General features: G+C 61.0%; 50 protein-coding genes, 2 tRNA genes and 1 riboswitch (2 of these 53 only partly in view). Of the genes, 15 read left to right on the top strand and 37 right to left on the bottom strand.

Annotation, left to right across the window (positions count from 1 at the left end):
* The 9 genes from JMV15_RS13525 to rnr all read right to left on the bottom strand — a co-directional run.
* Window positions 1–437, bottom strand: the start of a protein-coding gene (locus JMV15_RS13525; protein WP_019818300.1) for a hypothetical protein. Its footprint begins 496 nt before the window's first position; only the first 437 of its 933 coding nucleotides appear in the window; it begins with the start codon at window positions 435–437; the stop codon falls past the left edge of the window.
* A gap of 202 nt (window positions 438–639) precedes the next feature.
* Entirely contained in the window at window positions 640–2,943 is a 2,304-nt protein-coding gene (locus tag JMV15_RS13520; protein WP_003188080.1) for a YgiQ family radical SAM protein, read from the bottom strand.
* Window positions 2,944–3,127: 184 nt separating this feature from the next.
* Window positions 3,128–4,525 (bottom strand): replicative DNA helicase, encoded by a 1,398-nt coding sequence (gene dnaB, locus JMV15_RS13515; protein ID WP_003188079.1) that lies wholly within the window; start codon window positions 4,523–4,525, stop codon window positions 3,128–3,130.
* A 110-nt stretch (window positions 4,526–4,635) separates the two neighbouring features.
* Complete coding sequence (rplI, locus tag JMV15_RS13510; RefSeq protein WP_003171376.1) at window positions 4,636–5,082, bottom strand: 50S ribosomal protein L9; 447 nt, start codon at window positions 5,080–5,082, stop codon at window positions 4,636–4,638.
* Between the two features lie 18 nt (window positions 5,083–5,100).
* Window positions 5,101–5,994: a YybS family protein gene (locus tag JMV15_RS13505; RefSeq protein WP_019818302.1), complete on the bottom strand. Its 894-nt coding sequence runs from the start codon at window positions 5,992–5,994 to the stop codon at window positions 5,101–5,103.
* Between the two features lie 36 nt (window positions 5,995–6,030).
* A complete protein-coding gene (gene rpsR, locus JMV15_RS13500; protein WP_002551829.1) occupies window positions 6,031–6,261 on the bottom strand; it encodes a 30S ribosomal protein S18 in 231 nt (76 codons plus the stop codon).
* Window positions 6,262–6,290: 29 nt separating this feature from the next.
* Window positions 6,291–6,710 carry a 30S ribosomal protein S6 gene (rpsF, locus tag JMV15_RS13495; RefSeq protein WP_003188075.1) on the bottom strand — a complete coding sequence of 140 codons (420 nt, stop codon included), beginning with the start codon at window positions 6,708–6,710 and terminating at the stop codon, window positions 6,291–6,293.
* Window positions 6,711–7,004: 294 nt separating this feature from the next.
* Entirely contained in the window at window positions 7,005–7,766 is a 762-nt protein-coding gene (gene rlmB / locus JMV15_RS13490; protein WP_003188074.1) for a 23S rRNA (guanosine(2251)-2'-O)-methyltransferase RlmB, read from the bottom strand.
* On the bottom strand, window positions 7,763–10,390 hold the full coding sequence (gene rnr / locus JMV15_RS13485; protein WP_014716673.1) for a ribonuclease R: 2,628 nt from the start codon (window positions 10,388–10,390) through the stop codon (window positions 7,763–7,765). The genes rlmB and rnr overlap by 4 nt, the downstream gene beginning before the upstream one ends.
* Before the next feature lie 224 nt (window positions 10,391–10,614).
* On the opposite strand from rnr, the gene JMV15_RS13480 reads away from it, so the two are divergent.
* The 4 genes from JMV15_RS13480 (at window position 10,615) to JMV15_RS13465 (ending at window position 13,665) form a co-directional block, all read left to right on the top strand.
* A tRNA-Leu gene (locus tag JMV15_RS13480) sits at window positions 10,615–10,701 on the top strand.
* Between the two features lie 154 nt (window positions 10,702–10,855).
* Window positions 10,856–10,942 (top strand) — tRNA-Leu (locus tag JMV15_RS13475).
* A 144-nt stretch (window positions 10,943–11,086) separates the two neighbouring features.
* A complete protein-coding gene (locus JMV15_RS13470; RefSeq protein ID WP_014716672.1) occupies window positions 11,087–12,112 on the top strand; it encodes an extracellular solute-binding protein in 1,026 nt (341 codons plus the stop codon).
* Complete coding sequence (locus JMV15_RS13465) at window positions 12,112–13,665, top strand: ABC transporter permease (protein WP_102665999.1); 1,554 nt, start codon at window positions 12,112–12,114, stop codon at window positions 13,663–13,665. The genes JMV15_RS13470 and JMV15_RS13465 overlap by 1 nt, the downstream gene beginning before the upstream one ends.
* Window positions 13,666–13,772: 107 nt before the next feature.
* Here the strand turns inward: JMV15_RS13465 and JMV15_RS13460 are convergent, their stop codons facing one another.
* From JMV15_RS13460 to JMV15_RS13405, 12 genes are all read right to left on the bottom strand, one after another.
* Complete coding sequence (locus tag JMV15_RS13460) at window positions 13,773–15,707, bottom strand: methyl-accepting chemotaxis protein (protein WP_014716670.1); 1,935 nt, start codon at window positions 15,705–15,707, stop codon at window positions 13,773–13,775.
* Window positions 15,708–15,846: 139 nt separating this feature from the next.
* Window positions 15,847–17,136, bottom strand: a complete 1,290-nt coding sequence (locus tag JMV15_RS13455) for an adenylosuccinate synthase (protein WP_014716669.1) — start codon at window positions 17,134–17,136, stop codon at window positions 15,847–15,849.
* 54 nt (window positions 17,137–17,190) lie between these two features.
* Window positions 17,191–18,378, bottom strand: coding sequence for an ATP phosphoribosyltransferase regulatory subunit (locus tag JMV15_RS13450; RefSeq protein ID WP_014716668.1), 1,188 nt, complete (start codon window positions 18,376–18,378; stop codon window positions 17,191–17,193).
* A gap of 293 nt (window positions 18,379–18,671) precedes the next feature.
* Entirely contained in the window at window positions 18,672–19,538 is an 867-nt protein-coding gene (gene hflC, locus JMV15_RS13445; RefSeq protein WP_003188064.1) for a protease modulator HflC, read from the bottom strand.
* The gene (hflK, locus tag JMV15_RS13440) at window positions 19,538–20,713 is read right to left on the bottom strand and encodes an FtsH protease activity modulator HflK (protein ID WP_003188062.1); all 1,176 of its coding nucleotides are present in this window, start codon (window positions 20,711–20,713) and stop codon (window positions 19,538–19,540) included. The genes hflC and hflK overlap by 1 nt, the downstream gene beginning before the upstream one ends.
* Before the next feature lie 96 nt (window positions 20,714–20,809).
* Window positions 20,810–22,111 carry a ribosome rescue GTPase HflX gene (gene hflX, locus JMV15_RS13435; RefSeq protein WP_003188061.1) on the bottom strand — a complete coding sequence of 434 codons (1,302 nt, stop codon included), beginning with the start codon at window positions 22,109–22,111 and terminating at the stop codon, window positions 20,810–20,812.
* Between the two features lie 12 nt (window positions 22,112–22,123).
* Entirely contained in the window at window positions 22,124–22,384 is a 261-nt protein-coding gene (gene hfq / locus JMV15_RS13430; RefSeq protein WP_003188059.1) for an RNA chaperone Hfq, read from the bottom strand.
* A 94-nt stretch (window positions 22,385–22,478) separates the two neighbouring features.
* Window positions 22,479–23,450 carry a tRNA (adenosine(37)-N6)-dimethylallyltransferase MiaA gene (gene miaA, locus JMV15_RS13425; RefSeq protein WP_014716667.1) on the bottom strand — a complete coding sequence of 324 codons (972 nt, stop codon included), beginning with the start codon at window positions 23,448–23,450 and terminating at the stop codon, window positions 22,479–22,481.
* On the bottom strand, window positions 23,450–25,366 hold the full coding sequence (gene mutL, locus JMV15_RS13420) for a DNA mismatch repair endonuclease MutL (RefSeq protein ID WP_371359643.1): 1,917 nt from the start codon (window positions 25,364–25,366) through the stop codon (window positions 23,450–23,452). Before mutL ends, miaA begins: the two co-directional genes overlap by 1 nt.
* The gene (locus JMV15_RS13415) at window positions 25,366–26,787 is read right to left on the bottom strand and encodes an N-acetylmuramoyl-L-alanine amidase (protein ID WP_003188054.1); all 1,422 of its coding nucleotides are present in this window, start codon (window positions 26,785–26,787) and stop codon (window positions 25,366–25,368) included. Before JMV15_RS13415 ends, mutL begins: the two co-directional genes overlap by 1 nt.
* A gap of 15 nt (window positions 26,788–26,802) precedes the next feature.
* Window positions 26,803–27,273, bottom strand: coding sequence for a tRNA (adenosine(37)-N6)-threonylcarbamoyltransferase complex ATPase subunit type 1 TsaE (tsaE, locus tag JMV15_RS13410; RefSeq protein ID WP_014716665.1), 471 nt, complete (start codon window positions 27,271–27,273; stop codon window positions 26,803–26,805).
* Entirely contained in the window at window positions 27,261–28,121 is an 861-nt protein-coding gene (locus JMV15_RS13405) for an NAD(P)H-hydrate dehydratase (protein WP_102666000.1), read from the bottom strand. Before JMV15_RS13405 ends, tsaE begins: the two co-directional genes overlap by 13 nt.
* 63 nt (window positions 28,122–28,184) lie before the next feature.
* On the opposite strand from JMV15_RS13405, the gene queG reads away from it, so the two are divergent.
* The gene (gene queG, locus JMV15_RS13400; RefSeq protein ID WP_060767948.1) at window positions 28,185–29,249 is read left to right on the top strand and encodes a tRNA epoxyqueuosine(34) reductase QueG; all 1,065 of its coding nucleotides are present in this window, start codon (window positions 28,185–28,187) and stop codon (window positions 29,247–29,249) included.
* Here queG and JMV15_RS13395 read toward each other — a convergent pair.
* Together JMV15_RS13395 and orn are read right to left on the bottom strand one after the other, a co-directional pair.
* Window positions 29,246–29,863: a trimeric intracellular cation channel family protein gene (locus tag JMV15_RS13395; protein ID WP_169913170.1), complete on the bottom strand. Its 618-nt coding sequence runs from the start codon at window positions 29,861–29,863 to the stop codon at window positions 29,246–29,248. The genes queG and JMV15_RS13395 overlap by 4 nt on opposite strands.
* A gap of 182 nt (window positions 29,864–30,045) precedes the next feature.
* The gene (orn, locus tag JMV15_RS13390; protein ID WP_003171343.1) at window positions 30,046–30,588 is read right to left on the bottom strand and encodes an oligoribonuclease; all 543 of its coding nucleotides are present in this window, start codon (window positions 30,586–30,588) and stop codon (window positions 30,046–30,048) included.
* A 108-nt stretch (window positions 30,589–30,696) separates the two neighbouring features.
* Between orn and rsgA the strand changes: the two genes are divergently transcribed.
* Together rsgA and JMV15_RS13380 are read left to right on the top strand one after the other, a co-directional pair.
* Window positions 30,697–31,728: a small ribosomal subunit biogenesis GTPase RsgA gene (rsgA, locus tag JMV15_RS13385; protein ID WP_102666001.1), complete on the top strand. Its 1,032-nt coding sequence runs from the start codon at window positions 30,697–30,699 to the stop codon at window positions 31,726–31,728.
* 286 nt (window positions 31,729–32,014) lie between these two features.
* Complete coding sequence (locus tag JMV15_RS13380) at window positions 32,015–32,410, top strand: type II toxin-antitoxin system PemK/MazF family toxin (protein WP_014716661.1); 396 nt, start codon at window positions 32,015–32,017, stop codon at window positions 32,408–32,410.
* Window positions 32,411–32,468: 58 nt separating this feature from the next.
* Here JMV15_RS13380 and motB read toward each other — a convergent pair whose 3' ends face one another.
* Window positions 32,469–33,488, bottom strand: coding sequence for a flagellar motor protein MotB (gene motB / locus JMV15_RS13375; RefSeq protein WP_014716660.1), 1,020 nt, complete (start codon window positions 33,486–33,488; stop codon window positions 32,469–32,471).
* A gap of 3 nt (window positions 33,489–33,491) precedes the next feature.
* On the bottom strand, window positions 33,492–34,343 hold the full coding sequence (gene motA / locus JMV15_RS13370) for a flagellar motor stator protein MotA (RefSeq protein ID WP_003188041.1): 852 nt from the start codon (window positions 34,341–34,343) through the stop codon (window positions 33,492–33,494).
* Between the two features lie 166 nt (window positions 34,344–34,509).
* Between motA and JMV15_RS13365 the strand changes: the two genes are divergently transcribed.
* From JMV15_RS13365 to asd, 3 genes are read left to right on the top strand one after another with little or no spacing between them, the layout of a single operon-like run.
* Window positions 34,510–36,045: an HDOD domain-containing protein gene (locus tag JMV15_RS13365; RefSeq protein WP_102666002.1), complete on the top strand. Its 1,536-nt coding sequence runs from the start codon at window positions 34,510–34,512 to the stop codon at window positions 36,043–36,045.
* A 57-nt stretch (window positions 36,046–36,102) separates the two neighbouring features.
* Window positions 36,103–36,918, top strand: coding sequence for a rhodanese-like domain-containing protein (locus tag JMV15_RS13360; protein ID WP_102666003.1), 816 nt, complete (start codon window positions 36,103–36,105; stop codon window positions 36,916–36,918).
* Between the two features lie 15 nt (window positions 36,919–36,933).
* The gene (gene asd / locus JMV15_RS13355; RefSeq protein ID WP_102666004.1) at window positions 36,934–37,794 is read left to right on the top strand and encodes an archaetidylserine decarboxylase; all 861 of its coding nucleotides are present in this window, start codon (window positions 36,934–36,936) and stop codon (window positions 37,792–37,794) included.
* 126 nt (window positions 37,795–37,920) lie between these two features.
* On the opposite strand, the gene serB is transcribed toward asd, so the two are convergent.
* Window positions 37,921–39,135 (bottom strand): phosphoserine phosphatase SerB, encoded by a 1,215-nt coding sequence (gene serB / locus JMV15_RS13350; protein WP_003188034.1) that lies wholly within the window; start codon window positions 39,133–39,135, stop codon window positions 37,921–37,923.
* Window positions 39,136–39,268: 133 nt separating this feature from the next.
* On the opposite strand from serB, the gene JMV15_RS13345 reads away from it, so the two are divergent.
* Window positions 39,269–40,801, top strand: coding sequence for a HAMP domain-containing protein (locus tag JMV15_RS13345; protein WP_060767946.1), 1,533 nt, complete (start codon window positions 39,269–39,271; stop codon window positions 40,799–40,801).
* 222 nt (window positions 40,802–41,023) lie between these two features.
* On the opposite strand, the gene JMV15_RS13340 is transcribed toward JMV15_RS13345, so the two are convergent.
* From JMV15_RS13340 to JMV15_RS13305, 8 genes are all read right to left on the bottom strand, one after another.
* Window positions 41,024–41,737 (bottom strand): PqiC family protein, encoded by a 714-nt coding sequence (locus JMV15_RS13340; RefSeq protein WP_032873461.1) that lies wholly within the window; start codon window positions 41,735–41,737, stop codon window positions 41,024–41,026.
* 173 nt (window positions 41,738–41,910) lie between these two features.
* Window positions 41,911–44,175 (bottom strand): DNA topoisomerase IV subunit A, encoded by a 2,265-nt coding sequence (gene parC, locus JMV15_RS13335; RefSeq protein WP_020301636.1) that lies wholly within the window; start codon window positions 44,173–44,175, stop codon window positions 41,911–41,913.
* A gap of 70 nt (window positions 44,176–44,245) precedes the next feature.
* Window positions 44,246–45,241 (bottom strand): esterase-like activity of phytase family protein, encoded by a 996-nt coding sequence (locus JMV15_RS13330; protein WP_020301637.1) that lies wholly within the window; start codon window positions 45,239–45,241, stop codon window positions 44,246–44,248.
* Window positions 45,241–47,145 carry a DNA topoisomerase IV subunit B gene (gene parE, locus JMV15_RS13325; protein WP_003188026.1) on the bottom strand — a complete coding sequence of 635 codons (1,905 nt, stop codon included), beginning with the start codon at window positions 47,143–47,145 and terminating at the stop codon, window positions 45,241–45,243. The genes JMV15_RS13330 and parE overlap by 1 nt, the downstream gene beginning before the upstream one ends.
* A gap of 46 nt (window positions 47,146–47,191) precedes the next feature.
* Window positions 47,192–47,800 carry a YqiA/YcfP family alpha/beta fold hydrolase gene (locus tag JMV15_RS13320; protein WP_014716651.1) on the bottom strand — a complete coding sequence of 203 codons (609 nt, stop codon included), beginning with the start codon at window positions 47,798–47,800 and terminating at the stop codon, window positions 47,192–47,194.
* Between the two features lie 178 nt (window positions 47,801–47,978).
* Window positions 47,979–48,791 carry a 3',5'-cyclic-AMP phosphodiesterase gene (gene cpdA, locus JMV15_RS13315; RefSeq protein ID WP_038448625.1) on the bottom strand — a complete coding sequence of 271 codons (813 nt, stop codon included), beginning with the start codon at window positions 48,789–48,791 and terminating at the stop codon, window positions 47,979–47,981.
* Window positions 48,792–48,888: 97 nt separating this feature from the next.
* Window positions 48,889–49,338, bottom strand: coding sequence for a DUF1249 domain-containing protein (locus JMV15_RS13310; protein ID WP_003188022.1), 450 nt, complete (start codon window positions 49,336–49,338; stop codon window positions 48,889–48,891).
* Window positions 49,329–49,946: an NUDIX domain-containing protein gene (locus tag JMV15_RS13305; protein WP_014716649.1), complete on the bottom strand. Its 618-nt coding sequence runs from the start codon at window positions 49,944–49,946 to the stop codon at window positions 49,329–49,331. Before JMV15_RS13305 ends, JMV15_RS13310 begins: the two co-directional genes overlap by 10 nt.
* A 193-nt stretch (window positions 49,947–50,139) precedes the next feature.
* Between JMV15_RS13305 and JMV15_RS13300 the strand changes: the two genes are divergently transcribed.
* On the top strand, window positions 50,140–50,886 hold the full coding sequence (locus JMV15_RS13300) for an RsiV family protein (protein WP_038448622.1): 747 nt from the start codon (window positions 50,140–50,142) through the stop codon (window positions 50,884–50,886).
* A gap of 167 nt (window positions 50,887–51,053) precedes the next feature.
* Here JMV15_RS13300 and thiC read toward each other — a convergent pair whose 3' ends face one another.
* On the bottom strand, window positions 51,054–52,943 hold the full coding sequence (gene thiC, locus JMV15_RS13295; RefSeq protein ID WP_014716647.1) for a phosphomethylpyrimidine synthase ThiC: 1,890 nt from the start codon (window positions 52,941–52,943) through the stop codon (window positions 51,054–51,056).
* A 149-nt stretch (window positions 52,944–53,092) separates the two neighbouring features.
* Window positions 53,093–53,198, bottom strand: a riboswitch (TPP riboswitch).
* A 196-nt stretch (window positions 53,199–53,394) separates the two neighbouring features.
* Between thiC and JMV15_RS13290 the strand changes: the two genes are divergently transcribed.
* Complete coding sequence (locus JMV15_RS13290; protein WP_014716646.1) at window positions 53,395–54,834, top strand: TolC family outer membrane protein; 1,440 nt, start codon at window positions 53,395–53,397, stop codon at window positions 54,832–54,834.
* A 103-nt stretch (window positions 54,835–54,937) separates the two neighbouring features.
* On the opposite strand, the gene waaA is transcribed toward JMV15_RS13290, so the two are convergent.
* Together waaA and JMV15_RS13280 are read right to left on the bottom strand one after the other, a co-directional pair.
* Window positions 54,938–56,215, bottom strand: a complete 1,278-nt coding sequence (gene waaA / locus JMV15_RS13285; protein ID WP_038448620.1) for a lipid IV(A) 3-deoxy-D-manno-octulosonic acid transferase — start codon at window positions 56,213–56,215, stop codon at window positions 54,938–54,940.
* Window positions 56,216–56,238: 23 nt separating this feature from the next.
* A complete protein-coding gene (locus tag JMV15_RS13280) occupies window positions 56,239–57,129 on the bottom strand; it encodes a LysR family transcriptional regulator (RefSeq protein WP_014716644.1) in 891 nt (296 codons plus the stop codon).
* A 103-nt stretch (window positions 57,130–57,232) separates the two neighbouring features.
* Between JMV15_RS13280 and JMV15_RS13275 the strand changes: the two genes are divergently transcribed.
* Window positions 57,233–57,568, top strand: a complete 336-nt coding sequence (locus JMV15_RS13275; RefSeq protein WP_003188013.1) for a DMT family transporter — start codon at window positions 57,233–57,235, stop codon at window positions 57,566–57,568.
* Window positions 57,569–57,623: 55 nt separating this feature from the next.
* Window positions 57,624–57,671: the start of an NAD(P)/FAD-dependent oxidoreductase gene (locus JMV15_RS13270; protein WP_038448619.1), read on the top strand. 1,128 nt of this gene lie beyond the right edge of the window; only the first 48 of its 1,176 coding nucleotides appear in the window; it begins with the start codon at window positions 57,624–57,626; its stop codon lies off the right edge, out of view.

Here is a 57,671-nt window from a genome sequence, read left to right as displayed (position 1 = left end):
GCCGCTGTGACACCAATACCCACCACAAAAGCACTGGCGCCGGCGGTGAAGGGTACGGCGACGCTGCCACTGAACACCACGATCCAACCGATCACCGCCGCCCCACAGGAAAGCCCCATATCAAAGGCCTCCTTCTGGAGTCGCCCTTCACGGGGGTCGGTCTTCACCTGCTCGACGAACTGCGCCGGCGAGATGTACTTCTGCGCCTCGCGCAAAATGACGCGCTTGGGTTTGATGCTGCAGATGGGCTTGAATTCGCGCAGGGTGATCACGTTGAAGTCGGCGTCGATGTACACCACGCCAGCGCCGACGATGCTGGGGTCGGCGTCAATGACGGCGAACAGCCGCGGCAGGTTGATCTGGCTCTCAATGCGCTGGCGCGCCATGAATTGGGAGCGGTTGGAGTCCATGCCGATGTTGAGCAAGGGGTTGCCCATAAGTGTTCTTCCTTGAAATTGAGAGTGCCCAGACCGGCCTCATCGCAGGCAAGCCAGCTCCCACAGGGGAATGCATTCCAAGTGTGGGAGCTGGCTTGCCTGCGATAGCAATCTAATGGGCGCCACCTTACCAAACAGACTCACCACCGACCAGAAAGCAAAACGCCAGCACGAGGCTGGCGTTTTGCATTTCAGGCGTCGATCAACGCGGCACAACCGGCTTGCGCGTAGGCTTGCCGCCCTTGCCCTTGGCCGCATCGCTGCGCTCTTTGGCCGCCTGCTTATTGCGCGCCTGGGCCGCAGCCTTGGCTTGCTCGCGCTTGTCCCACGGGTTGCTGCCGTCGCTGCCACGGGGTGGCAGGCCGGTGTGCTGGGTGAGGATCTTGGTGGTGGTTTCCTTGGCGACCTTATGGCTGCCGGCCGGCGTCGAGTTCTTGCGCCGGGCGCTCTGGTAGCTGTCGGTGGACGGCTGGTGCAGCGGGATCAGTTGGTCCTTGCCCGACCCGATCAGGTCGGCACGGCCCATGCGGGTCAATGCTTCACGCAGCATTGGCCAGCCCTTCGGGTCGTGGTAACGCAGGAACGCCTTGTGCAGGCGGCGCTGCTCCTCGCTCTTGACGATGGTCACCGCGTCGCTCTTGTAGGTGACCTTGCGCAGCGGGTTTTTGCCCGAGTGGTACATCGCGGTGGCGGTGGCCATCGGCGACGGGTAGAACGCCTGCACCTGGTCGGCACGGAAGCCATTGCCCTTGAGCCACAGGGCCAGGTTCATCATGTCTTCATCGGTGGTGCCGGGGTGGGCGGCGATGAAGTACGGGATCAGGTACTGCTCCTTGCCCGCTTCCTTGGTGTACTTCTCGAACATGCGCTTGAACTTGTCATAGCTGCCAATGCCCGGCTTCATCATCTGGTTGAGCGGACCTTCCTCGGTATGTTCCGGGGCGATCTTGAGGTAGCCACCGACGTGGTGGGTGACCAGCTCTTTGACGTACTCCGGCGACTCGACGGCCAGGTCGTAGCGCAGGCCGGAAGCGATCAGGATCTTCTTCACACCCGGCAACGCACGGGCACTGCGGTACAGCTGGATCAACGACGAGTGGTCGGTGTTCAGGTTCGGGCAGATGCCAGGGAACACGCACGATGGCTTGCGGCACGCGGATTCGATTTCCGGGCTTTTGCAGGCGATGCGGTACATGTTCGCCGTCGGGCCGCCGAGGTCGGAGATCACGCCGGTGAAGCCCGGCACTTTGTCGCGGATCTCTTCGATTTCGCGAATGATCGACTCTTCGGAACGGTTCTGGATGATGCGGCCTTCGTGCTCGGTGATCGAGCAGAAGGTGCAGCCGCCGAAGCAGCCACGCATGATGTTCACCGAGAAACGGATCATGTCGTAGGCCGGAATCTTTTCCTTGCCGTATGCCGGGTGCGGCACGCGGGCGTAAGGCATACCGAACACGTAGTCCATTTCTTCGGTAGTCATGGGAATGGGCGGCGGGTTGAACCACACGTCCACTTCTCCGTGCTTCTGCACCAAGGCACGGGCGTTGCCTGGGTTGGTTTCCAGGTGCAACACGCGGTTGGCGTGGGCATAGAGCACCGCGTCGCCGCGGACCTTCTCCACCGATGGCAGGCGGATCACGGTCTTGTCACGGGTCATACGCGGGCTGGCGAGGATCTGCACAACCTTGGCTTCTTCCGGATCGTCGACTGGACCTTTTTCCTGCTCGATGGCGCAGGCCTGGGTGTCCTGGGTATTCACATACGGGTTGATGATCTTGTCGATCTTGCCCGGACGGTCGATGCGCGTGGAGTCCACTTCGTACCAGCCCGCCGGCGTGTCACGGCGAATGAACGCAGTACCGCGCACATCGGTGATGTCTTCGATCTTGTGGCCCCACGACAAGCGCTGGGCAACTTCGACGATGGCCCGCTCGGCGTTGCCGTACAGCAGGATATCGGCGGTGGCGTCGATCAGGATCGAGTTGCGCACGCGGTCTTGCCAGTAGTCGTAGTGGGCGATGCGGCGCAGGGAAGCTTCGATGCCGCCGAGTACGATCGGTACATTCTTGTAGGCTTCCTTGCAACGCTGGCTGTACACCAGGCTCGCACGGTCGGGGCGTTTGCCAGCCATGCCGCCGGGGGTGTAGGCGTCGTCGGAGCGGATTTTCTTGTCGGCGGTGTAGCGGTTGATCATCGAGTCCATGTTGCCGGCCGCGACGCCGAAGAACAGGTTCGGCTCGCCGAGCTTCATGAAGTCGTCTTTGGACTGCCAGTTCGGCTGCGCAATGATCCCGACGCGAAAGCCCTGGGACTCCAGCAGCCGGCCGATGATCGCCATGCCGAACGATGGGTGGTCAACATAGGCATCACCGGTGACGATGATGATGTCGCACGAATCCCAGCCAAGCTGATCCATCTCCTCCCTGCTCATCGGCAGGAATGGCGCAGGACCGAAACATTCGGCCCAGTACTTGGGATAGTCAAATAACGGCTTGGCTGTTTGCATGACGGTGACCGGTGTGAAGATGAAAAATCGCGGGCGCGGAATATAGCACAAATTTTGACCAATTCCGACGGTAGTAGTCGGAATTGTGGTGACCCCATCGCAGGCAAGCCAGCTCCCACAGGAGAGCGCATTCCACATGTGGGAGCTGGCTTGCCTGCGATGAGGCCCTTACAGGTGCTTGAAACTACTCGTCGTCGTCGAAGTTGTAGCTACCCGGCGCCAGGTTCTCGAAACGCGTGTACTTGCCGATGAACGCCAACCGGATAAACCCGATCGGGCCGTTCCGCTGTTTGCCGATGATGATTTCGGCAATGCCCTTGTGTTCCGTCTCGGGGTGGTACACCTCGTCGCGGTACACGAACATGATCACGTCGGCGTCCTGCTCGATCGCTCCGGATTCCCGCAAGTCGGAGTTCACCGGACGCTTGTTGGGACGTTGTTCCAGGGAACGGTTGAGCTGGGACAACGCCACCACCGGGCAGTTGAATTCCTTGGCCAGCGCCTTCAAGGAACGAGAGATTTCAGAAATCTCGTTGGTACGGTTGTCACCACTGGAACCGGGGATCTGCATCAACTGCAGGTAGTCGATCATGATCAGGGCGATGTCGCCATGCTCACGCACCAGGCGCCGGGTACGCGCGCGCATTTCGGACGGGCTGATACCGGCGGTGTCATCGATAAACAGCTTGCGGTCGTTGAGCAGGTTGACCGCCGAGGTCAGGCGCGGCCAGTCGTCATCCTCAAGTTGACCGGAACGCACCTTGGTCTGGTCGATACGGCCAAGAGACGAGAGCATACGCATGATCAGCGATTCACCTGGCATCTCGAGGGAGTACACCAGCACCGCCTTGTCGCTGCGCAGAACGGCGTTTTCCACCAGGTTCATCGCAAAGGTGGTCTTACCCATCGACGGACGGCCGGCGACGATGATCAAGTCGGACGGCTGCAGGCCGCTGGTCTTTTCGTCGAGGTCGGTGTAGCCGGTGGAAATACCGGTAATAGCCGCGTCGGTGTTGAACAGGGTGTCGATGCGGTCGATGGCTTTGGTCAACAGGTCGTTGACGCTGACCGGGCCGCCGGTCTTGGGCCGTGCTTCTGCAATCTGGAAGATCTGCCGCTCGGCTTCGTCAAGGATCTCGGCAGCAGTGCGGCCTTCGGGGTTGAAGGCGCTGTCGGCGATTTCGGTGCTGATGCCGATCAACTGGCGCAGCGTGGCCCGCTCGCGGACGATCTGGGCATAGGCCTTGATGTTGGCGACGGACGGCGTGTTTTTTGCCAGCTCACCGAGGTAGCCCAGGCCACCCACTTGGGAGGTCTGGCCTTCCTTGTCCAACTGCTCGGCCAGGGTGACTACGTCGATCGGTGAGTTCTGGTCGGCCAGCTTGGCGATGGCGCGGAAGATCAGGCGGTGGTCATGGCGATAGAAGTCACCGTCCGAGACTTGATCCAGCACGCGTTCCCAGGCGTTGTTGTCCAGCATCAAGCCACCGAGCACGGCCTGTTCGGCCTCGATGGAATGCGGCGGCACCTTCAGGGCAGCGGTTTGCAGATCGTATTGCTCAGGAGCGGAGATTTCGTTCATGGCCACTTGGAATTTGGGGTGTGTAGAAAAACAAAAGGCACGACCTGTAAACAGGATCGTGCCCGATGTTAACCGGCTGGCACGCGAGGTGCCAGTCAGTTAGGTGCGACTTAAGCTGCTACCACGACAACGCGTACGGTGGCTTCAACTTCGGCGTGCAGGTGCACGGCTACGTCGAATTCGCCTACGTTGCGGATGGTGCCGTTCGGCAGACGAACTTCGCTCTTCTGCACTTCAACGCCGGAGGCGGTCAGTGCATCAGCGATGTCGTGGGTGCCGATCGAACCGAACAGCTTGCCTTCGTCACCAGCGGTGGCAGTGATAGTCACTTCCAGCTCAGCCAGTTGGGCAGCGCGAGTTTCGGCCGACGCTTTTTTGTCTGCTGCGGCTTTTTCCAGCTCAGCACGACGCTCTTCAAACGCAGCCAGGTTGGCAGCGGTTGCAGCGGTGGCTTTGCCGTATGGCAGCAGGTAGTTACGACCGTAGCCGGCCTTAACGTTCACTTTGTCGCCCAGGTTGCCCAGGTTGGCGACTTTTTCCAGAAGGATCAGTTGCATGTGAAAATCCTCTAACTTTTAACCTTCACCGTTCGCGTTATCGGCGTCTTTCGACGCCAGACGACCGCGAAAATCAATCAGGCTGTCAACAATGGCCAAGACCACGAGTAACGGATAGATCAGCTGCATGAACAGCAACAGCGTGACGTACAACCCCACCAGCCAGAACCTGGCCAGGCGCTTTCGCGCAACCAGCCCATGAATCAGGGCCAGCCCCGCAAACACCAGCGGTACGCTGCAAATCGGCGCCAGCAAGGCCATCTGTGGGCCGAAGTTCGGCCCGACAACCATGCACGCCAGCAGCAACATCGCCGGCCCCGCTGGGATTCTGATACTGCGAAACTCGCGACCAAAACCACCCGGGTTGTACAACAACGCCTGCCAATAACGCCCAAGAATCAGGCTCAGCACGCTGACGACCTGCAACAAAGCCGCAATCAGGCCAGTCAGGACCGGGGCAATCAGTGACGCAAACCGCGCTCGCTCATCTACCGACAACTGCTGGTAGAGATCCCCGAGGGCCAACGGCAGGATCTTGACGATCTCCTGCGCCAGCGCCTCGATTTGCGGGCGGAAAGCCGCGCCAAGCATCACTGAGTACACCAACCCCAATGCCACGCTGACCAGCAGCGTACGGACCCAGGACTCACTTGCGCGCAAAACCAACGCAAGGCTCGATGACCCCAGCAGTACCAGAAGTACCCGTGGATCACCCATTTGCAGCCACCAGATCAAGGCCGGCAACAAACCCAGGGCAAGAACGCCAAGGGCGTCCTTCAAACCGCGCCGCAGCAGCACAAGGCAACCTGCGGCAGCACCCAACCAATAAAGCAACGGCAATGCCGCACATCCAGCCACTACCAGAGTGGCCTGCACGCGACCGCGCATGATGAACTCAGCTAAGGCGCGCATGCATTCAATCCCTTACTACTTGTCGACTGCCCGGTCTCAGCGGCCGTGGCTGTCGGTGTAGGCCAGCAGGGCCAGGAAGCGGGCGCGCTTGATAGCGGTGGCCAGCTGACGCTGATAACGTGCTTTGGTACCGGTGATACGGCTTGGAACGATTTTGCCGGTCTCGGATACGTAGGCTTTCAGAGTGTTGAGATCTTTGTAATCGATCTCTTTCACGTCTTCAGCGGTGAAGCGGCAGAATTTACGACGACGGAAGAAACGTGCCATTTGATAGGCTCCTTAATAAGGTCCGTGGATTACTCGTCAGCGTTATCGCTGTCGTTCTCTTCGCCTTCAGCGCTTTCAGCGCCTTCGTGCTCAGGACGATCGCGACGCTCACGGCGCTCACTGCGGTTTTCTTCAGCCTTGAGCATCTCGGATTGGCCGGTAACGGCTTCTTCGCGACGGATGACCAGGTTACGGATCACTGCATCGTTGTAGCGGAAGTTGTCTTCCAGCTCGGCCAGGGCCTTGCCAGTGCACTCAACGTTCAGCATCACGTAGTGAGCCTTGTGAACATTGTTGATTGCGTAGGCCAGTTGACGACGGCCCCAATCTTCCAGACGGTGGATTTTGCCGCCGTCTTCTTCGATCAGCTTGGTGTAACGCTCAACCATGCCGCCGACTTGCTCGCTTTGATCCGGGTGGACCAAAAAGATGATTTCGTAATGACGCATGAATGCTCCTTACGGGTTGTAGCCTGCCGCTCAAAAACGGTCAGACAAGGAGTGAATGACACTTATGGATCTTGCCGCAGGGGAGGCACATCGGTGCCTGCCAGGAAGGCAAGGGGCGCAATTGTAGAGAAGGGGGAGAAGCGGCGCAAGGCAATTGGTGATTATTTGAACAATCCTGAATAAACACCACAAAACCAATGTGGGAGCGGGCTTGCCTGCGATGACCATGGCACCGGCAACATCTCTGCTGACTGACACTCCGTCATCGCGGGCAAGCCCGCTCCCACATTTTGATCACTTCTTGGGCTTGGCCTTGGCTTTCGCACCACGCTGACGCTGGGCTTCAAACAGGCAAACACCCGTCGCAACCGACACATTGAGGCTGCTGACGCTACCAGCCATCGGCAGGTGCACCAGGTAATCGCAATGCTCACGGGTCAACCGGCGCATGCCTTTGCCTTCGGCGCCCATGATCAGGATGGTAGGGCCGGTGAGGTCCTGATCATAGATGCTGACCTCAGCCTCTCCCGCCGTACCCACGACCCACAGGCCGCGCTGCTGGAGCTTCTCCAGGGTACGCGCAAGGTTGGTCACGGCCACCAGCGGAATCACTTCCGCCGCACCGCAGGCGACCTTGCGCACCACCGGCGTCAGGGTCGCGGACTTGTCCTTGGGCACGATCACCGCCAGCGCACCGGCAGCATCCGCCGAACGTAGGCAGGCGCCGAGGTTGTGCGGGTCGGTCACGCCGTCCAGCACCAAGAGCAACGGCGCACCTTCGGTACGGTCGAGCAGCTCGTCGAGCATCGCCTCGCCCCACACCTGGCTCGGACTGACGTCAGCCACCACACCTTGGTGAACGCCTTCGACCCACACGTCCATTTCACGACGCTCGGCCTGGCCGATGGCAACCTTATTCTGCGTAGCCAACTCGACCAGCGCCTGTACGCGCGGCTCGCTGCGACCTTCGGCCAACCACACCTGCTTGACGCGCTTGGGATGGTGACGCAGCAGTGCTTCTACGGCGTGCACGCCGTAGATTTTTTCCAGACTCATGACTTGGCCTTAGGTTTGCGCGACCCGCCGCTTTTTGCGGGAGCCGAACCCGCTTTTGGCGGGCCTTTACGGTGTTTACTTGGCTTGCTCGACGGCTTTTCCGCCCCGTGAGACTTTCCCCCAGACGCCGCTTTACCACCGCTTTTGGCTTCGTTGAGCAACTGCTGCTTCAACTCGCGGCTCTTGCGCAGCTCGGCGTTTTTCGCCGCAGCGTCGCTTGGGCGGTAGGCTTCAGGGGCCTTGTCCTTGGCGGAAGAACGACGACCGGCCTTGGCAGGTGCAGGCTCGGCCGTGGTTTTTGCAGTGGTCGCTTTGCCTTTGGACGCAGGCGCTGTGGTTTCACCACGTTTTTTACGACCCGCAGGCTCTGCCGGCTTGTCAGGCATGCCGAAGTCGATCTTGCGCTCGTCGAGGTCGACACGCATGACCTGCACTTCAACGGTATCGCCCAGACGGAAGCTGCGACCGGTGCGCTCGCCCGCCAGGCGGTGATGCACAGGATCGAAGTGGTAGTAATCACCCGGCAAGGCGGTGACGTGCACCAGGCCCTCGACGTAGATGTCGGTCAGCTCGACGAACAGGCCAAAGCCGGTCACGGCGGTGATGACACCAGGGAACGACTCGCCCACGCGATCCTTCATAAACTCGCATTTGAGCCAGTTCACCACGTCGCGGGTGGCTTCGTCGGCGCGGCGTTCGCTCATGGAGCACTGCTCGCCCAGTTGTTCCAGGGCCGCTTCGTCGTACGGGTAGATCCGTGCTTTCGGAATGGTCATGGCACCGGCGCGCTTGACGTGCGGGGTGTTCTGCTTGGAATGGATCACGCTGCGGATCGCCCGGTGCGTGAGCAAGTCCGGGTAGCGGCGAATCGGCGAAGTGAAGTGGGTGTACGCCTCGTAATTCAGGCCGAAGTGGCCCTGGTTATCGGCGCTGTACACCGCCTGGCTCAGGGATCGCAGCATCACGGTCTGGATCACGTGGTAATCCGGACGGTCCTTGATGCTGGCCAGCAGGGCCTGGTAATCCTTAGGCGTAGGACCATCCTTGCCTTTGTGCAGGGACAGGCCGAGTTCGCCGAGGAAGGCGCGAAGTTTTTCCAGGCGCTCCGGCGGCGGGCCGTCGTGCACACGGTACAACGCAGGAATTTCGTGCTTCTTGAGGAACTCGGCAGTGGCCACGTTGGCCGCCAGCATGCACTCCTCGATCAGCTTGTGCGCGTCGTTACGGGTGGTCGGGGTGATCGCCGCAATCTTGCGCTCGGAGCCGAAGACAATCCGGGTTTCCTGGGTTTCGAAATCGATCGCGCCACGGGTATGACGGGCACCCAGCAACACCTTGTACAGCGAGTACAGCTGCTTGAGGTGCGGCACCACGCCAGCGTACTCGGTACGCAGAGCCTTGGCTTCGCTGGTCTTCGGCGTTTCCAGGATGGTGCTGACCTTGTTGTAGGTCAGACGCGCCTGGGAGTGGATCACCGCTTCGTAGAACTGGTAGTCGGTCATTTCGCCGGTTTTGGAGATGGTCATCTCGCACACCATGGCCAAACGGTCGACTTTCGGGTTCAGGGAGCACAGGCCGTTGGACAGCTGCTCAGGCAGCATCGGAATCACGCGCTCTGGGAAGTACACGGAGTTGCCGCGCACCTGAGCCTCGTTATCCAGGGCCGAACCGATCTTCACGTAACTGGAGACGTCGGCAATCGCGACGTACAACTTCCAACCGCCGGAGAACAGGCGCAGCTTGCCAGGCTTGGCTTCGCAGTAGACCGCATCGTCGAAGTCGCGGGCATCTTCGCCGTCAATAGTGACGAACGGCAGATGGCGCAGGTCGATACGTTTTTCTTTGTCTTTCTCTTCGACTTCCGGCTTGAGCTTGGCGGCTTCCTTGAGCACGGCATCAGGCCAGACGTGAGGAATATCGTAGGTGCGCAAGGCAACGTCGATTTCCATGCCCGGCGCCATATAGTTGCCGACCACCTCCACGATATCGCCCTGGGGCTGGAAGCGCGCAGTAGGCCAGTGGGTGATTTTCACCTCGACGAACTGGCCGACCTTGGCGGCGCCATTGCGGCCCGGGGTGATCAGCACTTCCTGCTGGACCTTGGGGTTATCCGGCACAACGAAGCCGATGCCGCCTTCTTCAAAGTAACGGCCGACGATAGATTCGTGGGCACGGGACACCACTTCGACGATCACGCCTTCACGACGACCACGGCGGTCGAGGCCAGAAACCCGCGCCAGGGCACGGTCGCCATCGAACACCAGACGCATTTGCGCCGGGCTCATGAACAGGTCGTCGCTGCCATCGTCCGGGATCAGGAAGCCGAAGCCGTCACGGTGGCCGGCAATGCGACCCAGGATCAGGTCCAGCTTGTCGACCGGCGCGTAAGTGCCACGACGGGTGTAGATCAATTGAGCATCGCGCTCCATCGCACGCAAACGGCGGCGCAGGGCTTCGAGCTGGTCTTCGGTGGTCAGACCGAATTCTTCGACCAACTGCTCGCGGCTAGCAGGCGAACCACGATCGGCGAGGTGCGCCAGGATCAGTTCGCGGCTAGGAATAGGGTTTTCATATTTTTCCGCTTCACGAGCGGCCTCGGGATCGAGGGACTGCCAATCGGCCATTAGAGAGTTTTCACCTTGTCTATATGTGGGTTAGTTTGGCATACGCGTATTGAAACGGGAAATTTCAGGTATCAACAAGCGTTTAAAAGACCTTTACGACCCCCGCCACGCACCTTGCACGACCGCTGGTGAAATTTTCCAGGCTTTTTTCATGGCAGGGGTTTACAGCTCAAATATCGCTCCGTATAGTGCGCGCCATCGACGACGGCAACGTTGTTGATGCTGCCCAGGTGGTGAAATTGGTAGACACGCCAGCTTCAGGTGCTGGTGATCGCAAGGTCGTGGAAGTTCGAGTCTTCTCCTGGGCACCAAATTCAGATCAAACCCGCGAAAGCGGGTTTTTTCGTTTCAGACCTTTGATTTTTAACGGAAAAATTGATTTATATTTTTCGAATCAGGGGTTTACAGATTAAAAACCCCGCCGTATAGTTCGCCCCATCAACAGCGGCAACGTTGTTAGATAATGCCCAGGTGGTGAAATTGGTAGACACGCCAGCTTCAGGTGCTGGTGATCGCAAGGTCGTGGAAGTTCGAGTCTTCTCCTGGGCACCAAATTCAGATCAAACCCGCGAAAGCGGGTTTTTTCGTTTCCGGGGTTTGAAAACTTCCCCAGTGATTTCCCCCTCATCCGCACTTGAGAAGATTTATCGTTTATCCTTGCAATGATTTGTTGCATATAAGCGAGGAACACTTCGGATGATGATCCGCGACAACCGACTCAAGACATCCCTTCTGCGCGGCCTGACCCTCACCCTACTCAGCCTGACCCTGCTCTCGCCCGCCGCCCATTCTGCCGACAAGGTCTCCCTGACCTTATACAACGGCCAACACAAAGAAGTCGGCGATGAACTCGCCAAGGCCTTCGAAGCCAAGACCGGCATCCACGTCAACGTGCGCAAAGGCAGCAGCAACCAGTTGGCCAGCCAAGTCGTCGAAGAAGGTGAGCGCTCCCCTGCCGACGTCATCTACACCGAAGAATCACCGCCCCTGAACAAACTCGGCGAGCAAGGCCTGTTGGCAAAAATCGATGCCAGCACCCTCAATGTGCTGCCCAAGGATTACGTGGGTAAAAACGGCGACTGGATGGGCGTGACCGCACGCACCCGCGTCGTAGCCTTCAACCCCAAATTGATTGCGGAAAAAGACTTGCCCAAGTCGGTACTGGATTTCGCCGGCCCCGAATGGCAAGGCAAGGTCGGTTTCGTGCCCACCAGCGGCGCGTTCCAGGAACAAGCCGTGGCAATCATCAAGCTGCACGGTCGCGAAGCCGCGGAAGAATGGCTGACCGGCCTGCGCGCCTTCGGCAAGGTGTACAGCAACAATATGGTCGCCCTCAAGGCCGTGGAAAACGGCGAAGTGGCTACCGTGCTGGTAAACAACTACTACTGGTTCGCCCTGAAAAAGGAAAAAACCAACCTGGACTCCCAGCTGCATTACTTCACCGATGGTGATGCTGGCGGCCTGATCACCGTGTCCTCCGCTGCCGCACTCAAATCCAGCAAGCATCCCAAAGAAGCTCAGCAATTGCTGGCATTCATGGCCAGCGAAGAGGGCCAGCGCGTGATCACCAACACGTCGGCCGAGTACCCGCTGCGCAAGGGCATGGAATCGAACCGCGGCCTCAAGCCATTTAGCGAGCTGCAGCCACCAAAGGTCACCCCCGCAGACCTGGGTAACGCCGAAGAAGCCCTGGAGCTGGAACGTGACGTTGGCCTGAACTGATGAACCCATCGCTTTCCGTCACGGGGTTCACCCCCCGTCGCAAACGCCCATCAATCTGGCTGCTGCTGCCTGTGTTATTGCTGGTTGGCCTGAGCCTGTTGCCGCTCGCCTATGTCGGGCTCAAAGCCTGGCAGGCGGGCTGGACGGAGGCGGTGCATCTACTGTGGCGACCTTATGTGTTCGGGCTGCTGCGCAACACGCTGGCATTGATGGTCGGCGTGACCCTGACCTGCGGCGTGATCGGCCTGTCCCTGGCCTGGCTACTGGAACGCAGCAACCTGCCAGGACGGCGCATCTGGGGCGTGATCCTGTGCCTGCCGTTTGCGGTGCCGGCGTTTGTCAGCAGCTTTACCTGGGTGTCGCTGAGCGCTCAGTTCGAGGGGCTCGGTGGCGCGATCCTGGTGATGAGCCTGTCCAAATACCCGCTGGTGTTTTTGCCGGTGGCGGCAACACTGCGCAATCTAGACCCCTCCCTGGAAGAATCGGCCCGCACGCTGGGGCTCAACCGCTGGGGCGTGTTCTTTCGCATCACACTCCCGCTGCTGTGGCCATCGCTGCTGGCCGGCTCACTATTGATCGCACTGCACATGCTGGTGGAATTCGGCGCGCTGTCGATTATCGGGTTGCAGACCTTCACCACCGCGATCTACCAGCAGTTCGAACTGGAATTCAGCAATGCCAATGCGGCAATGCTTTCGGCAGTGCTGCTGGTGATGTGCCTGACCCTGCTGTGGCTGGAGCTGCGCGCACGCGGCAAAGGCCGGCATGTGCGCATCGGCCAGGGCGCGGCGCGGCACGCCGAGCAGGTTCGACTCGGCAAGTGGGCGCCATTGGGCCAGGTGTATTGCCTGGCATTGGCGATCATCGGCAGCGGCATCCCGCTGGGCATGCTCGGCTATTGGTTGGCCGTCGGTTCGTCAGCGGCGTTTCCGATGGCCGAGATCAGCGAGGCGCTGCTGTCATCCCTGGCGCTCTCCCTGGGCGGCGCCGCACTGTGCCTGGTACTGGCAGTGCCGGTTGGGCTGCTGGTGGTGCGCTACAAAGGACAGTTGGCAATCTGGGCCGAACGCTTGCCGTATCTACTGCATGCCCTGCCCGGCCTGGTGATTGCGCTGACCCTGGTGTATTTCGCCCTGCATTACATGCCCGCGCTGTACCAGACCTCTGCGTTATTGCTGATTGCTTATGCGCTGCTGTTTTTGCCGTTGGCACAGGCGCCGATTCGTACAGCACTGAACAAGGCGGCGCCACAGCTGGAAGAGGCTGCGCGCACGTTAGGCGCATCGTCCTTCAGTGCGTTTTGCCGGGTGACGTTGCCAATCATCTTTCCGGCGCTGGGGGCGGCGTTTGCCTTGGTGTTCCTGGATGCGATGAAGGAATTGACGGCGACGTTGCTGCTCAGCCCGACCGGGTTGAATACCTTGGCGACGGCCGTCTGGGCACATACCTCGAATGTGGAATTTGCGGCGGCGGCGCCGTATGCGGCGTTGTTGATAGTGGTGTCGGGGTTGCCGGTGTATCTGCTCACGACTCGGATGTATCTGAGTCGCTGAAACAGCTATCGCAGGCAAGCCAGCCCCCACAGTGACCGAGTTCCAACTTTGGAATGCAGTTGAATGTGGGAGCTGGCTTGCCTGCGATGAGGCCAGTCCAGACAACCTCACGCCCTGAACTGCCCCAAACTCGCCTTCAACTGCGCCGCCAACCCATCCAACACCTTGCCACTGGCCGTCGTCTCCACCACCGCTTGCGCCGCACGCTCGGCCTGGGCATGAATCACCTCGACGCGCCCACGCACCGCATGCGCGCCCTGGGCTTGATGCTCGGCCGCGCGCGTCGCCAGGCCAATCGCCGCATGCACCTGCTCCACAGAAGCCTGCACCGTCTGCTGCAAGCGCACGCTATCGCGCAGCACCAGCAAGCCCTCACTGGCCTGGCGCCCCGCCTTGCCGATGGTTTCTACGGCCTCACGCGCGCCCTGCTGCAACGCAACAATATGCGCCTGGATATCGCCAGTGGAGCTTTGAGTCTTGCTGGCCAGCGCACGCACTTCATCGGCCACCACCGCAAAGCCGCGCCCAGTCTCGCCAGCCCGTGCCGCTTCGATGGCCGCGTTGAGAGCGAGCAGGTTGGTTTGCTCGGCGATACCGTGAATCACGGTCAACACCACTTCAATTTGTTCGCTTTGCTGCGCCAGCCGTTCGATCACCTGGGAACCGGCCTGCACCTGCCCCGCCAACGCCTCGATCAAGCTGCCAACTTCGGCCGAGGTCCGTGAGTTTTCATCCGTGGCCTGGCGAATATCCACCACCTGCTGCAGGGCCGCCTGCATGGCGTGGCTTTCGGCCTGGGCCTCATCGGCCATTTGCGACAAAGCGCGCAAACTCTCGGCCACTTCATCACGCTGCAAGCCCGCCGCCGCATCGGCGCCAGCATTGCGCAACGTCATGGCGCCGATTTCCACGCCAGTACGCTGGGCCACGTCGCCTGCCTCCCGCACGATGGGCTGCAACTTATCCACAAAGCGATTGACCGCCGAGGCCATATCACCGATTTCATCCTTGCTGTTGATCTGCACGCGCTTGGTGAGGTCGCCTTCGCCGGCCGCCAGGTCATCCATCGCGGCAATCAGCAGCTTCAGACGATTGACCACGCGCCGGCCCAGCACAATAGCGATCAGCAGCAAGACCCCAAGCCCCACCAGCGCCAGACCCATGCCGATACGCCAGCGCAGGGTGCCCGCCGCGTCTTGCACAGCGGCGGCCGTGTTGGCCGTCATTTGCGTGGCAGTGGCTTGCGCCGATTGCAGCCGGGCGCCCATGGCGTTGGCGCTGTCAGCGGCGGCTCCCTTGAGGCTGTCACCCACCAGCTGATCACCGCTGGCGATCAGCGCGGCAAAGCGCTTATCCAAGGCTTGCAGGTCGGCTTCAACCGTCGCGGTCGACACGCCCATGCGCACCTTGCCGATTTCCACGCCGTTGGGGCTGATGGAGGCTTCGACGTAATACACGGAGGGGTCTGTCTTGGCCGCGTCCAGCACCTTGTCCAGGGCACGCTCCCCTGCGCCCTTTGCCAGCAGGGCCTGGTTGATCGGGTTTTCGCGGTTCAGGTATCGGGTCAGGTGCTCGCCTGCGGCGTCGTCATACACCACAAACAGCACATTGGGGTTGCGCTGGGCCCGGCGGGCAAACTCAGAAAGGGTCGGCACGTCACTGTCCCACATGGCACGGGGCGCAACCGAGGCCAGCAGTTGCGCCATGTCATTGGCGGAGTCCTGCAGGTCTTTTTCCAGCGTCGCACGCAACTGCTTTTGCTCTTCCTGCAAGCGCGTGGAAAGCCCGGCTGTGAGGCGCTGGCGCGTGCTGGCGGAGAGGCTGTCCAGGCTGGACGTGACTTCCTTGCCAGCCTGGGCCAGTTCGCCAGACAACTTCTGGCTATCTATGCCCAGACGATTGCCCAAATCGGCTTCCAGCGCCGTCACCGTGCTCCGCGTCAGCGCGACGGCCACCAGCACTTGCACCAAAAGAGCGATACCAAGGGTAACGAACACCGGCCGCAACAGACGGCTTTGTAACAACGAGAGAACGGCAGACACTGGAAATCCCTCCACCACGGGTGCCACTAATTTGATAGCACCTCGAAAGAGGGAAACACAGCAAGGGTCGTGCCGTTTGCCAGGCAGAAACGACAAAGGGCTCCCGAAGGAGCCCTTTGCTTTTTACATCAACAGCTTATTACGCGAACGGGTGACGCAGAACGATGGTCTCGTTGCGGTCCGGGCCGGTCGAAATAATGTCGATCGGTGCACCGATCAGCTCTTCCACACGCTTGATGTAGGCGCGGGCGTTGGCTGGCAGTTCTTCCAGGGTCTTGGCGCCCACGGTCGATTCGGTCCAGCCTGGCACTTCTTCGTACACAGGCTGCAGGCCCACGTAGCTGTCAGCGTCAGTCGGGGCAACATCGTTGCCTTGGGCGTCTTTGTAGCCGACGCAGATGTTGATGGCTTCCAGGCCGTCGAGTACATCCAGCTTGGTCAGGCAGATGCCCGAGATGCTGTTCACATCGATAGCGCGACGCAGGATAACGGCGTCGAACCAGCCGCAACGACGAGCACGGCCAGTGGTGGCGCCGAATTCGTGACCTTGCTTGGCCAGGTGTGCGCCAACGTCGTCGAACAGCTCAGTCGGGAACGGACCGGAACCTACACGGGTGGTGTAAGCCTTGGTGATGCCCAGGATGTAGTCCAGGAACATCGGGCCAACGCCCGAGCCGGTGGCAACGCCGCCAGCAGTAGTGTTGGAGCTGGTCACGTACGGGTAGGTACCGTGGTCGATGTCCAGCAACGAACCCTGGGCACCTTCGAACATGATGTCCTTGCCAGCGCGACGCAGGTCGTGCAGCTCGGCCGTCACGTCCAGCATCAGCGGCTTGAGCAGCTCAGCGTATTCCTTGCACTCGGCCAGGGTCTTTTCAAACTCGATGGCTGGCTCTTTGTAGTAACCGACCAGCATGAAGTTGTGGTAATCCACCAGTTCACGCAGCTTGTCTTCAAAGCGCGGCATGTTGAGCAGGTCGCCCACACGCAGGCCACGACGTGCAACCTTGTCTTCGTAGGCCGGGCCGATGCCGCGACCGGTGGTGCCGATCTTCAGCTCGCCACGCGCCTTTTCACGAGCCTGGTCCAGCGCAACGTGGAAGGACAGGATCAGCGGGCAGGACGGGCTGATACGCAGGCGCTCGCGCACCGGTACGCCTTTTTCTTCCAGCTTGGTGATCTCGCGCAGCAGGGCGTCAGGTGCAACCACCACGCCGTTGCCGATCAGGCACTGCACGCCTTCGCGCAGGACACCCGACGGGATCAGGTGCAAGACGGTTTTTTCGCCATCGATGACCAGGGTGTGGCCAGCGTTGTGGCCACCTTGGTAGCGCACTACGGCGGCAGCATGTTCGGTCAGCAGATCAACGATCTTGCCTTTGCCCTCATCACCCCATTGGGTGCCCAGGACTACGACATTCTTACCCATAACACTTGTCCTCATTCGCGCAAACTTGGTGCCGGCGATGGCCGGCAGGAAAACTCAAGAAGCCAGTGGCGATACTTGCCAAAGCCCGTTCTGCTGAATCAATTGCCGGTCGCAGTCCGCTTCACGGGCGGCGGCCAATGGCTGCCCAGGCAAGGCCTGGACTACACGCTGACCCTCACGGCGTAACTGGCAAACCTGCTGCCAGAGCGCTGCGTCCGTACTGTCGGGCATCCAGATGCCACCAGACGGCAGCTCGACCTCAGCACGCCCCAGGGTCACCAGGGTTTTCAAATCGGTGGAAAAACCAGTGGCCGGACGCGCACGACCGAAGTCGGCGCCGATATCGTCATAGCGACCACCTTGGGCGATGGCCTGGCCAACACCCGGAACGAACACCGCGAACACCACACCGGTGTGGTAGTGGTAGCCGCGCAATTCACCCAGATCAAAATACAGCGGCAGCTGCGGGAACCGTGCCGACAAGCGCTCGGCAATCGCCAGCACATCATCCAGTGCCGCCAATACCGGTGCCGGCGCATTGGCCAGGCGCTCACGCGCAGCCACCAGCACTTCACGGCCGCCGCACAGGTCTACCAGCGCGCGCAGCATGCCAGCCAGCTCAGCAGGCACACCCTCGGTGAGGGCGATCACTTCATCGATCGCCTTGCGCTGCAGGGCATCGAACAACTGCTGCTCCACTTCACCGGACAACCCGGCAGCGCGCGCCAAGCCACGGTAGATACCGACATGGCCCAGGTCCATGTGCACATCCGGCACATCCGCCAGTTGCAGCATGGCCAGCATCAGGCTGATCACTTCAACATCGCTGCTCGGGCTGGCATCGCCGTACAACTCGGCGCCCAACTGGATCGGGCTACGGGAAGACGACAACGCACGCGGCTGGGCATGCAGTACGCTACCGGCGTAGCACAGGCGGCTCGGGCCTTCGCGCCGCAGGGTGTGCGCATCGATGCGCGCCACTTGCGGCGTGATGTCGGCACGGAACCCCATTTGCCGGCCCGATTGCGGGTCGATGACCTTGAAGGTGCGCAGATCCAGGTCCTGGCCCGCGCCGGTCAGCAGGGATTCCAGGTACTCGATATGGGGAGTCACGACAAACTCGTAACCCCAGCTCTGGAACAGATCCAACACCTGGCGACGCGCTACTTCAATGCGCGCAGCTTCTGGTGGCAGTACTTCTTCGATGCCATCTGGCAGCAGCCAGCGGTCTACCGTTGCCATTACGCCATTCCCCTTTGATCCGGGCGGCCAGCCCTCGGCCGAGCCTTGAGTGAAGCAGAAAATACCCGCCCCTTGCATAAACCACGCGCAAGAGCGACGTGACGAACGGCCTGCAAACGGCCTCGTCGGGCACTTTCCTCGAAAAACCTGTCACGCCTGCCGAATCAAACATGCAGACGCAAAAAAGCCGGGAATTTCCCGGCTGCCGCATCATACACCCGTTTTCTGAAAGGATCACCCCGCCAGGCATTTTAGCCGCCCGACGGAATGCGCCTTACAGAATCACGGGCTGGTTACTTGGACTTTTCCAGGTAGCGGAAGAAGTCGCTGCTTGGGTCCAGCACCAGTACGTCGGTTTTGTTCGCGAAGCTTTCACGGTAGGCACGCAGGCTACGGTAGAACGCGTAGAACTCCTGGTCCTGGCCGTAGGCCTTGGCATAGATCGCCGCGGCTTGAGCATCGCCATCACCACGCGCCTCTTCAGACTCACGGTAGGCTTCTGCCAGCAGTACACGACGCTGACGGTCGGCATCGGCACGGATACCTTCAGCCAACTCGTTACCCTTGGCGCGGTGCTCACGCGCTTCACGCTCACGCTCGGTGCTCATACGCTCGAACACGCTGCGGTTCACTTCCTTGGGCAGGTCAATGGCCTTGACGCGAACGTCGACCACTTCAATACCCAGCTCTTTTTCCGCCATGGTGTTCAGCGAACGGGTGATGTCAGCCATCAGCGCATCACGCTCACCGGATACCACCTCGTGCAGGGTGCGCTTACCAAACTGGTCACGCAGCCCCGATTCCAGACGACGGGACAAACGCTCGTCGGCAATCTGCTTGAGGCCGGAAGTCGCGGTGTAGAAGCGCTCGGCATCCTTGACGCGCCACTTGGCGTAGGCGTCAACCATCACGGCTTTCTTTTCCAGGGTCAGGAAGCGCTGTGTCGGTGCATCCAGGGTCATCAGGCGGGCGTCGAACTTGCGCACCTGGTTGACGTAGGGGACTTTCACATGCAGGCCCGGCTGGACATCCGCCTGGACCACGCGACCGAATTGCAGCAGCACCGCACGCTCGGTCTGAGCGACGATGTAGAAGCAGTTCCAGGCAGCGATGACCACGACGACGCCCACAATCAGGGCGGTCAGCGATTTATTGCTCATCAACGGCTCTCCCTGGTACGTGTTTGCTGTTGCAGCAAGTCAGCGGCCGCACGGGCACTCGCTTCGTTGGCAGCGGCATTCGAACCGGTGGACGGTGCACTGGCGCCGCTACGACCACCTTCGATCATCTTGTCCAGCGGCAGGTACAGCAGGTTGTTCTGCCCACCTTTGCTGCCGGTCACGAGAACCTTGCTGGTGTTGCTGAAGACTTCCTGCATGGTGTCCAGGTACAGACGCTCGCGGGTCACTTCAGGAGCCTTGCGGTACTCGGCGACCAGCTTGGTGAAACGATCTGCCTCACCCTTGGCGCGGGAGACTACTTCATCGCGGTAACCGTTGGCATCTTCAAGGATGCGCTGGGCCTGACCACGGGCTTCCGGCACAACGCCGTTGGCATAGGTTTCAGCCTGGTTGCGCGAACGCTGCTCGTCTTCACGGGCACGGATCACGTCGTCAAAGGCTTCCTGCACTTCACGCGGTGCCGCTGCGCTCTGTACGTTCACCTGAGTGACGGTAATACCAGTGCGATAGGTATCGAGGAACCGTTGCAGACGCTCCTTGATTTCGCTGGCCATCAACTCACGACCTTCGGTCAGCACCTGGTCCATGGCGGTGGAACCCACCACGTGGCGCAGGGCACTTTCGGTTGCGTGTTGCAGGCTGATTTCCGGCTGATCAACGTTCAGCACGAAGTCCTGCAGGTTGCTGATCTTGTACTGCACGGTCAGCGGCACTTCGACGATGTTCTCGTCTTCGGTCAGCATCTGGCCCTGCTTGGTGTACGCACGCTCACGCGTCACGTTCTCCATGTACTTCTTGTCGATCGGCGGGAAATAGATGTTCAGGCCTGGCCCGACAGTCTCGTAGTACTTGCCGAAGCGCAGCACCACGGCTTGCTCCTGCTCGTCCACCACGTAGACCGCGCTGTACAGCCATACGGCCGCGAGCACGACAAGACCCAGGCCCAGCAGGCCATAGCCACCGCCCTTGCTTGTGCGACCGCCGTCGTCACCACCACGTTTTTTTCCACCACCGAACAACCCATTCAGGCTTTCCTGCAGCTTTCGGAAGGCCTCGTCGAGATCCGGTGGCCCCTTGCGGTCGCCGTTATTGCGGCGCTTACCACCCCAAGGATCCTGATTATTCGAGTTGCCACCCGGCTCATTCCAAGCCATAGCGCTCTCCATCTGATAAAGCAAAGACGCACCCACGGCGCGCCGACCAATGCTACAGAATGCCTGCTACTGCGGCACAACCGCTTTCTCAGGCTTTTATTGCAAAGTGTGTTGTTCGATAAACTCTGCCGGTACAACACCCTCTCGGCTGACCAGCCGATTGAGTTCCGAGCGTGGCAATCGAACGGCCAGCAAGCTGACACCTTCTTCGTCGTGTTCTTCTTTCTGTACCGCGCCCAACTCGAAAAACTGTGCACGCAGTCGAGCAAAACGCTGCGGCAAGCGCAAGGTGCCGACGAACAAATCGCTGCCGAGTAATTCGGCAATGGCTTGTTCCAGCAACTCCAAGCCACTGCCATCTCGCGCCGACAACCAGACCCGCTGGGGCTTGCCGTTCTCGTCGCGCTGGATCTGTGGCTCAACGCCTTCAAGCAAATCGAGTTTGTTATAGACCTCGAGGATCGGCAAGTCCTGGGCACCAATCTCGCCCAGCACCACCATGACCTGTTCAATCTGCAACATGCGATCCGGTTCGGCCGCATCGATCACGTGCAACAGCAGGTCGGAATTGCTCGACTCTTCGAGCGTAGACCGAAATGCCTCGACGAGCTTGTGGGGCAGGTGACGAATGAAACCCACGGTATCGGCCAGCACAATCGGCCCCAGGTCGTCGATGTCCAGACGCCGCAGGGTCGGATCGAGGGTGGCGAACAGTTGGTCGGCCGCGTACACATCCGACTTGGTCACGTTATTGAACAGCGTGGATTTGCCGGCGTTGGTGTAGCCCACCAACGAAACCGTAGGGATATCCGCACGGGAACGGCCACGTCGCGACTGCTCGCGCTGGCTGCGCACTTTTTCCAGGCGGCCCTTGATCTGGCGCAGGCGAACCCGCAGCAGACGCCGGTCGGTTTCCAACTGGGTTTCACCCGGGCCACGCATGCCGATACCGCCACCCTGACGCTCAAGGTGAGTCCAGCCGCGAACCAGGCGGGTGCTCATGTGATCAAGCTGGGCCAGTTCGACCTGGAGCTTGCCTTCATGGGTACGGGCGCGCTGGGCGAAAATGTCGAGAATCAGGCCGGTACGGTCGATCACGCGACACTCGAAAACACGTTCGAGGTTACGTTCCTGACTGGGCGTGAGGGTGTGATTGAAGATCACCAGATCGGCTTCTTCGGCATGAACCAGGTCGCGCAGTTCCTCGACCTTGCCGCTGCCAATCAGGTATTTGGCGGTTGGCCGATGACGCGGTACGTTAAAAAACGCAACGGTCTCGGCGCCGGCCGAATTTGCCAACTCCTGAAACTCCTGCGGATCTTCGCGCGCCTCAGGGTCCTGTCCATCCAAGTGAACGAGGATTACTCGCTCACCACCACCGTGGCGCTCAAAGAACAAAGGAGACTCCTATCAGGCGTTACCTGGCTCAGCGTCACCCTGTTCATCACCGGCTGCGCTAGGCAGACGGATTGGACGAACTGGAACGACTGTCGAGATAGCGTGCTTGTAAACCATCTGGCTGACGGTGTTTTTCAGCAGGATAACGAATTGGTCGAACGACTCGATCGTACCTTGCAGCTTGATGCCGTTGACCAGATAGATGGAAACCCCAACTTTCTCTTTACGTAAAGTATTCAAGTAAGGGTCTTGTAGCGAATGCCCTTTTGACATGTGCCGCACTCCTTTAAGGATCAATAATAAAAAATCGGAAAATAGATAGCTTATGGCCGTCACACCCCCAAGGATAGACGGCAATTGCAAGGACTCAGCTCAATATGGAGACCGTTCCCAAGTATTTCAAGGCGCGTGACAGATTGTCGCTGTCCAGGCTGTCCAACCAGTGCAAATCGCTCCAGCTGCGCAGCCAGGTGAACTGGCGCTTCGCCAACTGGCGCGTGGCGATGATGCCGCGCTCCTGCATTTCGGCTGACGTCAGCTTGCCATCCAGATGATCCCAGACTTGGCGGTAGCCTACAGCACGTATCGAAGGCAGCCCTGCATGCAGGTCACCTCTTGAACGCAGTGCTACGACCTCGTCCACAAACCCCTGTTCCAACATAATTGTGAATCTTTGTGCAATTCGTTCATGCAGCACCTGGCGATCTGCCGGAGCGATGGCCAGATTCGCCACAGTATAGGGCAATTGTGACTGTCCAGATGCGCCTGCATCAGTACTTTGCGCACTTTGTTTCAGCCGATGTTCAGTCATGGTCTGGCCACTGACGCGCCAGACTTCCAGGGCGCGTGTGAGCCGCTGGGGGTCATTGGGGTGAATACGTGCCGCAGACACCGGATCTACCGCCGCCAACTGATCATGAAGGGCCTGCCAGCCAAGGCGCGCAGCCTCTTCTTCAAGTTCGGCGCGCACCTGGGCATCGGCAGGCGGCATATCGGCCAGGCCTTCCTGCAACGCCTTGTAGTAGAGCATGGTGCCGCCCACCAGCAGCGGGATATTGCCGCGCGCGGTAATCTCGGCCATGGCCGCCAGGGCGTCGGTGCGAAAATCCGCCGCCGAATAGCTCTGCGCCGGATCGATGATGTCGATCAACTTGTGCGGATACTGGGCCAACAGCGCCTTCGACGGCTTGGCCGTACCGATATCCATGTCCCGGTAAACCAGGGCAGAGTCGACGCTGATCAATTCGCAGGGCAGCACCTTGGTCAGCTCGATGGCCAGGTCGGTCTTGCCGGCGGCCGTGGGGCCCATCAGGAAAATGGCGGGAGGCAAGGCACTCATCAGCGGCCGCGCAAAAATAGTTTGTCCAGATCATCCAGGCCCATCTGGGTCCAGGTCGGTCGGCCATGGTTGCATTGGCCGCTGCGCTCGGTGTTTTCCATGTCGCGCAGCAGGCCGTTCATTTCCGGCAGGGCCAGGCGGCGGTTGGCGCGGATGGCGCCGTGGCAGGCCATGGTGCCGAGCAATTCGTTGATATGCGCCTGGATACGATCACTGGTGCCGTACTCCATCAGGTCTGCCAGCACGTCGGCCACCAGGCGGTTGGCCTCGGCCTGCTTGAGCAGCGCGGGAATCTGGCGGATCGCCAGGGTTTCCGGGCCCAGGCGTTGCAGTTCGAAGCCCAGCTTCTGGAACACACTGTGATGTTCTTCTGCGCAGTCGGCTTCACGCTGGCTCACCGCCAGGGATTCGGGCACCAGCAGCGGCTGGCCGCTGAGGCCTTCGCTGGCCATGGCGATCTTCAGGCGCTCGTACATGATCCGTTCATGGGCAGCGTGCATGTCCACCAGCACCAGGCCATGGGCGTTTTCGGCGAGGATATAAATGCCTTTGAGCTGCGCCAGGGCATAGCCCAGCGGCGGAATATCACCGCCGCCTTCGGGCAACGCCACAGCAGCACCCGGCTCGGCACCCGGCAACGGCGCGAAAAACTCACGGTACGCCGCCTGGGCTTCGGCCACCGGCGCCGTCGATTGCGGGCGCGGTGTGTATTGGTACTGATAACCCGCACCGGCACCCGAATTCGGCGCCGTGTAGGCTGGCTGCGCCTGCGGCGATTGCAGCAGGTTGGCCGCCAGGCTCATCTCACCCTGGGGGCCGAACTCGCCGGCTTCCGGACCGCTCGGGCGTACCACGGCCGTGACAATCGGCGCCGACAACTGATCATCCGGGCGCACGTCACCCAAGGCGCGGTGCAGCGTGCCGTAGAGGAAGTCATGCACCATGCGCCCGTCACGGAAGCGCACCTCGTGTTTGGTCGGGTGCACGTTGACGTCGACCACCGAAGGGTCAACCTCAAAGAACAGCACAAAAGTCGGGTGTCGCCCGTTGAACAGCACATCGCGATAAGCCTGGCGCACCGCATGGGCCACCAGTTTGTCGCGGACCGCCCGGCCGTTCACAAAGAAATACTGCAAATCGGCCTGGCTGCGGGAGAACGTCGGCAACCCGACCCAGCCCCACAACCTCAAGCCATTGCGCTCGATCTCAATCGGCAGCGCCTGTTCAAGGAACCCGCCGCCACACACCGCTGCCACCCGCCGAGCACGGGCGGCGTCGTCGTTGGCTTCGTGCAGGCTGAGGATGGTCTTGCCATTGTGGCGCAGGTGAAAGGCCACGTCGAAACGGGCCAGGGCCAGGCGCTTGATGACTTCTTGCAGGTGATCGAATTCGGTTTTCTCGGTTTTGAGGAATTTGCGCCGCGCCGGGGTATTGAAAAACAGGTCGCGCACTTCCACTGAGGTACCCACCGGGTGCGCCGCCGGCTGGACCCGAGGCGCCATGTCGCGGCCTTCGGTTTCCACCTGCCAGGCTTGCTCGGCGCTGCGGGTGCGGGAGGTCAGGGTCAGGCGGGCCACGGAGCTGATGGAGGCGAGGGCCTCACCACGAAAGCCCAGGCTCATGACCCGCTCCAGGTCCTCCAAGTCGCGGATCTTGCTGGTGGCGTGGCGGGCCAGGGCCAGGGGCAGGTCATCCGAAGAGATGCCGCTGCCATCGTCACGTACCCGCAGCAGCTTGACGCCGCCCTGCTCCACATCGACATCAATGCGTTTGGCACCCGAGTCGATGCTGTTTTCCAGCAACTCCTTGATCACCGACGCCGGGCGCTCAACCACCTCACCCGCGGCGATCTGGTTGGCAAGGCGCGGGCTGAGCAATTCAATGCGTGAGCCGCTGTTCAAGGTGGATTCGCTCATCACTGCGCCGCCAATGAAGTACCGGGGATGGTCAACACCTGGCCGATCTTCAACTCATCGGTTTTCAGGTTATTGGCGCTGCGCAAGGCTGCAGGCGTGACCTGGAAACGCACGGCCAGCATGGCAACGGTATCACCGGGCTGCACACGATGGTCACGCGGGCCCTGGGCGATTTTGCCGGAGTCGCGCAGCCAGGCGATATAGGTGCCCGGCGGCGGGTTCTGCTGGAAGAACTGGCGCACACCGGCGCTGATGGAGCGCGCCAGCGCTTGCTGGTGGCTGGCGCTGGCCAGTTTCGACGCTTCGTTGGCGTTGGAGATAAACCCGGTTTCCACCAGGATCGACGGGATATCCGGCGATTTCAACACCATGAACCCGGCTTGTTCTACGCGCTGCTTGTGCAGCGAGGTCACGCGGCCGATATTGCTCAGGACTTTCTGGCCCACGTTGAGGCTGGAGGTCAGCGAGGCGGTCATCGACAGGTCGAGCAGTACGCCTGCGAGCATCTTGTCCTTGTCATCAAGGGAGACGTTGCCGGCCCCGCCGATCAAGTCGGAACGGTTTTCACTGTCGGCCAGCCAGCGCGCAGTCTCGGAGGTAGCGCCGCGATCCGACAGGGCAAATACCGAGGCGCCAAAGGCAGCGGTTGAAGGCGCGGCGTCGGCGTGAATGGAAACGAACAGGTCAGCGCCCTTCTTACGGGCAATTTCGGTACGGCCACGCAACGGAATGAAGTAGTCACCGGTACGGGTAAGCTCGGCGCGGTAGCCTTTCATGCCATTGACCTGGCGCTGCAGTTCACGGGCGATGGCGAGCACCACGTCTTTCTCATGCTGGCCGCGGGAGCCGGAAGCCCCAGGGTCTTCGCCACCATGGCCGGCGTCGATCACCACGATAATGTCGCGCTTGCCTGCAGGGGCAGGCGGCGGTGGTGGCAGCTTGACCTGGGGTTGCGAAGGGTTGACCGGCACCGCAGGCACCGTCGCCACGCTCGGCGTTGGCGCAGGCGGCGGTGCGGCGTCGGCGGGGTTGTCGAACAGGTCGACCACCAGGCGGTTGCCGTACTGGGCGTTGGGGGCCAGGGAGAAGCTTTTGGGGGTCACGGCCTTTTTCAGGTCGATGACCACACGCAGGTCGGTCGGCGTACGCTGGGCCGAGCGCATGGCGGTAATGGGCGTGTTGGCGGTGGAGACTTTCAGCGGCGCGGCCAGGCTGGCACCGTTGATATCGATCACCAGGCGATCAGGCGCCGTCAAGGTAAAGACGCTGTGCTGGACCGGGCCAGACAGGTCGAACACCAGTCGCGTGTTATCCGGCGCTCGCCACAGGCGAACACTTTTCACCTGTGAAGCAGCCAGAGCATTGACAGTCATTGCCGCAAGCAACACCCCCACGACAGCAACCAACGCGCGAAAGCGCATACCTAACCCCACCAATTATTTGAATTCCAATGCCAGAGCAGCACACCACGACTCAGCGCGTGGGCTCTGGGGCAACAACTTCAGCTGACGTCCGTGCTCATGCGGCGTAATGGTAATGGTCAGGTCCGGCTTTGGCAAAAAGCCTGTGCCTTTATTTGGCCACTCGATCAGGCACAGCGCATCATCGTCGAAGTAATCACGGATGCCCATGAACTCCAACTCTTCCGGATCGACCAGGCGATAGAGGTCGAAGTGGAAAGCACGCACGTCGCCGATCTCGTAAGGCTCGACCAACGTGAAGGTCGGGCTTTTTACCGCGCCGGTATGGCCAAGGCCGCGAATAATCCCCCGGGACAATGTGGTTTTGCCTGCGCCCAGATCGCCCTCGAGAAAGATCAACCCGGCCCCTTGCGTGACCTGCGAAATACGCTGACCCAACGCGACCATGGCCTCTTCATCTGCCAGGAAAAGAATTACTTCAGGCACGGCGACTGCTCCTCCAGCAATTGACGAATGGCGGGCATCAGGTCGCTGGCTGCCAAGCCGCGACCAAAACTGCCCTGGCGGTCTCCGGCGGTCGCGTGCAACCACACGGCCAGGCAGCTCGCTTCGTACGCGGGCATACCCTGAGCCAATAGCGCCCCGACCAGACCGGCCAAAACATCACCGAGCCCAGCTGTTGCCATCGCCGGGTGGCCTTGATCACACCGCGACACACGCCCATCCGGGCTGGCAATCAAACTGCCAGCACCCTTGAGGATAGTCACGGCATTGAATCTTTGGCTCAACGCGCGCGCCACCTTAAGGCGATCAGCCTGAACCTCGGCTGTCGAGAGCCCCAACAAACGCGCAGCTTCGCCCGGATGAGGGGTAATCACACAGTTGGCCGGCAGCTCGACGCTGCCAGTGGCCAGTTGATTGAGCGCATCGGCATCCCACACCTGCGCCAGGCTGGCATTGGCCGCGACCGACAACAAGCTCTTGCCCCAGGCGGCATCGCCGAGGCCTGGGCCAATGACGATCACCGAGATTTTTTCCAGCAGGCCCATCAACTGGTTGGCCGAGCTCACGCCGACGGCCATGACCTCCGGCAGCCGAGCCAGAGCGGCCGGCACGTGTTCCGGCCGCGTCGCCAGCGAGACCATGCCGGCGCCGCTGCGCAAGGCGCTTTCGCTGCTCAGCAACGCCGCGCCGCCAACGCCACGGTCACCACCGATGACCAGCAGGTGGCCGAATTGGCCCTTATGGGCGTCCCGGGAGCGCGCAGCCAGTTGCGGCAAATGGCCGGGCAACAACAACTGAACGTCGGTAATTGGGTGTTTTGTCTGAGGCATGCGTCTTCAAGCTCCGATGTCTGGCAGAATTATACGCATCTAACCTGTGGTTTCCCGTGTCTCATGCCTGCTATTACCTCCGATCTGCCCGCCCTCGCCCAATCGATCAAAGACTGGGGTCGCGAGCTGGGCTTTCAGCAAGTCGGCATCAGCGGCCTCGACCTGGCTGAGCATGAACAGCACCTGCAACGCTGGCTCGACGCGGGTTACCACGGCGAGATGGAATACATGGGCGCCCACGGCAGCAAACGCTCCCACCCCGACGAGCTGGTGCCCGGCACCTTGCGCGTGGTGTCACTGCGCATGGACTACCTGCCCGGCGACACCCAGATGGCGCAACTACTGGCCCAGCCGGAAAAAGCCTATATATCGCGCTACGCCCTGGGCCGCGACTACCACAAGCTGATCCGCAAGCGCGTGCAGCAACTGGCCGACCGCATCCAGGCGCAGATCGGGCCGTTCGGCTTTCGCGCCTTTGTCGACAGCGCGCCCGTCCTGGAAAAAGCCATTGCCGAGCAAGCGGGCCTGGGCTGGATCGGTAAAAACACCCTGGTTCTCAACCGCAAGGCCGGCAGTTATTTCTTCCTGAGCGAACTGTTTGTCGATTTACCGTTGCCGGTAGACCCACCCCACGCCACAGAACACTGCGGCCGCTGCACGGCGTGCCTGGACATCTGCCCCACCAACGCCTTCGTTGGCCCTTACGTGCTGGACGCGCGACGCTGCATTTCGTACCTGACCATCGAACTCAAGAGTGCCATCCCCGAAGATCTGCGCCCACTGATTGGTAACCGGGTATTTGGCTGCGATGACTGTCAGATCGTTTGCCCGTGGAATCGTTTCGCCCGACCCACCGCCGAAAGCGATTTCAAGCCACGGCACAATCTGAATAACGCAGAACTGGCCGAATTGTTTATGTGGGACGAGGATAAATTCCTCAGCAGCACCGAGGGCTCGCCCCTGCGCCGCGCCGGTTACGAGCGCTGGTTACGCAACCTGGCGGTGGGCCTGGGTAATGCGCCCTCCAGCATTCCAGTGCTGGAAGCCTTGAAGGCGCGGCGGGACTACCCGTCGGAGTTGGTACGCGAACACGTGGAATGGGCGCTGGAGCAACACGCTGCGCGCTAGTGCACATCGTCGTTGTAGACGAACTTGGGCATTTCCCAGTGAAACCGGATCGCCAGCAGGCGTAACAGGAAGCCACTGAACAGCGTCAACAGAATCGCTTGCTCGCTGGGCAGCTCCAGGTACAGACACAGCAGGTAGAACCACGCTGCCAGGAAAGACACGCTGGCATACAGCTCGCGACGGAAGATCAGCGGGATGTCGTTACAGAAGATATCCCGCAGGATGCCGCCGAATACCCCGGTGATGACCCCGCTGACCGACGCCACCAACATACCGTGGCCCATTTCCAGGGCGGTCATGCAGCCGATCAGGGTGAAGGCCACCAACCCCACCGCATCCAGCGCCAGGAACAGCGAGCGCAGGTGGCGCATCAAGGGCGCGATAAAGATCGTCACCAATGCCGCAACGGAGGTCAACACCAGGTACTCCGGGTGTTTGACCCAGGTCAGCGGGTAGTGGCCGAGCAACACATCGCGCACCGAACCGCCGCCCAGGGCTGTCACGCAAGCGATCAGCACCACGCCAAACCAGTCCATGCCACGCCGCCCCGCAGACAGGGCGCCAGTCATGGCTTCGGCGGTGATGGCGACGAGGTAGAGCATCAGCAACATGATGGCGATCCTGACAGAGAGGCCGGCAGTCTAATCATTTGCCGAGGGCACCAAAAGGGGGCACTTGGCGATAAACCGCGTCGCCTGTATCGCAGGCAAGCCAGCTCCCACACTTTGAATTTACGAATGCAGCCAAATGTGGGAGCTGGCTTGCCTGCGATGGCGCATTCACTGGCGCCGCAGAATCAAGCCTTGATGAAATGCTTGCGGTAATGCTGCAACTCGGCAATCGACTCGCGAATATCATCCAGCGCCAGGTGCGTGCTGCCTTTATGGAAGCTGTCTTTGACTTCCGGCGCCCAACGCGCAGCCAGTTCCTTCAAGGTCGACACGTCCAGGTTGCGGTAGTGGAAATAACTTTCCAGCCCCTTCATGTGCGTATAAAGGAAGCGACGGTCCTGGCAGATGCTGTTGCCGCAGATCGGCGATTTGCCCTTGGGCACCCATTTTTCCAGGAAGGCGATGGTTTCGGCCTCGGCTTCGGCCATGCTGATGCGGCTGTCGCGCACGCGCTGGGTCAGCCCGGAGTTACCGTGGGTGCGGGTGTTCCACTCGTCCATGGTGGCGAGTACGGCGTCGCTGTGGTGGATGGCGATCACCGGGCCTTCGGCCAAGGTGTTGAGGTTGCTGTCGGTGACAATGGTCGCCATCTCGATGATGACGTCGGTGTCGGGGTTCAGACCGGTCATTTCCAGATCGATCCAAATCAGGTTCTGTGGGTTTTGCATGGCTTGATTCTCTTGGCACCTTGGCGTAGCCGGGCAGTTTAGCAGGCGGGGGCGTGCTAGACTCGCGACCGTTTTACCCAACTTTTGCATTATCGACACGGAACACCAATGGCCAAACGCCAGCTCAACCGTCGCCAAAACTGGCGCATCGAAAAGATTCAAGGTGAACGCGCCGCCCGCGCCGCCAAACGTGAATCCTCCGCCGTGGAAGCGCTCGAGGGCGGCGACCTGGGGCCCGAACAAACCGGCTTGGTGATCGCGCACTTTGGTGTGCAAGTCGAAGTCGAGGCGCTCGAAGGCGAACTCGCGGGCCAGGTGTTCCGTTGCCACTTGCGCGCCAACCTGCCCGCACTGGTCACCGGCGACAAGGTGGTGTGGCGTGCCGGCAACCAGGGCATCGGCGTCATCGTCGCCCAGTTGCCGCGCAGTACCGAGCTGCGCCGCCCCGACAGCCGTGGGCAGCTCAAGCCGGTGGCGGCCAACGTTGACATGATCGTGATCGTGTTCGCGCCACTGCCCGAGCCCCATGCCAACCTGATCGACCGCTACTTGGTCGCGGCCGAGCATGCTGGCATCCGCCCGTTGCTGCTGCTGAACAAATTCGACCTGATCGACGAGCAGAACGCCCCGGCGCTCAATGCGTTGCTGGCGGTCTACCGCACCCTGGGCTACCCGGTGCTGGAAGTGTCGGCTCACCACGGCAACGGCATGGAACAGCTGCAACGGCAGTTGGACGGGCGGATCAGCGTGTTCGTCGGCCAGTCAGGCGTGGGCAAGTCGTCGCTGGTCAACAGCCTGTTGCCGGAAGTCGAAACCCGCGTGGGCCCGCTGTCGGAACTGTCCGGCCAGGGCACCCACACCACCACCACCGCGCGGTTGTTCCACTTCCCGGGCGGCGGCGAGTTGATTGACTCACCGGGTATCCGTGAATTCGGCTTGGGCCACGTCAGCCGCAGCGATGTGGAAGCGGGCTTCATCGAGTTCAACGACCTGATCGGCACCTGCCGCTTCCGCGACTGCAAACACGACCGCGAGCCGGGTTGTGCGTTGCTCAAGGCACTGGAAGATGGGCGCGTGCAGCAGCAGCGGATGAACAGCTATCGGTCGATTATTGCGAGCTTGCCTGAGAGCAGCTATTGACGGTCAATTTCTTGATACACATAAACCAGCGGGCTGAAAGCCCTAGCCCATTGATTTAACAGGAGCAGGCATCAAGAATTCGAGTCAACTGGGTGGCTGATACGCACATGCCAGCTTGTATTCGGATTTCCTGATGCTCATAATTGCTCCGTCACCAGCGAAAGCTGGCAGGAGTCTGGATCCTTTTCAGAGTTGATCCAGCGGCGCAGAAGGGGCGAAGCAAGCTCCACTGCGTGTCGAATGAAGCCGCCTTCGGGCGGCTTTGCTTTTTGTGGGGAATTAACATTTGGCTCTCTACTATCACCCCAAACAAGGCGACGTTTTGCTGTGTGACTTCACCCGAGGCTTTGTCGCCCCGGAAATGCTGAAGATCCGCAAAGTCGTAGTGATATCTCCTACCGCGACCCACAGTCGCAAGCTCTGCACCGTGGTGCCAATCTCCTCTACTGCACCAGCGACCCAATACGACTGGCACCATTTGCTACGCACCAATCCACTTCAATCCGATGGCTATAAAGAGCTATGGGTGAAGTGCGACATGATTTATACCGTCAGCTTTGAGCGCCTCGACAAGTTGCATAGAAAGACTCGCTCCAAAGGTCGAGAGTACTTCGTCCCACGCCTGTGCGCCGACGACATGCGAGGCGTAGTCAGTGGTGTCAAAGCGTACCTCCCACTTTGAACACACATGAAAACGCCCCGAATGATCGGGGCGTTTACGTTTCCAGCGCTTAGATCAACTATGACCCCGGTGCAGGCGCCGTAGGATCCTTGACGCCCCCGTCATCAAACAGGTTCAGCTTCTGGCGCAGCTCATGGGCTGGCAGCGGTTCCTGCTCCGGAGGCAGCGCGTTCGGGTCGGCCGGCACTTCGCCTGGCGCACCGTCGCCCTGGGTCGGTGCCGGTAGCGGTGGTTGATCACCCTCAATCGCACGCTGGGCTTTTTTGGTCAGCACCACGATGTCGATACGGCGGTTGACCGGGTTGTACGGGTCTTTGGGATCAAACAGCTGCGAGGAGGCAAAGCCCACCACCCGCGCCACTTGCGGGTCCGGGTAGCTGCCGGCCACCAGCGCACGTCGGGCAGCATTGGCGCGGTTGGCCGAGAGTTCCCAGTTGCCGAAATCACCCTGGCCCGCGTAGGGCTTGGCGTCGGTGTGCCCGCTGATGCTGATCTTGTTGGGCACCGCCTTGATGGTGTCAGCCATGGCCAGCAGGATGTCTTCAAAGTACGGCTTCAAGCGCGCACTGCCCGAGTCGAACATCGGCCGGTTGGCGGCATCGGTAATCTGGATGCGCAGCCCCTCGGGGGTGATCTCGAAGGAAATCTGGTCCTTGAACTTCAGCAACTGTGGGTTTTCTTCAACCTTGTTCTGCAATTCCTGCAGCAACAGTTCCAGTCGCTCCTGTTCGACCTGCTCGGCCATGGATTCGACAGTGTCGCGCTCGATCGGGATTTTTTCCTGAGGCGATTCAGTTTGCACTTCCGGGTTGATGGTGCGCTCGGGCGCCAGTTCCGGCGAGCCGCCCAGGTCAATGACAAACGGCGTACCGCTTTCCGAAAAGCCAATCGGGTCCTTGAAGTAGCCGGCGATGGCGATTTTCTGTTCTGGCGTAGCGGTGGACATCAGCCACAACACCAGGAAGAACGCCATCATCGCCGTGGCAAAGTCGGCGAAGGCGATTTTCCAGGCGCCGCCATGGTGCCCCGCAGCGAAGCGCTTGACGCGCTTGATGATGATCGGCTGGTTGTTTTCCATGGCTTAGCGACCGCGAACCGCTTGTTCCAGCTCGGAGAAGCTTGGGCGATGTTTCGGGTACAGCACCTTGCGCCCGAACTCCACAGCCAGCGACGGCGGCATGCCCGAGGCCGATGCCACCAGGCACGCCTTGATCGCTTCGTAGAGGTTGATTTCTTCCTTGGCATCGTGGGCCAGGGAGGTGGCGAGCGGGCCGAAGAAACCATAGGCGGCGAGAATACCGAAGAAGGTCCCCACCAGCGCCGCACCTACGTGCATGCCGATGGCCGCCTGATCGCCTTCGCCCAGGGACGCCATGGTCACCACGATACCCAGTACCGCCGCGACAATACCGAAACCGGGCATGCCGTCGGCGATGCCGGTCACGGCGTGGGAAGGATGCTCCAGCTCTTCCTTGAGGCTGAACAACTCCATGTCGAACAGGCCTTCCAGCTCGTGGGGCGCCATGTTGCCGGAGGACATGATGCGCAGGTAATCACAGATATACGCGGTCATGCGCTCGTCTTTGAGCACGGCCGGGTACTTGGCAAAAATCGGGCTGGCCGCGGCGTCTTCGATATCGCCTTCGATCGCCATCATGCCTTCGCGGCGGCTTTTGTTGAGGATCTCGTAGATCAGCCCCAGCACTTCCAGATAAAACGTGTGGGAGAAGCGCGAGCTGAACATGCCCAGGGACTTCTTGACCACGTGCATGGTCATATAGCCTGGGTTGGCCTGCAAAAATGCGCCGAACGCGGCACCGCCGATAATCAGCACTTCGAAAGGCTGGATCAGTGCGGCGATTTTACCGTGGGAGAGGACGTACCCTCCGAGCACACTTGCGATGACGACAATGATGCCGATAATTTTAGCCATAGGAGAGGGGTACTTGCGCCGTCGGGTTCATGGACATATTGGGTGCAGCAGAAAACTCTTGTTCTACTTATCGGCAAAACTGCGCCAGACTATAGCCCGTTAAGGCGAAAAGCCAATTCGGCCCGTTCCGGGCGTGTTGAACGCAAGTGATGATCGCGCCCCAATCATGGCAATTGAAACGACAACCCCAACAAACCGCCCCACTACCCTCGCCGCTTGGATCAAGTGCCTGGACGACGTGCTGCTGCCCGTGCCCCAGGCCAGCCACGAACGCGTGTGCAAAGCTATTCGCGATAGCCGCAGTTCATTGCGAGATATTGCTGAGTTAATGCAAAACAGTCCGGCCCTGGTGCTGAGTGTGATGCGCGAAGCCAACAGCCAAGCCCACGGCAGCCTGGCCGAACCTGCGGAAAACCTTGAAGTCGCACTTAACCGTCTTGGCCTCAAACGTGCCGAAGAGCTGTTGGCGCGCCTGCCTTCGGTACCCGCCCGGGAAATCCCCGTGGCCTTGCGTCAACTGTTGCTAATCAGCCAGCACGCATCCCAGCAAGCTAACGGTTTGTTCGGCAGTCGCCTGGCGCGGTTGTGGCAGGACATCCACTGGGGCAGCCTGCTGTTTTTGTCGCCACTGTGGCCGATGGCCGTCGCCTACCCCAAGCTTTTGGAAGAGTGGGAGTTGCGGGTGATCCATAAAGGCCAATCGGCACGCCAGGTCGAGCAACAGCTGTTCGGCGTGCGCTTGCTCGACCTGTGCCTGGGCCTGACCGAAGCCTGGCACCTGCCGATCTGGGTTTCACAGGGCTACAAGTTGCTGTTGGCCGAGCAACGCCTGCTGGTCAAGGCGCTGCACATTGCCCGTCAAGACGATGCCCTGCGCCACCAGCAATTGCTCGATGCCGAGCCCAACCTGCGACGCTGGCTGAACCAGCCGGCCAATACCGTATTGCTGGCCAATGGCCTGGCGATGTCGGCCCAGGAATCCTGGACCTGCCCGCACACAGAGCGCTGGCAATACCTGACGGCGCTGTACCTGCAAACGCCATTGAGCGATGTGCAACAGCAAGCCCACCAGCAAGCGGTGACCAGCGCTCGCACCACCTTGATGCCCGATCTCTGGCACCCGGCGCTGTCGCTGATCTGGCCGTGGCATGTGCAGAAAGTCCATCGCGGCTTGCTGCCTGCACCACCGCCCACGGCCGAAGCCTTGGCCGTGTGGCGCACGCGCTGCACCGAGTTGCTGGTGGAGCCGAGCCGCTTTGCCAACGCCATGCACCTGACCACTTGCGCCAAGGAAGCCCTGGTCGCCAGTGGCATGCAGCGGGTACTGATATTCATGGCAGATCGCGCCTTGAGCACCTTGCGTGTACACCAGGCCGACGGCCTGCCCAAGGACGCGGCTCACCTGAGCCTGGATGTGGTGAACAGCACACTGCTGCAACGCCTGCTGGAAAAGTCCGCCCAGGTACGCCTGACCCCCGACAACCATGCGCAGTTTTCCGCATTGCTGCCACCGATCCTGCGTCGTCTGTTTATTGGCGAGCATCTGCTGCTGCGCTCACTGAGCTGCAACGGCCGTGTGGTCATGCTGATCGTGGCGGACCAGGGCGGCGGGCCGTTCTCGGAAACCACCGTGCAGGCGTTCGGCAAAACCGCCCAATGCATCGAGAAAGCCCTGCACAGCTTTACCAACCGCAGCGCCTGATGCTTGCGCTACAATCACCGGCCTTTATCGCCAACATTTGTGCCCAGGAGACCTCACATGCCTGACTTCTCTGGCTTGCCGCTGGTGATCGAATCCGCCGACCTGTTGGGTCGCCTCGATTCCAAGCACTTGATACTGGTAGACCTCACCAGTGTCGCCCGCTACGCCGAAGGGCATATCCCCGGCGCGCATTTCGTTGACCCCAAGCGCACCCAACTGGGACAGCCACCGGCACCCGGCCTGCTACCAAGCAAGGCCGACCTGGAAAAACTGTTCGGCGAACTGGGCCACACCCCGGACGCCACCTATGTGGTCTACGACGACGAAGGCGGCGGTTGGGCCGGGCGTTTTATCTGGATGCTCGACGTGATCGGCCACCAGAAATATCACTACCTCGACGGCGGCCTGCTGGCTTGGCTGGAGGAAGGGCACCCGCTTTCCACCGATGTGCCCCCAGCAGCCGGCGGCCCGGTCAGCCTTACGCTGCACGACGGCCCCACAGCCACCCGCGAATACCTGCAAAGCCGCCTCGGCGCGGCCGACCTGGGGATCTGGGACGCTCGTGGCCCGCTGGAGTATTCCGGCGAGAAAGTGCTCGCAGCCAAGGGCGGCCACATTCCCGGCGCGGTGAACTTCGAATGGACTGCCGGCATGGACAAGACGCGCAACCTGCGTATCCGCCGTGACATGCCGCAAATCCTCGAAGACCTCGGGCTGACCAAAGACAAAGAAATCATCACCCACTGCCAGACTCACCACCGCTCTGGCTTCACCTACCTGGTGGCCAAGGCGCTCGGTTATCCGCGAGTCAAAGGTTATGCCGGTTCCTGGGGCGAATGGGGCAACCACCCCGACACCCCCGTTGAGATTTAAGGTTTAAGGACAGTTATGAAAAAGCAGTTGTTTATCCTCAGCCAGTACTTGCTGCCGCACCACTTGCTGTCGCGCCTGGCCGGTTGTATCGCCGAGTGCCGCGTGCGCTGGTTCAAGAACGCCTTCACTGCCTGGTTCGCCAAGCGCTACCAGGTGGACATGTCCCAGGCCCTGGTGGAAGACCTGAGCGCCTATGAGCACTTCAACGCCTTCTTCACCCGTGCGTTGAAAGACGGCGCCCGCCCGTTGGATCCAACCCCTGGCGCAGTCCTGAGCCCCGCCGATGGCGCGGTCAGCCAGCTAGGCCCGATCGAACATGGCCGTATCTTCCAGGCCAAGGGCCACAGCTTCAGCGTGCTGGAACTGCTCGGTGGCGATGCCGCAATGGCTGCGCCGTTCATGGGCGGCGAGTTCGCGACAATTTACCTGTCGCCCAAGGACTACCACCGGGTGCACATGCCACTGGCCGGTACCCTGCGCGAGATGGTGTATGTGCCAGGGCGGATTTTCTCGGTCAACCAGACCACCGCCGAAAACGTGCCGGAACTGTTCGCCCGTAACGAGCGCGTTGTCTGCTTGTTCGACACCGAACGCGGCCCGATGGCCGTGGTGTTGGTAGGTGCGATGATCGTTGCGTCGATTGAAACCGTGTGGGCCGGTTTGGTAACGCCGCCGAAACGCGAGCTGAAAACCTTCCGCTACGACGAAGCGGCCCGCGCGCCGATTCATCTGGACAAGGGTGCGGAACTGGGTCGTTTCAAACTGGGCTCCACTGCCATCGTGCTGTTCGGGCCGGACCAGGTGAAGTGGGCTGAAGAACTGGCAGCGGGTACGCCGGTGCAGATGGGCCAGGGTATCGCCGCAGCTAAAGCCTGATATTGCAGTTGATCGTTCCCACGCTCCGCGTGGGAATGCAGCCCGAGGCGCTCTGCGCCCAAAGCGTGACGCAGAGCGTCACTGGAGGCGTTCCCACGCGGAGCGTGGGAACGATCAGCTGTGGGGTTATAGCTGACCGTCGCGGTCACGCAAGCCCAGCAGATACAACACGCCATCCAACCCCAAGGTCGAAATCGCCTGCTTGGCTGACTGCTTGACCAACGGTTTGGCGCGAAAGGCCACGCCCAACCCGGCAATCGCCAGCATCGGCAAGTCATTGGCGCCGTCGCCGACCGCAATGGTCTGCTCCAGGCGCAAGCCTTCCTTATGGGCCAATTCCTTGAGCAGGTCGGCCTTGCGCTGGGCGTCGACAATCGGCTCCACCGCGACGCCAGTCACTTTGCCATCCACCACTTCCAGCTCGTTGGCGAATACATAGTCAATGCCCAGCTTGGCCTGCAACTGCTTGGCGAAGTACGTGAAGCCGCCGGACAGGATGGCGGTCTTGTAGCCCAGTCGCTTGAGTTCGGCGAACAGGGTTTCGGCGCCTTCAGTCAGGCGCAGCGACGCGCCGATCGAGTCCAACACGCCCACGTCCAGGCCCTTGAGCAGCGCAAGACGCTCCTTGAAGCTGGCACGAAAATCCAGCTCGCCGGCCATCGCGCGCTCGGTAATCTCAGAAACTTGCTCGCCCACACCGGCCGCCTTGGCCAGCTCATCGATGACTTCGGCTTCGATCAAGGTGGAGTCCATGTCGAACACCGCCAAGCGGCGGTTGCGACGGAACAGGGAGTCTTCCTGGAAGGCGATATCGACATTCAGTTCCTGGGCCACGCTCAGGAAGTCGGCGCGCAGCGCTTGCGCGTCAGCCGGTTCACCGCGCACGGAGAACTCGATGCAGCCCTTGCCTTTGTCAGCCGGGGTGTCCAATGGCATGCGACCCGACAGACGGTCAATATGGTCGATATTCAATCCGTATTGCGCGGTGATCGAACTGACGCGCTGCAGCTGCTCAGCCGTTACCTTGCGGGTCAACAGGGTGACGATATGGCGTTTTTTACCCTGGCCTTCGACCCAGTGCTGGTAGTCAGCTTCGGACACCGGGGTGAAACGTACCTGTTGATCGAGCTTATACGCCGTAAACAGGATGTCCTTGAGTACCGAGGAGGCCTGCTCGGTGCTGGGGATCTCCACCAGGATGCCGAACGACAAGGTGTCGTGGATCACTGCCTGGCCGATGTCGAGAATGTTCACACCACCCTGGGCCAGGACGCCGGTAATGGCTGCGGTGAGACCCGGTCGGTCTTCACCCGTGATGTTGATCAGGACAATTTCGCGCAAAGCGCACCCCCAGGCTGGAAAAAAACCGCATTCTACCCACTTTCAGTGACCATCGGGCACAGGCAGCGCTTTGCCGGCCAGGGGCCTGTCGCTATACTGCGCGTCAACTTCACGGACCAAGAGCCGAGCGCAAGTGAACCGGCCCACGCCAGTAAAAACCGATAACTTCTTCCTGCTGATCTTCCGGGCACTGCGCCATCGCCGTGTACCGATTGCATTGCGCATCGCCAGCCATAACGTGATCCTGGTCGCTCTGGCCCTGGTGATCTACGCCTGCGTGATGGGTTTGCAGTTCAAGCAGGCCATGCACGAGCAAGCTGACGCCCTGGGCGCGAGCCTGACAACCCAGACTGCCACTTCGGCGACTGAGTTGCTGGTGTCCAACGACATCCTCAGCCTCAACGTATTGCTCAACAACCTGACCAAGAACCCGCTGGTGGCCCACGCCGCCATCTATAGCGTGGACAACCGGATCATGGCCGAGGCCGGGCAGCGCCCGAAAAACGGCCTGCTCGGTGAGGCCGAGGGCCTGTATCAGAGCAATATCACGTTCCAGGACGTGAAGGCCGGCCAACTGCGTATCAGCCTTGATATGCAACAGTTCCAGCAGCCGATGACCATCAGCCTGCAAAGCATGGGCATCCTGAGCGCGATCCTGCTGGCCTTGGCCCTGGCCTTGAGCCTGCGCCTTGGTCGGCATATCTCCACGCCGTTGATGCAACTGCGCATCTGGCTGCGGGATATCGACGAACACACCCCGGCCACCGATCGCCAGGACGAAATCGGCGACCTCGCGCGCCAGCTCCACACCAGCTTTGCCCCGGAGCCGAAAGCGCCTGAAGCCGAGCCCGAGCCTGAGTACGACGACACCGAGGACTACAACGACGAGCCTGAGTTTGAAGTGCGCGACCTGCGCGACCCAGGCTTCGACGAAAGCGCCCCGGTGGCCGGCCTCAAGCCTGCGCCGCGCCATGTGATCAAGGCCGAGGAAGACGAGCTGGACGACGAAGACCCGTTCGCCGACCTGCGCGACACCTCGGCAGCCGCCCCAGTCGCTGCGCCCAAACCGGTTGCGGTCAAGAACGCCGAGCCACAGCACAGTGCTGTACTCGCCGTGCAACTGGGTGCCCAGGAGCAACTGCGCCGCCTGCCCCGCGCCCGCCTGACCGAACTGCTCGAACGCTACCGTGACTGCCTCGACCAGGCCGCTTCGCTCTACCAGAGCGAACTGCACACCCTGAACGATGGCAGCACGCTGATGCTGTTCCACAGCGAAGACAGCGGCGAGGACTACCTGACCAATGCCATCTGCTGCGGCGAGCTGTTGCGCGCCTTGGGCCATGCCCTGCAGATCGAAGTAGCCGACAGCGGCATTACCCTGCAACTGCAGCTGGGTCTAACCGTGGGTGACGACCTGTTTGGCATCAGCCAGATCGACCTGCTGCTGACCGAAATCGCCCAGGATGCCCTGGCCTTGTCCCAGCACAGCCGTAACCTGCTGCTGGTGGAGCGCAAGATCAGTGAGGACACGCTGATCCGCCAACGCGCACGTATCCGCCCGATTGCCAGCCCTGAAGGGGCCAGTTGTGTGGAGCGGTTGATGGAGCCGTATCCGTCGATGCTGGAGCGTCAGTTGGCGCGGATGCATGAGACCCGTAAGCCCTGAGGCATAGCGTTATACCTACTGTGGAGCTGGGCTTATGTGGGAGCAGGCTTGCTCGCGAAGGCGGCGTGTCAGTCTGCTGATGCGCCCCTGACACACCTGATTCGCGAGCAAGCCCGCTCACACACAAGCCCACCCCCCATTTGGGTTGTGGTGCAGCTTAAATCGCAGCCCAACAAAAAGGCCCGCTTATTCAGCGGGCCTTTTGTTTGTGCGCCATTCAGATCAGAATCTGAACACTTCCAAGTCCGTACGAATCGGCGTGGCCATCGGCATCTTCGGTTTTTCCGGGGCCGCAGGCTTGGCCTGGGCGGGGGCCTGCTTACGCGGTTGCGCTTCGGCAATCGGCGGCTGGTTGGCCAATGGTTTGAGCGCCACCGACAACTGCTGTGCCAAGTGCTGCAACAGCACACCCTGGGCCTGGACCTGGGACGCAGTGGTGCCGGCGTGCTCTTCCTGCAGATGCACAATGCGGTTGTCCCGCACCTGCCCGCGACGGTCGATCAGGCGCCACTGTGCATCCAGGATCGCCGGTTGCGACTTGCCGGAATCCAGCCGCGTAATGGTCAGCAACACCTGTACATCCGGGGTGAACCCGGAGGGTCCCGGTGCCAGGACCACACGCTGGCTGTCCAGCTGGCCGGCGACCTGACGCAACATCAACTGGTTGATATCCGACGACAGGCTACCGGCCCAACGACCATCTGTGGAACCTTGCAGGCTGCCGTCGTTCTGACGTTGAAGCAGGGTTTCGCGTTGCAGGTAATCGGCAACCACTACCGGCCCCAGCAATACGGCCATGCCAGCGGTTTGGGCTGGCTGAGCCGGACTTCCGCTGTCCAGCTGGTACAGCGACACCGGTTGATGTGTGCTGCAACCCGCCAACCCCAAAAGGCCAGCGAGCATCAAAAATAGAGGAAGGCGTGGAGCAGTCATCATCCCATCCAAGTGGCTGCCACAAGGCGAACCACAATGTAATACTAAAAATAACCTGAACACGCTCGGCCACGCCGGCGCTGGAAAGGCCATATCATCCGTGAATATGCGCCATGACTCCAGCGCGAAAGCATCGATCTACGCGTTAAATCGTAGATCGAGGCCTCTAGTACCGCTTAAACCGGCGTTTCGACCAGCAAGGCATCCACTCGCTGGAAGCCTCGTGGCAGTTTGTTACCTCGCCGGCCACGCTCACCCTTGTAGTGTTCAAGGTCGTCAGGGCGCAATGACAACGTGCGCTTGCCGGCCTGGAGCACCAGGGTAGAACCTTCCGGGACCACGGCGATGTCAGTCACATACTCCTCGCGACTGGCCACCCGGTCACCGGGAATCCCGATGATCTTGTTGCCTTTACCCTTGCCCAGCTGCGGCAAGTCGCTGATCTTGAACACCAGCAAGCGCCCTTCGGTGGTCACCGACGCCAGCCAGTTACTCTCCCGATCCTCCACCGGCCTTGGCAGGATCACCTTGGCATTGTTCGGCAGGCTCAACAGCGCCTTGCCCGCCTTGTTCTTGGCCTGCAGGTCTTCACCCTTGACCACGAAACCGTAACCGGCGTCGGAGGCGATGACATACAGCGAATCATCGTCCGGCAACAGCACGCACTCGAAATTCGCCCCTGGTGGCGGCGTGAGGCGCCCGGTCAACGGCTCGCCCTGCCCCCGTGCAGACGGCAGGGTGTGGGCCGGCACCGAATAACTGCGCCCGGTCGAGTCGATAAACACCGCGAATTGATTGGAACGCCCGGCGGCAGCGGTCTTGAAGCCATCACCGGCTTTGTACGAAAGGCCGGTGGCGTCAATATCATGCCCTTTGGCGGAGCGAACCCAACCCTTTTCCGACAGAACGACGGTAATTTTCTCGTTGGGCAACAGCTCGGTTTCGGTCAGCGCCTTGGCTTCAGCGCGCTCGACGATAGGCGAGCGACGGTCATCGCCATAGGTTTCGGCGTCTTTGATCAGTTCGCTGCGCACCAGCTTCTTGAGCTTGGCTTCGCTGCCCAGCAGGGCTTGCAGCTTGGCTTGTTCCTTGAGCAGGGCATCCTGCTCGTCGCGCAGCTTCATTTCTTCCAGGCGAGCCAACTGGCGCAAGCGGGTGTCGAGGATGTAGTCCGCCTGGATTTCGCTCAGCTCGAAACGCGCGATCAGCTCGGCCTTCGGATGCTCGGCGGTACGGATGATATGGATCACTTCATCCAAATTGAGGTAGGCGATCAGCAAGCCGTCCAACAGGTGCAAGCGGCGCTCAACCTTGTCGAGGCGGAATTGCAGGCGGCGGCGCACGGTTTGTACGCGGAACTCTAGCCACTCAACCAGCAGGTTGCGCAGGTTCTTCAACTGCGGCTTGCCGTCCAGGCCGATGATGTTGACGTTGACCCGGTAGCTGGACTCCAGGTCGGTGCTGGCAAACAAGTGCTGCATCAGCACTTCATGATCCACCCGGCTGTTGGTCGGGATGATCACGATGCGGCATGGGTTCTCATGGTCGGACTCGTCACGCAGGTCGGCCACTTGCGGCAATTTCGACGGCTTGGCCTGCATCAACGCGGCGATCTGCTCCAGCACCTTGGCACCCGATACCTGGTGCGGCAGCGCGGTCACAATAATGTCGCCGTCCTCGATGTGGTACACCGCGCGCATACGCACCGAGCCCTTGCCCGTTTCGTACATCTTCAGCAGGTCCGCGCGCGGCGTGATGATTTCTGCTTCGGTCGGGTAATCCGGGCCCTGGATATGCTCGCAGAGCTGCTCGACCGTAGCTTTGGGCTCATCCAGCAAGCGCACGCAGGCAGTGGCGACTTCGCGCAGGTTGTGCGGCGGCACATCGGTGGCCATGCCGACCGCAATACCGGTGGTGCCGTTGAGCAGGATATTCGGCAAACGCGCCGGCAACACCAGGGGTTCGTCGAGGGTGCCGTCAAAGTTCGGCCCCCAGTCGGCAGTGCCCTGGCCCAGCTCGCTGAGCAGCACTTCGGAATAACGCGACAGCCGCGCCTCGGTGTAACGCATGGCGGCGAAGGATTTGGGGTCATCCGGTGCACCCCAGTTACCCTGCCCGTCCACCAGGGTATAGCGGTAGCTGAACGGCTGGGCCATCAGCACCATGGCTTCATAGCACGCCGAATCACCGTGGGGGTGGAATTTACCCAGCACGTCACCGACGGTACGCGCCGATTTCTTGTGCTTGGAATCGGCGTCCAGGCCCAACTCACTCATGGCGTAGATGATGCGCCGTTGCACGGGCTTCAGGCCGTCGCCGATATGCGGCAAGGCACGGTCCATGATCACGTACATGGAGTAGTTGAGGTAGGCATTTTCGGTGAATTCAGCCAGCGACCGGCGTTCTACGCCATCTAAGCTGTCTGCGAGGATGTCACTCATGCGGGCCTCATCATGGGGTAAGGCGCAGCGGAACTGCCGCTGCGCTGATTCAATTCAAAAAAATCTCGACTCATGGCTGGGCACTCCAGCCGCCATCCGGAGCGGCAAAACGATAGACCATCGGACGTTTTTCACCATCGGCACGCGGGCCGAAATTGTTGTCGATCCCGACCCAGGCACCGTCGGCATCCACCAACAGGGCTTCAGCCAGGCCATACGACTGCGGGTAACGTCGCTGCGGCGTCAGGGCTTCGTCGGCAAACGACCAGCACAGCTCAACCTTGGCCGTGAGCGGGTCGCGCCGGCAGATCTGAAACGCATTGCGCTCCAGGGTAAACAGCTTGCCGTTGAACAGCGACAGGTCAGCAAAGTCCTTGGACACGGCCTTGGCGTTGGGGAACTGCGCCGGTTGCACTTCCTGGCCGGCCTCGCTCAACAATACACAACGGCCATCGCAATCCCATACGCTCTGCCCACGCTTGATCGAGACCAGGCCACGGCGTTCGCGCTCGGCAGCCAGCCAGATCTGATTGCCTTCAGGGTTTACCGCCAGGCCTTCGAACAAGGCATTAAAGTGCAGCAACATGCCACTGGCCCTGGCTTCACGCACCATGCCCGGCGCGATTTTCAACCACTCGGGTGCGCCCGTTGCGGGTACCTGCAACACCGCGGCATGGGCTTCGCTGACAATGTAGCGGTTGCCTGCGGCATCACAACTGATGCCTTCAAAGTCCAGGTCACCACCACGTATGAACGAAGCTGCCTTGGTGCGCGAACGCAAGCCCCAAGGCAGGCCGGACTCGGGCACGGGCGGCACGTCGATCGTCAGCGCTTGCGCGCTCCAGGTCGGCGCACGGGTATCCAGGCGGTAGATCTGGTCGTCATCGCGGTCCGAAACCGTCCACAGCTCGTTGCCACACAACGCCAGGCCCGACAGGTTCCCACCGCGCATGCCGTCAACCGGGTGTTCCGAGACCAGTTTGAGCTCTGCCACGCTGGCTGCGGCCACCTGGGTGACCGCCAGCCCGCTCAACATCAGGATCGCCAGGGCGACGCCTGTGCGCATCAGCCCAGTACCTCGGCCAGGTTGCCTTTGGATTCAAGCCAGGTCTTGCGGTCGCCGGCGCGTTTCTTCGCCAGCAGCATGTCCATCATTTCCGAGGTGGCGGCGAAGTCTTCCAGGGTCAACTGCACCAGGCGCCGGGTGTTCGGGTCCATGGTGGTTTCGCGCAGTTGCGGCGGGTTCATTTCACCCAGGCCCTTGAATCGCGTGACCTGTGGCTTGCCGCGTTTCTTCTCGGCCACCAGGCGGTCAAGGATGCCATCGCGCTCGGCTTCGTCCAGGGCGTAGAAAATTTCCTTGCCCAGGTCGATGCGGTACAGCGGCGGCATGGCGACGTAGACGTGACCGGCATCCACCAACGGGCGGAAATGCTGGACGAACAACGCGCACAGCAAGGTAGCAATGTGCAGGCCGTCAGAGTCGGCGTCGGCGAGGATACAGATCTTGCCGTAGCGCAACTGGCTCATGTCTGCCGCGCCCGGATCGACGCCGATGGCGACCGCGATGTTATGCACTTCCTGGCTGGCCAGCACTTCGCTGCCATCGACTTCCCAGGTGTTGAGGATCTTGCCGCGCAACGGCAGGATCGCCTGGAACTCCTTGTCCCGCGCTTGCTTGGCGGAACCGCCGGCGGAGTCACCTTCCACCAGGAACAGCTCGGAACGCATCGGGTCTTGCCCGGCGCAATCGGCCAGTTTGCCCGGCAGTGCCGGGCCCTGGGTGATGCGCTTGCGCTCGACCTTTTTGCTCGCCTTCAAGCGCCGGCCGGCGTTGTTGATCGCCAGCTCCGCCAGGGCCAGGCCCAGTTCCGGATGCTCGTTGAGCCACAGGCTGAAGGCGTCCTTGACCACGCCAGAGACAAACGCCGCTGCCTCGCGGGACGACAGGCGCTCCTTGGTCTGCCCGGAGAATTGCGGTTCCTGCATCTTCATCGACAGCACGAACGCGATGCGCTCCCACACGTCTTCCGGCGCCAGTTTGACGCCGCGCGGCAACAGGCTGCGGTATTCGCAGAACTCACGCATGGCATCCAGCAAGCCTTGGCGCAAACCGTTGACGTGGGTGCCGCCCTGGGCCGTGGGGATCAGGTTGACGTAGCTTTCCTGCACGCTGTCGCCACCTTCGGGCAACCACAGCAGCGCCCAGTCCACCGCTTCTTTATTACCCGACAGGCTGCCGCAGAACGGCTCGTTGGGCAGGCGCTCGAAGTCGCTGACCGAGTCTTCCAGGTAAGAGCGCAGGCCGTCTTCGTAGTGCCATTCGACCTTCTCGCCGGTGCCTTTGTCTTCAAAGCTGACCAGCAGCCCCGGGCACAGCACGGCCTTGGCCTTGAGCACGTGCTTGAGGCGGCTGATGGAGAATTTGGGCGAATCGAAATACTTGGGGTCCGGCGCAAAGTACACGCTGGTGCCGGTGTTGCGCTTGCCCACGGTGCCGATCACTTCCAGGTCGGTGGCTTTGTAGCCATCGGCGAAAGTCATCTGGTACTCGTTGCCATCGCGCTTGACCTTGACCCGCACCAGGGTCGACAGCGCGTTGACCACGGAAATACCCACGCCGTGCAAACCGCCAGAGAACTGGTAGTTCTTGTTGGAGAACTTGCCGCCGGCATGCAGTTTGGTGAGGATCAGCTCGACGCCCGGCACACCCTCTTCGGGGTGAATGTCCACCGGCATGCCACGACCGTCGTCGGACACTTCCAGGGAATGGTCGGCGTGAAGGATGACTTGCACCGACTTGGCGTGCCCGGCCAAGGCTTCGTCGACGCTGTTGTCGATGACTTCCTGGGCAAGGTGGTTCGGCCGACTGGTGTCGGTGTACATGCCGGGGCGTTTGCGCACCGGGTCGAGGCCCGAGAGGACTTCGATGGCGTCGGCGTTATAAGAGCTAGCGCTGGGAGTGGCCATGGGGTCTCGTCGTGAGTCGTTCGATTAAAAAGTGACCTGCGATTTTCTACAGTGACGAAAAATCGAAGGATTGAAACTGATCTGCGCCAATGCCGGCAAAGCACAACAGTGCCGGCAATTGCTGGGCGAACCCCTGGTAACCATGGTCGCCACCGGCCTGGATGCGCAAGGCGCAGGCCCGGTAATACTGTTGGGCCAGGCGATAATCCAGGGTTTCGTCCCCGGTCTGCAACCACACCTGATAACGCGCGGCATCCTGGGGCGCCGGTACTTCCAGCTCGGCCAAGGCCGTGACGTGGTCCTGTGTCAACTCCCAGGTCTCATCGGTGTAGAGGTTCTTCTGGGTGCCCAGGTAACCGTCGAACATCCGATGGGGACTGACCGCCGGGTTGACCAGCAGCGCCTTGAGGCCATGGCGTTCGGCAAGATGGGTTGCATAGTAGCCGCCGAGTGAGCTGCCGACCAGCAGTGGCCGGCCCAGTTGCGCAATCGCTTGCTCCAATTGAAGAATTGCCTGACGAGGGTGGTGATGCAGCGCCGGTACGCGTAACTGGTCGGACAGGCCAAGGGTGCCCATCACGGTGGTCAACTGGCTGGCCTTGTTGGAAGCCGGCGCACTGTTGAAGCCGTGGATATACAGGATCGAAGCGGACATGCCGGGCTCTCCGTGCTGGGGCCAAAGAGGCGCAGTTTACAGGGAATGCAGGCATAAGCGGACCCAATGTGGGAGCTGGCTTGCCTGCGATGGCGGCGATTGAGTCAACGAGTCAGCGCCAGGTACACCGTCATGGCAGGTAAGCCAGCTCCCACCTTTTGATCAGCGTTTGCAGGCCTTAATAGCCATTGCTGCCGTAATCGACCGTAAAAGCGAAGCCTTTGACCCGCTCCACCCCCGTTTCCAACCGTCCGTCGCCATGCAAGCGCAACCATCGATACCCCGGCGCTTGCTCGCTGACCTGGAAATCCTCACTTCCCGGCGCGAACTGGATACAGGTGGACGGCGAAGCCAGCAGTCGCACACCGTTGCGCTCGCCGTCGATTTCCTGATGCACATGACCCCAAAGCAATGCCTTTGTCTGCGGGAAGCGCTCAAGCACGGCAAACAGAGCCTCGGGGTTGCGCAGGCCAATCGGCTCCATCCATGCACAGCCGATGGGCACCGGATGATGGTGGAAAGACACCAGGTGATGGCGGTCCGGCGCTTCGCTCAAGGCCTGCGCCAGCCGTTGCAGTTGCTCGTCTTGCAAGTAACCCGGTACCGACCCGGGTACCGCCGAATCCAGCAGGGTGATACGCCAGTTGCCGATATCCACCACCGGTTCGAGCAAATCACTGTGCATGGCAGCCTGGGCCATGACCTGCGGTTCGTCGTGGTTGCCGGGAATCCAGCGCGCCGGGGCGTCAAGGGGAGCGGTCAAATCGCGAAACTGTTGATAGGACGCCAGCGTGCCGTCCTGGGACAAGTCGCCGGTCGCCAGTATCAGGTCGATGGCCGGCTGTTGCGCACGCACCAGCTCGACCACCCGCTGCAGGCTTTCACGGGTGTTCATGCCCAGCAGCGTGGCGTCAGCGTCGGCAAACAGATGGCTGTCGGACAACTGCACCAGCAACACGGCATCAGGATTCACGGCGGATACGCTCGGCAAGGCGCTCTCCCTGGCAACTACAGGAATGGACATTTGGCGCGATTATGCTGGGGCAGGACACAAAGAGGAAACCCAAGGAAGCAGACGCAGTTCACCTCTACCGCACCACTTCAAACTCATGGCCCAAGGCCAGGCAGTGGCTGAGCCATTCACCGAGGAACACATTGAGCTGTGCTTTCTCATCGGGCTGGTGCATGAACACATTCGGGTAAGGATAGATGCTGCGAAAGCGTCGTGCGTGCTCGGCGCTGATCACTTCGGCCATACGGGCGTCGTGGTAGACCTGTACTTCCAGTTGCGGCACCGGCAACCACGGCAGGCTGTGTTCCTGGCGCACCCGCAGGGTGGTGGTGTACGGACAGGTGAGAATGACTTCCAGGGTCAGCACGCCGAGCATCTGGTCGCCATGGGTGACAGCAATGCGCCGCGCCTGGGGGGCGTGGCGCATGTCCGGGAGCAGGCGCATCAGCCGCGCATAGTTGGCCTCGCAGGCCGCTTGCAGCCCGATCAGGTCTACTCGATAACGTTCCCGTGCCTTTACTGCCATAACCCCCTCACTTCCGCGCGATTAAGCGCAAGCCATTGCAGGGCGATAATGCTGGCTGCGTTGGAAATCTTGCCGTCGCGCACCGCCTGCAAGGCATCTTCGAATGCCCAGGCGGTGACGCGGATATCTTCTGCTTCTTCTTCCAATCCATGGACGCCACCCGCGCCCGAGCTGTCGCAACGGCCCAGGTACAGGTGGACAAATTCGGTACTGCCGCCCGGCGATGGGAAATACTTGGTGATCGGCCACAGCGCGGAGAATGTCAGCCCAGCTTCCTCCTCGGCCTCGCGGTGTGCAACCTCCTCGGGTTGCTCATCCTTGTCAATCAGGCCGGCGACCATCTCCACCAGCCAGGGGTTATCGGCGCGGCCCATGGCGCCGACGCGGAACTGTTCGATCAGCACCACCTCATCGCGCAGCGGGTCGTAGGGCAGCACGCATACGGCGTCATGACGCACGAACACCTCGCGGTTGATCACCCGACTCATGCCGCCGTCGAATTTTTCGTGGCGCAGTTGCAGGCGATCGAGCTTGTAGAAGCCTTTATAGGCATTGTCACGCTGAACAATCTCGATTTTGTTCGGCGTCGACTTCGCGATGTCCGTCATGGTGTCCCTCGTTAAGCTCGTGCAATGGGCGCCATCCTAACGCGCCGACGCCCGTTGATGCAGCCCCTTTGCGGTTGCCGGGAGAGGCGGCGAGCGTCAAACTCACTGCAATCAGTTTAGTGGCGAACTGGCGGCCACGTTGGCAGTCCAAGCGCTACTCTTTTCGCTTTCCATCGATTTACGAAGGACACACATGTCGCTTTTAAAAATCGCCTCCGTGGCCTGTATTGCCTTGACCCTGGGTGCTTGCCAGAGCCTGTTCCAACCTGCCTATCTCAAGCCGCTGGACGTTACTACCGACAAATCGGAGCAGATCAAGCCCGGCTGTGATAGCCCCGCCTGCCCGCTGGTGAATATCGACACCGTGCATTTCCCCACCGAGCCACAACTCGACAGCCTGGTGGAACAGCGTTTGCTGCAAATGACCCGCACCACGCCTGGCGCCAGCGTACCGGCGAGCCTGACCGCCTACCGGAACACCTTCCTGCGTGAGTCGCCTGACCGCCACGGCATGTACTTGCAAGCCAAGGTACGTGACCAGCATGACGGACTGGTGATCGTTGAAGTGTCCAGCTACCTGGACACCGGCGTCGCCCACGGCGAGCCAGGCCGCGGGTTTATCAACTATTCACGGATTCTGCATAAGGAACTGACCCTGGCCGACATGCTGCTGCCCGGCCAGGAGCAGGCGTTCTGGAATACCGCTAAAGTTGCCCACAACAGCTGGTTGATCAGCACCAAGATGGATCGCGATCCGGAGTTCGTGAAGAGCTGGCCGTTTCAGAAAACCCCGAACGTGGCCCTGACCAGCGGCGGCGTGGTGCTCAAGTACAACGTCAGCACCATCGCCCCTTACGCACAGGGGCTGATCGAAATCACCCTGCCCTATACGCGCCTCACCGGCGTGATCAAGCCTGAGCTGATGCCGGCACGCCGCTGATCGGTTGTTATTGCAGGGGAGAGTGGGTGTTTGTCGGATCGCTATCGCGGGCAAGCCCGACTCCCACAGGGGACCGGCTGTGAACACAAAATCTGTGTCCACTTAGGCCAACTGTGGGAGCCGGGCTTGCCCGCGATGACGGCGGTGCAGGCACCGCCGCCTATGGATCAGACCTTTTTGTAGAGCTGGCTACCTTCCTGCTTGAACCGCTCAGCCTGCTCGGCCAAGCCCTTGGCCACATCCACATCCACCGCATCGATGCGCTGGTTGGCCGCGTACTCACGCACTTCCTGGGTGATTTTCATCGAGCAGAACTTAGGCCCGCACATCGAACAGAAATGCGCGACCTTGGCCGAATCCTTCGGCAAGGTTTCATCGTGATATGAACGTGCGGTATCCGGGTCCAGGCCGAGGTTGAACTGATCTTCCCAGCGGAACTCGAAGCGCGCCTTGCTCAAGGCGTTATCGCGAATCTGCGCGCCGGGGTGGCCTTTGGCGAGGTCGGCCGCGTGGGCCGCGATCTTGTAGGTAATGATCCCGGTCTTCACGTCATCCTTGTTCGGCAAGCCCAGGTGCTCCTTGGGCGTGACGTAGCAGAGCATGGCACAACCGAACCAGCCGATCATCGCCGCGCCGATACCCGAAGTGATGTGATCATAGCCGGGCGCAATGTCGGTGGTCAGCGGGCCTAGGGTGTAGAACGGCGCCTCGTCGCAGCACTCCAGTTGCTTGTCCATGTTCTCCTTGATCAACTGCATCGGCACATGGCCGGGGCCTTCGATCATGGTTTGCACGTCGTGCTTCCAGGCGGTCTTGGTCAGTTCGCCCAGGGTTTCCAGTTCGCCGAATTGCGCGGCGTCGTTGGCATCGGCAATCGAACCCGGGCGCAAGCCATCGCCAAGGGAGAAGCTGACGTCATAGGCCTTCATGATTTCGCAGATTTCGTCGAAATGCGTGTAGGTGAAGTTCTCTTTGTGGTGGGCCAGGCACCACTTGGCCATGATCGAACCACCACGGGAGACGATGCCGGTCACGCGCTTGGCAGTCAGCGGCACATACCGCAGCAATACCCCAGCGTGGATGGTGAAGTAGTCGACGCCCTGCTCGGCCTGTTCGATCAAGGTGTCGCGGAACAGCTCCCAGGTCAGGTCTTCGGCGGCGCCCCCGACTTTTTCCAGGGCCTGGTAGATCGGCACGGTACCGATTGGCACTGGCGAGTTGCGGATGATCCACTCGCGGGTTTCGTGGATGTGTTTACCGGTGGACAGGTCCATCACCGTGTCCGAGCCCCAGCGAATGCCCCAGGTGAGCTTCGCCACTTCCTCTTCGATGGACGAACCCAGGGCGCTGTTGCCAATGTTGCCGTTGATCTTCACCAGGAAGTTACGGCCGATGATCATCGGTTCCAGCTCGGTGTGGTTGATGTTGGCCGGGATGATCGCGCGGCCCCGGGCGATTTCTTCGCGTACGAATTCAGGCGTGATGATTTTCGGCACGCTGGCGCCGAAGCTGTGGCCGGCATGCTGCTGATCCAGCAAGCCACTGGCACGGGCTTCTTCAAGCTTCATGTTTTCGCGGATGGCGACGTATTCCATCTCGGCCGTGATGATGCCTTTGCGCGCGTAATGCATTTGCGTGACGTTGGCACCGGCCTTGGCGCGGCGCGGGTTCTTTACATGGGCAAAACGCAGGGCAGTCAGTTCGGCGTCGCTCAAGCGCTGCTGGCCGAAGTGCGATGTGAGACCGGGCAGGCGCTCGGTGTCGTCGCGTACTTCGATCCACGGCGAGCGCACGTCGGCCAGGCCTTTGCGCACGTCGATAATCACATTCGGGTCGGTGTAGGGGCCTGAGGTGTCGTAGACGGTAACCGGCGCGTTGATTTCGCCGCCGAAATCGGTGGGCGTGACGTCCAGGCTGATCTCGCGCATCGGCACGCGAATATCCGGGCGGGAGCCCTGCACGTAGATTTTCTGCGAGCGGGTAAACGGCTGCACGGAGCCGGAGTCGACCTTGGCCGATTCACTCAGGTGCACGGTATTTTTTAGTTTTGTACTCATCACGGGCTCTCCAACTTATCCAGGCGGTGGATTTTTGTCGGAGCGAACCTGTGACGGACGGACGCACTGTAACCAGTGCTGTGCTTGGCGCACGAGGGCTGTTCGATTGTCGAACAACATCCCGGACGAAGCACAAGAGGACTCGCCGGGTGACGAGAAATCTTGTTCCCTACGCAGGCGCTAACCTGATCAGGTTCAACGGGATCCGGTATTTACCGATCTCAGCCTTCCAACAAGGCACCCCGACAAGAACGCGGCCAGTCTAGACCATGGCGTGGGCAAATTGCCAATAGCGGTGCATTCAGCGTGATGAATGGCGCGATCGTGGGATTGTTGTGCGCAGGTCCGGCCACTACACTCGGGCACTGCTTCAAGGCTTGACGCCAGGAATGGCCAGCCTTAGCCTTGAGCGCTAAATTATAGTCGTAATATTAAAATTAGGGATCGCCTCATGCTGCGCAAACTCTCACTGGCTGTTGCCGTGTCTTGTGCGACCAACGGACTGGTCTGGGCAGCTGAAGCGCCCTTGTCCGCCAACACCGACCTGGTCAGCGTCTATCAGGAAGCGGCGCACAACAACGCCGACCTGGCCGCTGCCCGTGCGCAGTACGGCGCGCAAAAAGAAGTGGTGCCCCAGGCCCGCGCAGGTTTGCTGCCGAATCTGTCGGCCGGTGCCGACAGCAATAACGTGCGCACCCAGATCGATCAACCGGCCGCCACGGCCAACCGTGACGCCCACTCCTGGCGCGCCACCCTGAGCCAGCCGCTGTTTCGCGCCGACCGCTGGTTCCAGCTGCAAGCCGCCCAAGCGGTCAACGAGCAAGCCTCGCTGCAACTGTCGGCCTCCGAGCAGAACCTGATTTTGCAAAGTGCCGAGAGCTACTTCGCCGTGCTGCGTGCCCAGGACAACCTGGCGTCGACCAAAGCCGAAGAAAATGCCTTCAAGCGCCAGCTCGACCAGTCCAACGAACGCTTCGATGTGGGCCTGTCGGACAAGACCGATGTGCTGCAATCCCAGGCCAGCTACGACACTGCCCGGGCCAACCGCATCCTGGCCCAGCGTCAGGTGGACGACGCTTTCGAAGCGCTGATCACCCTGACCAACCGCCAATACAATTCGATCCAGGGCATCGTTCATACGCTGCCGGTGCTGCCGCCGGCGCCGAACGACGCCAAGGCCTGGGTCGAAACCGCCGGGCGCCAGAATCTCAACCTGCTCGCCAGCAATTACGCGGTAACCGCCGCCGAAGAAACCCTTCGGCAGCGCAAGGCCGGCCACTTGCCGACCCTCGATGCGGTTGCGCAATACGAAAAAGGCGACAACGACGCCCTGGGTTTCAGCAACCCGAATCAGTTGCCCATCCCGTACGGTGGCGATGTGTCGCAACGCACCGTCGGCCTGCGCTTGAACATCCCGATCTATAGCGGCGGCCTTACCAGCTCGCAAGTGCGCGAATCCTATTCGCGCCTCGACCAGACCGAGCAACAACGTGAAGGCCTGCGCCGCCAAGTGGTGGAAAACACCCGCAATCTGCACCGTGCAGTCAACACCGATGTGGAGCAGGTGCAAGCGCGCCGCCAGTCGATCATCTCCAACCAGAGCGCAGTGGAAGCCACGGAAATCGGCTATCAGGTGGGCACGCGCAACATCGTCGACGTGCTGGACTCACAGCGCCAGCTGTACGCGTCGGTGCGCAACTACAACAACAGCCGCTACGACTACATCCTCGACAACCTGCGCTTGAAGCAGGCGGCCGGCACGCTCAACCCGGGGGATTTGCAGGATCTGGCGCGCTATCTCAAGGCTGACTACAACCCGGACAAAGACTTCCTGCCGCCGGACCTGGCCAAAGCCGCTGCCGAACAGCTCAAGGCCCGCCCCGGCTATTAAAATGTGGGAGCTGGCTTGCCTGCGATAGCATCACCTCGGTACATCAGGTACACCGAGGTGATGCTATCGCAGGCAAGCCAGCTCCCACATTGGGTTGGTGTTGTCAGTGTTTGATCAGTTTGTCCAAACCGTCCAGTAAACGCTTGAGCGCGCCCTGATTGGCCTGCATCACCTTGAGCCCCGCCTGCGCCATCTTGCGTGCGTCCTGGGGCAACTCAAACAACTGTCGCACCGCTTCGGCCAGCCCATCGGCATCGTCCACCTCTCGCAACGCCCCGGCGTCGCGCATCATCGCGGTGATGTCGAGGAAATTGAAGACATGCGGGCCCATGATCACCGGTTTACCCAGCGCCGCCGGTTCCAGCGGGTTGTGCCCGCCGGTCGGCACCAGGCTGCCGCCGACGAATGCGCTGTCGGCCAGGGCGTAAAGAAACAGCAATTCGCCCATGGTGTCGCCGAGCAGCACCGAGGTGTGCTCGGTAACCGGCTCGCCGCTGGAGCGACGCACGGTGGCAAACCCTTGCTGCACGCAGCGCTCAAACGTAGGGCCAAAGCGCTCCTGATGACGGGGCACCAGAATCAGCAGTGCATTGGGATAGTTCGCCAGCAACTGGCGATGAGCGGCCAGCACCACGTCGTCTTCACCTTCGTGGGTACTGGCGGCGATCCAGACCGGACGCTCGCTGGCGCCCCATTGTTCACGCAGGGCAGCGGCGCGGGCCGTCAACTGGGGGTCGATGCTCAGGTCGAACTTGATCGAGCCGGTCACTTCCACGGTTTCAGGACGTGCACCCAGGCTGCGCAAGCGTTCGGCCTCGGCCTCGGTCTGTACGGCGAACAGGCTCATTTCTGCCAGCATCGGCGCCGTCAGCTTGGCAAATCGCGCGTACCCCTTGGCCGAACGCGCCGACAACCGTGCATTGGCCAGCGCCACCGGGATACCGCGCTGGGCACAGGCGTGGATATGGTTGGGCCACAGCTCGGTTTCCATGATCACCGCCAGCGTGGGCTGGACGCGGTTCAAAAAACGCTTGGCGGCGCACGGTAAGTCGTACGGCAAATAGCAGTGCTGGATGCGCGGTTCGTTGGCGAACAACGCCTGGATCCGCTCGGAACCGGTGGGCGTCATGCAGGTGACGGTAATCGGCAGCTGTGGATAACGCTCCAACAAGCCGCGAACCATCGGGGCGGCGGCAATGCTTTCGCCGACCGACACCGCGTGCACCCAAATCCCGCCGGGCCGCATCACCGGCAAGCCATAGGAAAACCGCTCGCCCACCCGCTTGGCATAAGCCGGCGCTTTGCGCGCACGCAACCACAAGCGTAAAGCCACCAACGGCAGCGCCAGGTAAAACAGACAGCTGTAGAGAGTTCTATTCATGGCGGCGGAGTTTATCGGCTTTTTCAGTCGATCGCCTGCAAGCACTCGGCAAAACGTTTGGCCAGGAAGCGCGCGGCGGGCCCAAGGTGCTCGTCGCGGCGCCACACCAGTTCCACCACCAGGGCGGGCGGGGTCCACTCGCTGGCCAATTCGACCATCTGTTGCTGGTAGGTCGGGTATTGCACGATATGCCGAGGCAGCCAGGCCCAGCCCAGGCCACTCATCAGCCATTCGGCCAATACGTAGAAGCTGTCGGCGCGCCACACCAGGGGACTGGCCGCCTCGCTGCCGGGGTAGACGCTGGTCTGGGTCGACATCAGCAACTGCCGAAACTGGGCCAGGTGTTGGCACGTCACGTACTGCTCCTTGGCCAACGGGTGATTGACTCCGCACACCGTGACCATTTCCACGCTGCCCACCACCCTTCGCTCCAGGGCTTCGGGAATCTGGTCGTGATAGAACAACAGCCCCAGGTCCGCCTTGCGCTCCACCAGCTTGCGCGCCACATCGCCCTGGGCCGCGCTGGACAACTGCACCTCCAGCAGCGGGTAGTGCACGGCCAGCGCCTCCAGGCTGTCGAGCACAGGCTGGAACAACATCGCCTCATCCTGAGCCAGGCGCAGGCAGGCTTCCTCGCCGCGGGTCAACGACAACGCCCGGCCCGTGAGGCGCTCACACTGGCGCAGCACCTCACGCGCTTCCTCCAACAACACACTGCCGGCCTCGGTCAGGCGCGGTTGCCGGCCGCTGCTACGTTCGAACAGGACAACGCCCAAGTCAGCCTCCAGCAGGGCAATGCCACTGCTGACCGCCGATTGCGCCTTGCGCTGCCCCCGCGCCACGGCAGAAAACGAGCGCTGCTCGGCGACGCTCACAAACAGGCGCATCTGCTCCAGATCCCATTGCACGCTCATGGCTCAACCCATCTCAATTCCAGATAGGTAATGACTTTACCCCATCTGGCGAACCTCTAGAATGCCGACCTTATCAAATGCGCATCACCTCGAGGATTGCCCCATGAATGCCGCCTACTACTACTTGGCCATCGCCATCTGCTCGGAAGTGATCGCCACCGTTTCCATGAAAGCCATCAAAGGCTGGAGCACCCCTATTCCGTTGTTGCTGGTGATCGTCGGTTACGGCGTGGCGTTCTGGATGCTGACCCTAGTGGTACGCACCGTGCCGGTCGGCGTGGCATACGCGGTATGGGCCGGGATGGGCATCGTGATGGTCAGCATCGCGGCGTTGTTCATCTACGGGCAGAAGTTGGATGTGCCGGCGATGCTGGGGATGGGCCTGATTGTGCTGGGCGTGGTGGTGATTCAGCTGTTCTCGAAAACCGCCGGACACTGACCGCCACTCAACAGCCTGTATACTGCGCCTCTTGTCTTGAACACTGAGGTCGCCGATGCCATCCGTTATTTCCACCGACGTTCTGATTGTCGGCGCCGGGGTT

It is taken from the genome of Pseudomonas paracarnis (genome assembly GCF_904063055.1).
Lineage (GTDB): Bacteria > Pseudomonadota > Gammaproteobacteria > Pseudomonadales > Pseudomonadaceae > Aquipseudomonas > Aquipseudomonas paracarnis.
The sequence above is the reverse complement of the archived record's forward strand: the minus strand, read 5'-3'. Positions and strand labels throughout refer to the sequence as shown.

Coding starts and splice junctions, on each gene's coding strand:
- JMV15_RS13520 (WP_003188080.1), bottom strand. CDS start 2,943: ATGCAAACAGCCAAGCCGTTATTTGACTATCCCAAGTACTGGGCCGAA.
- dnaB (WP_003188079.1), bottom strand. CDS start 4,525: ATGAACGAAATCTCCGCTCCTGAGCAATACGATCTGCAAACCGCTGCC.
- rplI (WP_003171376.1), bottom strand. CDS start 5,082: ATGCAACTGATCCTTCTGGAAAAAGTCGCCAACCTGGGCAACCTGGGC.
- JMV15_RS13505 (WP_019818302.1), bottom strand. CDS start 5,994: ATGCGCGCCTTAGCTGAGTTCATCATGCGCGGTCGCGTGCAGGCCACT.
- rpsR (WP_002551829.1), bottom strand. CDS start 6,261: ATGGCACGTTTCTTCCGTCGTCGTAAATTCTGCCGCTTCACCGCTGAA.
- rpsF (WP_003188075.1), bottom strand. CDS start 6,710: ATGCGTCATTACGAAATCATCTTTTTGGTCCACCCGGATCAAAGCGAG.
- rlmB (WP_003188074.1), bottom strand. CDS start 7,766: ATGAGTCTGGAAAAAATCTACGGCGTGCACGCCGTAGAAGCACTGCTG.
- rnr (WP_014716673.1), bottom strand. CDS start 10,390: ATGGCCGATTGGCAGTCCCTCGATCCCGAGGCCGCTCGTGAAGCGGAA.
- JMV15_RS13470 (WP_014716672.1), top strand. CDS start 11,087: ATGATGATCCGCGACAACCGACTCAAGACATCCCTTCTGCGCGGCCTG.
- JMV15_RS13465 (WP_102665999.1), top strand. CDS start 12,112: ATGAACCCATCGCTTTCCGTCACGGGGTTCACCCCCCGTCGCAAACGC.
- JMV15_RS13455 (WP_014716669.1), bottom strand. CDS start 17,136: ATGGGTAAGAATGTCGTAGTCCTGGGCACCCAATGGGGTGATGAGGGC.
- JMV15_RS13450 (WP_014716668.1), bottom strand. CDS start 18,378: ATGGCAACGGTAGACCGCTGGCTGCTGCCAGATGGCATCGAAGAAGTA.
- hflC (WP_003188064.1), bottom strand. CDS start 19,538: ATGAGCAATAAATCGCTGACCGCCCTGATTGTGGGCGTCGTCGTGGTC.
- hflK (WP_003188062.1), bottom strand. CDS start 20,713: ATGGCTTGGAATGAGCCGGGTGGCAACTCGAATAATCAGGATCCTTGG.
- hfq (WP_003188059.1), bottom strand. CDS start 22,384: ATGTCAAAAGGGCATTCGCTACAAGACCCTTACTTGAATACTTTACGT.
- miaA (WP_014716667.1), bottom strand. CDS start 23,450: ATGAGTGCCTTGCCTCCCGCCATTTTCCTGATGGGCCCCACGGCCGCC.
- mutL (WP_371359643.1), bottom strand. CDS start 25,366: ATGAGCGAATCCACCTTGAACAGCGGCTCACGCATTGAATTGCTCAGC.
- JMV15_RS13415 (WP_003188054.1), bottom strand. CDS start 26,787: ATGCGCTTTCGCGCGTTGGTTGCTGTCGTGGGGGTGTTGCTTGCGGCA.
- JMV15_RS13405 (WP_102666000.1), bottom strand. CDS start 28,121: ATGCCTCAGACAAAACACCCAATTACCGACGTTCAGTTGTTGTTGCCC.
- queG (WP_060767948.1), top strand. CDS start 28,185: ATGCCTGCTATTACCTCCGATCTGCCCGCCCTCGCCCAATCGATCAAA.
- orn (WP_003171343.1), bottom strand. CDS start 30,588: ATGCAAAACCCACAGAACCTGATTTGGATCGATCTGGAAATGACCGGT.
- rsgA (WP_102666001.1), top strand. CDS start 30,697: ATGGCCAAACGCCAGCTCAACCGTCGCCAAAACTGGCGCATCGAAAAG.
- motB (WP_014716660.1), bottom strand. CDS start 33,488: ATGGAAAACAACCAGCCGATCATCATCAAGCGCGTCAAGCGCTTCGCT.
- motA (WP_003188041.1), bottom strand. CDS start 34,343: ATGGCTAAAATTATCGGCATCATTGTCGTCATCGCAAGTGTGCTCGGA.
- JMV15_RS13365 (WP_102666002.1), top strand. CDS start 34,510: ATGGCAATTGAAACGACAACCCCAACAAACCGCCCCACTACCCTCGCC.
- JMV15_RS13360 (WP_102666003.1), top strand. CDS start 36,103: ATGCCTGACTTCTCTGGCTTGCCGCTGGTGATCGAATCCGCCGACCTG.
- asd (WP_102666004.1), top strand. CDS start 36,934: ATGAAAAAGCAGTTGTTTATCCTCAGCCAGTACTTGCTGCCGCACCAC.
- JMV15_RS13340 (WP_032873461.1), bottom strand. CDS start 41,737: ATGATGACTGCTCCACGCCTTCCTCTATTTTTGATGCTCGCTGGCCTT.
- parC (WP_020301636.1), bottom strand. CDS start 44,175: ATGAGTGACATCCTCGCAGACAGCTTAGATGGCGTAGAACGCCGGTCG.
- JMV15_RS13330 (WP_020301637.1), bottom strand. CDS start 45,241: ATGCGCACAGGCGTCGCCCTGGCGATCCTGATGTTGAGCGGGCTGGCG.
- parE (WP_003188026.1), bottom strand. CDS start 47,145: ATGGCCACTCCCAGCGCTAGCTCTTATAACGCCGACGCCATCGAAGTC.
- JMV15_RS13320 (WP_014716651.1), bottom strand. CDS start 47,800: ATGTCCGCTTCGATCCTGTATATCCACGGCTTCAACAGTGCGCCGGCT.
- JMV15_RS13310 (WP_003188022.1), bottom strand. CDS start 49,338: ATGGCAGTAAAGGCACGGGAACGTTATCGAGTAGACCTGATCGGGCTG.
- JMV15_RS13305 (WP_014716649.1), bottom strand. CDS start 49,946: ATGACGGACATCGCGAAGTCGACGCCGAACAAAATCGAGATTGTTCAG.
- JMV15_RS13300 (WP_038448622.1), top strand. CDS start 50,140: ATGTCGCTTTTAAAAATCGCCTCCGTGGCCTGTATTGCCTTGACCCTG.
- thiC (WP_014716647.1), bottom strand. CDS start 52,943: ATGAGTACAAAACTAAAAAATACCGTGCACCTGAGTGAATCGGCCAAG.
- JMV15_RS13290 (WP_014716646.1), top strand. CDS start 53,395: ATGCTGCGCAAACTCTCACTGGCTGTTGCCGTGTCTTGTGCGACCAAC.
- waaA (WP_038448620.1), bottom strand. CDS start 56,215: ATGAATAGAACTCTCTACAGCTGTCTGTTTTACCTGGCGCTGCCGTTG.
- JMV15_RS13280 (WP_014716644.1), bottom strand. CDS start 57,129: ATGAGCGTGCAATGGGATCTGGAGCAGATGCGCCTGTTTGTGAGCGTC.
- JMV15_RS13275 (WP_003188013.1), top strand. CDS start 57,233: ATGAATGCCGCCTACTACTACTTGGCCATCGCCATCTGCTCGGAAGTG.